At 69.7% G+C, this 55,571-nt stretch carries 53 protein-coding genes (2 of these 53 running past the window's edge); 26 read left to right on the plus strand and 27 right to left on the minus strand.

The genetic code is table 11. From position 1 onward, the window contains the following. Positions 1-470 carry the end of a tetratricopeptide repeat protein gene (locus tag CKY28_RS14390; RefSeq protein WP_095999043.1) on the plus strand. The gene continues 1,480 nt to the left of window position 1, outside the view, so only the last 470 of its 1,950 coding nucleotides appear in the window; its start codon lies beyond the left edge, outside the window; its stop codon occupies positions 468-470. On the opposite strand, the gene CKY28_RS14395 is transcribed toward CKY28_RS14390, so the two are convergent. Next, positions 467-2,254 (minus strand): ABC-F family ATP-binding cassette domain-containing protein, encoded by a 1,788-nt coding sequence (locus tag CKY28_RS14395; protein WP_095999044.1) that lies wholly within the window; start codon positions 2,252-2,254, stop codon positions 467-469. The two genes, CKY28_RS14390 and CKY28_RS14395, sit on opposite strands and share 4 nt — an antisense overlap. A 100-nt stretch (positions 2,255-2,354) precedes the next feature. Between CKY28_RS14395 and CKY28_RS14400 the strand changes: the two genes are divergently transcribed. From CKY28_RS14400 to CKY28_RS14410, 3 genes are all read left to right on the plus strand, one after another. Further along, positions 2,355-2,645 (plus strand): PepSY domain-containing protein, encoded by a 291-nt coding sequence (locus CKY28_RS14400; protein ID WP_176473110.1) that lies wholly within the window; start codon positions 2,355-2,357, stop codon positions 2,643-2,645. A gap of 16 nt (positions 2,646-2,661) precedes the next feature. Further along, positions 2,662-3,324, plus strand: a complete 663-nt coding sequence (locus tag CKY28_RS14405; protein WP_095999046.1) for a response regulator transcription factor — start codon at positions 2,662-2,664, stop codon at positions 3,322-3,324. Positions 3,325-3,527: 203 nt separating this feature from the next. Then, a complete protein-coding gene (locus CKY28_RS14410) occupies positions 3,528-4,853 on the plus strand; it encodes a sensor histidine kinase (protein ID WP_095999047.1) in 1,326 nt (441 codons plus the stop codon). Positions 4,854-5,016: 163 nt separating this feature from the next. Here the strand turns inward: CKY28_RS14410 and CKY28_RS14415 are convergent, their stop codons facing one another. After that, entirely contained in the window at positions 5,017-6,009 is a 993-nt protein-coding gene (locus CKY28_RS14415) for an LLM class flavin-dependent oxidoreductase (protein WP_095999048.1), read from the minus strand. A 60-nt stretch (positions 6,010-6,069) separates the two neighbouring features. Here CKY28_RS14415 and CKY28_RS14420 point away from each other — a divergent pair, with 60 nt between their 5' ends. Together CKY28_RS14420 and dapD are read left to right on the plus strand one after the other, a co-directional pair. After that, complete coding sequence (locus CKY28_RS14420; RefSeq protein WP_095999049.1) at positions 6,070-6,738, plus strand: pyrimidine 5'-nucleotidase; 669 nt, start codon at positions 6,070-6,072, stop codon at positions 6,736-6,738. Next, the gene (gene dapD / locus CKY28_RS14425; protein WP_095999050.1) at positions 6,735-7,550 is read left to right on the plus strand and encodes a 2,3,4,5-tetrahydropyridine-2,6-dicarboxylate N-succinyltransferase; all 816 of its coding nucleotides are present in this window, start codon (positions 6,735-6,737) and stop codon (positions 7,548-7,550) included. The genes CKY28_RS14420 and dapD overlap by 4 nt, the downstream gene beginning before the upstream one ends. 52 nt (positions 7,551-7,602) lie before the next feature. On the opposite strand, the gene CKY28_RS19120 is transcribed toward dapD, so the two are convergent. Beyond that, positions 7,603-9,180 carry a choice-of-anchor L domain-containing protein gene (locus CKY28_RS19120; protein ID WP_095999051.1) on the minus strand — a complete coding sequence of 526 codons (1,578 nt, stop codon included), beginning with the start codon at positions 9,178-9,180 and terminating at the stop codon, positions 7,603-7,605. Between the two features lie 275 nt (positions 9,181-9,455). After that, complete coding sequence (locus CKY28_RS14435) at positions 9,456-9,932, minus strand: P-loop nucleotide/nucleoside kinase family protein (protein ID WP_217989591.1); 477 nt, start codon at positions 9,930-9,932, stop codon at positions 9,456-9,458. A gap of 163 nt (positions 9,933-10,095) precedes the next feature. Here CKY28_RS14435 and glpX point away from each other — a divergent pair, with 163 nt between their 5' ends. The 3 genes from glpX to CKY28_RS14450 all read left to right on the plus strand — a co-directional run bounded on the left by glpX (position 10,096) and on the right by CKY28_RS14450 (position 13,696). Continuing rightward, positions 10,096-11,067: a class II fructose-bisphosphatase gene (gene glpX, locus CKY28_RS14440; RefSeq protein WP_095999053.1), complete on the plus strand. Its 972-nt coding sequence runs from the start codon at positions 10,096-10,098 to the stop codon at positions 11,065-11,067. Then, positions 11,067-11,771, plus strand: a complete 705-nt coding sequence (locus CKY28_RS14445) for a CPBP family intramembrane glutamic endopeptidase (protein ID WP_095999054.1) — start codon at positions 11,067-11,069, stop codon at positions 11,769-11,771. Before glpX ends, CKY28_RS14445 begins: the two co-directional genes overlap by 1 nt. A 113-nt stretch (positions 11,772-11,884) precedes the next feature. Continuing rightward, positions 11,885-13,696, plus strand: a complete 1,812-nt coding sequence (locus tag CKY28_RS14450) for a CocE/NonD family hydrolase (protein ID WP_095999055.1) — start codon at positions 11,885-11,887, stop codon at positions 13,694-13,696. A 122-nt stretch (positions 13,697-13,818) separates the two neighbouring features. Here the strand turns inward: CKY28_RS14450 and CKY28_RS14455 are convergent, their stop codons facing one another. The 5 genes from CKY28_RS14455 to CKY28_RS14475 form a co-directional block, all read right to left on the minus strand. Further along, positions 13,819-14,580 (minus strand): ABC transporter permease, encoded by a 762-nt coding sequence (locus CKY28_RS14455; RefSeq protein ID WP_095999056.1) that lies wholly within the window; start codon positions 14,578-14,580, stop codon positions 13,819-13,821. After that, entirely contained in the window at positions 14,577-15,506 is a 930-nt protein-coding gene (locus CKY28_RS14460) for an ABC transporter ATP-binding protein (RefSeq protein ID WP_095999057.1), read from the minus strand. The genes CKY28_RS14455 and CKY28_RS14460 overlap by 4 nt, the downstream gene beginning before the upstream one ends. Then, a complete protein-coding gene (locus CKY28_RS14465) occupies positions 15,503-16,207 on the minus strand; it encodes a DsbA family protein (protein WP_245841853.1) in 705 nt (234 codons plus the stop codon). Before CKY28_RS14465 ends, CKY28_RS14460 begins: the two co-directional genes overlap by 4 nt. Continuing rightward, positions 16,204-17,547 (minus strand): M48 family metalloprotease, encoded by a 1,344-nt coding sequence (locus CKY28_RS14470; RefSeq protein ID WP_095999058.1) that lies wholly within the window; start codon positions 17,545-17,547, stop codon positions 16,204-16,206. Before CKY28_RS14470 ends, CKY28_RS14465 begins: the two co-directional genes overlap by 4 nt. Before the next feature lie 351 nt (positions 17,548-17,898). Continuing rightward, a complete protein-coding gene (locus CKY28_RS14475; protein ID WP_095999254.1) occupies positions 17,899-20,709 on the minus strand; it encodes an Rne/Rng family ribonuclease in 2,811 nt (936 codons plus the stop codon). Positions 20,710-21,226: 517 nt separating this feature from the next. Between CKY28_RS14475 and CKY28_RS14480 the strand changes: the two genes are divergently transcribed. Next, entirely contained in the window at positions 21,227-22,399 is a 1,173-nt protein-coding gene (locus CKY28_RS14480; protein WP_095999059.1) for an N-acetylmuramoyl-L-alanine amidase, read from the plus strand. On the opposite strand, the gene argB is transcribed toward CKY28_RS14480, so the two are convergent. From argB to CKY28_RS14500, 4 genes are all read right to left on the minus strand, one after another. Further along, positions 22,396-23,310, minus strand: coding sequence for an acetylglutamate kinase (gene argB / locus CKY28_RS14485; RefSeq protein WP_095999060.1), 915 nt, complete (start codon positions 23,308-23,310; stop codon positions 22,396-22,398). The genes CKY28_RS14480 and argB overlap by 4 nt on opposite strands. 64 nt (positions 23,311-23,374) lie before the next feature. Further along, positions 23,375-24,109 carry a class I SAM-dependent methyltransferase gene (locus CKY28_RS14490; RefSeq protein ID WP_095999061.1) on the minus strand — a complete coding sequence of 245 codons (735 nt, stop codon included), beginning with the start codon at positions 24,107-24,109 and terminating at the stop codon, positions 23,375-23,377. Between the two features lie 148 nt (positions 24,110-24,257). Then, positions 24,258-25,385, minus strand: coding sequence for a peptide chain release factor 2 (gene prfB / locus CKY28_RS14495; RefSeq protein ID WP_095999062.1), 1,128 nt, complete (start codon positions 25,383-25,385; stop codon positions 24,258-24,260). 119 nt (positions 25,386-25,504) lie between these two features. Beyond that, positions 25,505-28,024, minus strand: coding sequence for a penicillin-binding protein 1A (locus CKY28_RS14500; protein ID WP_095999063.1), 2,520 nt, complete (start codon positions 28,022-28,024; stop codon positions 25,505-25,507). A gap of 165 nt (positions 28,025-28,189) precedes the next feature. On the opposite strand from CKY28_RS14500, the gene CKY28_RS14505 reads away from it, so the two are divergent. Genes CKY28_RS14505 through CKY28_RS14520 form a run of 4 tightly spaced genes read left to right on the plus strand, consistent with a single transcriptional unit; the run spans position 28,190 to position 30,627 of the window. After that, the gene (locus CKY28_RS14505; RefSeq protein WP_245841854.1) at positions 28,190-28,519 is read left to right on the plus strand and encodes a YggT family protein; all 330 of its coding nucleotides are present in this window, start codon (positions 28,190-28,192) and stop codon (positions 28,517-28,519) included. A gap of 4 nt (positions 28,520-28,523) precedes the next feature. Beyond that, complete coding sequence (folD, locus tag CKY28_RS14510; protein WP_095999065.1) at positions 28,524-29,390, plus strand: bifunctional methylenetetrahydrofolate dehydrogenase/methenyltetrahydrofolate cyclohydrolase FolD; 867 nt, start codon at positions 28,524-28,526, stop codon at positions 29,388-29,390. Next, complete coding sequence (locus tag CKY28_RS14515; RefSeq protein ID WP_095999066.1) at positions 29,390-30,010, plus strand: Cif family virulence factor; 621 nt, start codon at positions 29,390-29,392, stop codon at positions 30,008-30,010. The genes folD and CKY28_RS14515 overlap by 1 nt, the downstream gene beginning before the upstream one ends. Then, on the plus strand, positions 30,007-30,627 hold the full coding sequence (locus CKY28_RS14520) for a MarC family protein (RefSeq protein WP_095999067.1): 621 nt from the start codon (positions 30,007-30,009) through the stop codon (positions 30,625-30,627). The genes CKY28_RS14515 and CKY28_RS14520 overlap by 4 nt, the downstream gene beginning before the upstream one ends. Before the next feature lie 105 nt (positions 30,628-30,732). On the opposite strand, the gene CKY28_RS14525 is transcribed toward CKY28_RS14520, so the two are convergent. Then, positions 30,733-32,505, minus strand: coding sequence for a hypothetical protein (locus CKY28_RS14525; protein ID WP_095999068.1), 1,773 nt, complete (start codon positions 32,503-32,505; stop codon positions 30,733-30,735). Between the two features lie 81 nt (positions 32,506-32,586). Between CKY28_RS14525 and CKY28_RS14530 the strand changes: the two genes are divergently transcribed. Together CKY28_RS14530 and CKY28_RS14535 are read left to right on the plus strand one after the other, a co-directional pair. After that, positions 32,587-33,000, plus strand: coding sequence for a GtrA family protein (locus CKY28_RS14530; protein ID WP_095999255.1), 414 nt, complete (start codon positions 32,587-32,589; stop codon positions 32,998-33,000). Positions 33,001-33,013: 13 nt separating this feature from the next. Next, a complete protein-coding gene (locus CKY28_RS14535) occupies positions 33,014-33,784 on the plus strand; it encodes a class I SAM-dependent methyltransferase (RefSeq protein ID WP_095999069.1) in 771 nt (256 codons plus the stop codon). Here CKY28_RS14535 and CKY28_RS14540 read toward each other — a convergent pair. Continuing rightward, complete coding sequence (locus CKY28_RS14540) at positions 33,676-34,740, minus strand: glycosyltransferase family 2 protein (protein WP_095999256.1); 1,065 nt, start codon at positions 34,738-34,740, stop codon at positions 33,676-33,678. The two genes, CKY28_RS14535 and CKY28_RS14540, sit on opposite strands and share 109 nt — an antisense overlap. Positions 34,741-34,833: 93 nt before the next feature. Between CKY28_RS14540 and CKY28_RS14545 the strand changes: the two genes are divergently transcribed. Both CKY28_RS14545 and CKY28_RS14550 read left to right on the plus strand, forming a co-directional pair. After that, positions 34,834-35,085 carry a type II toxin-antitoxin system Phd/YefM family antitoxin gene (locus CKY28_RS14545; protein ID WP_217989592.1) on the plus strand — a complete coding sequence of 84 codons (252 nt, stop codon included), beginning with the start codon at positions 34,834-34,836 and terminating at the stop codon, positions 35,083-35,085. Continuing rightward, positions 35,082-35,468 carry a type II toxin-antitoxin system VapC family toxin gene (locus CKY28_RS14550; protein ID WP_095999070.1) on the plus strand — a complete coding sequence of 129 codons (387 nt, stop codon included), beginning with the start codon at positions 35,082-35,084 and terminating at the stop codon, positions 35,466-35,468. Before CKY28_RS14545 ends, CKY28_RS14550 begins: the two co-directional genes overlap by 4 nt. A 79-nt stretch (positions 35,469-35,547) precedes the next feature. Here the strand turns inward: CKY28_RS14550 and CKY28_RS14555 are convergent, their stop codons facing one another. The 4 genes from CKY28_RS14555 to CKY28_RS14570 all read right to left on the minus strand — a co-directional run bounded on the left by CKY28_RS14555 (position 35,548) and on the right by CKY28_RS14570 (position 40,039). Then, entirely contained in the window at positions 35,548-37,650 is a 2,103-nt protein-coding gene (locus CKY28_RS14555) for a RelA/SpoT family protein (RefSeq protein WP_095999071.1), read from the minus strand. A gap of 50 nt (positions 37,651-37,700) precedes the next feature. Continuing rightward, positions 37,701-38,183 carry a hypothetical protein gene (locus CKY28_RS14560; RefSeq protein ID WP_141243952.1) on the minus strand — a complete coding sequence of 161 codons (483 nt, stop codon included), beginning with the start codon at positions 38,181-38,183 and terminating at the stop codon, positions 37,701-37,703. 11 nt (positions 38,184-38,194) lie between these two features. Then, a complete protein-coding gene (locus tag CKY28_RS14565) occupies positions 38,195-39,583 on the minus strand; it encodes a hypothetical protein (protein WP_095999073.1) in 1,389 nt (462 codons plus the stop codon). Positions 39,584-39,682: 99 nt separating this feature from the next. Beyond that, the gene (locus CKY28_RS14570; protein ID WP_095999074.1) at positions 39,683-40,039 is read right to left on the minus strand and encodes a CC_3452 family protein; all 357 of its coding nucleotides are present in this window, start codon (positions 40,037-40,039) and stop codon (positions 39,683-39,685) included. A gap of 132 nt (positions 40,040-40,171) precedes the next feature. Here CKY28_RS14570 and CKY28_RS14575 point away from each other — a divergent pair, with 132 nt between their 5' ends. Continuing rightward, complete coding sequence (locus tag CKY28_RS14575) at positions 40,172-40,642, plus strand: winged helix-turn-helix transcriptional regulator (protein WP_095999075.1); 471 nt, start codon at positions 40,172-40,174, stop codon at positions 40,640-40,642. A 217-nt stretch (positions 40,643-40,859) separates the two neighbouring features. Here CKY28_RS14575 and CKY28_RS14580 read toward each other — a convergent pair whose 3' ends face one another. Further along, positions 40,860-41,315, minus strand: coding sequence for an acyl-CoA thioesterase (locus CKY28_RS14580; RefSeq protein ID WP_425442528.1), 456 nt, complete (start codon positions 41,313-41,315; stop codon positions 40,860-40,862). Between the two features lie 231 nt (positions 41,316-41,546). Next, positions 41,547-42,755: an LL-diaminopimelate aminotransferase gene (locus CKY28_RS14585; protein WP_095999076.1), complete on the minus strand. Its 1,209-nt coding sequence runs from the start codon at positions 42,753-42,755 to the stop codon at positions 41,547-41,549. Positions 42,756-43,077: 322 nt separating this feature from the next. On the opposite strand from CKY28_RS14585, the gene CKY28_RS14590 reads away from it, so the two are divergent. From CKY28_RS14590 to clpS, 5 genes are all read left to right on the plus strand, one after another. Next, positions 43,078-44,190, plus strand: coding sequence for a retroviral-like aspartic protease family protein (locus CKY28_RS14590; RefSeq protein ID WP_095999077.1), 1,113 nt, complete (start codon positions 43,078-43,080; stop codon positions 44,188-44,190). Between the two features lie 263 nt (positions 44,191-44,453). Further along, positions 44,454-45,137: a terminase small subunit-like protein gene (locus CKY28_RS14595; protein WP_095999078.1), complete on the plus strand. Its 684-nt coding sequence runs from the start codon at positions 44,454-44,456 to the stop codon at positions 45,135-45,137. A gap of 35 nt (positions 45,138-45,172) precedes the next feature. Continuing rightward, on the plus strand, positions 45,173-46,912 hold the full coding sequence (locus tag CKY28_RS14600; RefSeq protein ID WP_095999079.1) for a PHA/PHB synthase family protein: 1,740 nt from the start codon (positions 45,173-45,175) through the stop codon (positions 46,910-46,912). Positions 46,913-47,189: 277 nt separating this feature from the next. Continuing rightward, entirely contained in the window at positions 47,190-47,639 is a 450-nt protein-coding gene (locus tag CKY28_RS14605; RefSeq protein ID WP_095999259.1) for a phasin family protein, read from the plus strand. Positions 47,640-47,827: 188 nt separating this feature from the next. Next, a complete protein-coding gene (gene clpS, locus CKY28_RS14610; RefSeq protein WP_095999080.1) occupies positions 47,828-48,157 on the plus strand; it encodes an ATP-dependent Clp protease adapter ClpS in 330 nt (109 codons plus the stop codon). Between the two features lie 94 nt (positions 48,158-48,251). On the opposite strand, the gene CKY28_RS14615 is transcribed toward clpS, so the two are convergent. Further along, positions 48,252-48,986, minus strand: coding sequence for a Crp/Fnr family transcriptional regulator (locus tag CKY28_RS14615; RefSeq protein ID WP_176473111.1), 735 nt, complete (start codon positions 48,984-48,986; stop codon positions 48,252-48,254). 134 nt (positions 48,987-49,120) lie between these two features. Here CKY28_RS14615 and murA point away from each other — a divergent pair, with 134 nt between their 5' ends. Both murA and CKY28_RS14625 read left to right on the plus strand, forming a co-directional pair. Next, positions 49,121-50,404 (plus strand): UDP-N-acetylglucosamine 1-carboxyvinyltransferase, encoded by a 1,284-nt coding sequence (gene murA, locus CKY28_RS14620; protein WP_095999081.1) that lies wholly within the window; start codon positions 49,121-49,123, stop codon positions 50,402-50,404. Positions 50,405-50,493: 89 nt separating this feature from the next. Continuing rightward, complete coding sequence (locus CKY28_RS14625) at positions 50,494-50,688, plus strand: hypothetical protein (protein ID WP_095999082.1); 195 nt, start codon at positions 50,494-50,496, stop codon at positions 50,686-50,688. On the opposite strand, the gene CKY28_RS14630 is transcribed toward CKY28_RS14625, so the two are convergent. From CKY28_RS14630 to CKY28_RS14650, 5 genes are all read right to left on the minus strand, one after another. Next, on the minus strand, positions 50,685-51,863 hold the full coding sequence (locus CKY28_RS14630; protein ID WP_095999083.1) for a BaiN/RdsA family NAD(P)/FAD-dependent oxidoreductase: 1,179 nt from the start codon (positions 51,861-51,863) through the stop codon (positions 50,685-50,687). The two genes, CKY28_RS14625 and CKY28_RS14630, sit on opposite strands and share 4 nt — an antisense overlap. Then, positions 51,860-53,194: a cystathionine gamma-synthase family protein gene (locus CKY28_RS14635; protein WP_095999084.1), complete on the minus strand. Its 1,335-nt coding sequence runs from the start codon at positions 53,192-53,194 to the stop codon at positions 51,860-51,862. Before CKY28_RS14635 ends, CKY28_RS14630 begins: the two co-directional genes overlap by 4 nt. 229 nt (positions 53,195-53,423) lie before the next feature. Continuing rightward, complete coding sequence (pgeF, locus tag CKY28_RS14640) at positions 53,424-54,176, minus strand: peptidoglycan editing factor PgeF (protein WP_095999085.1); 753 nt, start codon at positions 54,174-54,176, stop codon at positions 53,424-53,426. Further along, the gene (locus CKY28_RS14645; protein WP_095999086.1) at positions 54,173-54,685 is read right to left on the minus strand and encodes a GNAT family N-acetyltransferase; all 513 of its coding nucleotides are present in this window, start codon (positions 54,683-54,685) and stop codon (positions 54,173-54,175) included. Before CKY28_RS14645 ends, pgeF begins: the two co-directional genes overlap by 4 nt. Positions 54,686-54,854: 169 nt before the next feature. Next, positions 54,855-55,571, minus strand: partial view of a class I SAM-dependent methyltransferase gene (locus tag CKY28_RS14650; RefSeq protein ID WP_245841856.1) — the 3' portion only. 330 nt of this gene lie beyond the right edge of the window; the window shows 717 of its 1,047 coding nt (coding positions 331-1,047); its start codon lies off the right edge, out of view; it ends in the stop codon at positions 54,855-54,857.

The raw sequence follows: 55,571 nt of genomic DNA on the forward strand, positions 1-55,571 counted from the left end.
ACGCGGCGCTCGGGCGCTGGGGTCAGGCCGCCGACGCGTACCGCCGCGCCGCCGACCTCCGCTTCGACGAGCCGACTCTGCTCCGCCTCGTCGACGCGCTCGGCCGCGCCAAGCGGATCGACGAGGCCGCGGCCGCGCTGTCGCTCTTCCTATCGCAGAACCCGCATAGCCTGCTAGGCCAGCGCCTGCTCGGCCAATGGCAGCTCGGCACGGGCGACGTGGAGGCCGCGATCGAGACGCTGGAGGGCGTGCGCGCCCGGATCGGCGCGACCGACGCCGGCCTGCTCGCCGAGCTCTCCCGTGCCTACGCCGCCGACGGCGATGGCACGGTGGCGCGACGCTACGGCGCGGCGGCGTACCGGCTCACGCCGATGAACCCGGCCGTCGTCGCCTCCTACGCCGCCGCGCTGGAGGCTGACGGGAACCCGAAGGGCGCGGCGCAGCTCCGGGCGAAGCTGGCGCGGCTCTAGGCCAGCGCCTCCACCTGCTCCGCCAGCTCCAGCCAGCGGAGCTCGGCGGCGTCCTTCTCCTCGCGGGCGCGTTCGATCGCCTTCATGAGCTTGTCGAAGCCGGCGGGGTCGCGGGCGTAGAGGTCGGGGTCGGCGAGCTTGGCCTCGTCGCGCGCGATGGCGGCGTCGATCTCCTCGATGCGCTTGGGCAGCAGGTCGTAGTCGCGCTGGTCCTTGTAGGACAGCTTGGCGCGGGCGGGCCGCGTCGGCGGCTCGGCCGCGGGCGACGGCTTCGACGCGGCGGGCCTGCGCGCCTCGACCCGCGGGCGGCGCTTGGCGACCCAGTCCTCGTAGCCGCCCGCGACCACGTCGACGAAGCCGCTGCCGTCGAGCCCCAGCGTCACCGTCACCGTGCGGTCGAGGAAGTCGCGGTCGTGGCTGACGATCATCACCGTGCCGTCGTAGTCTGCGATCACCTCCTGGAGCAGGTCGAGCGTCTCCAGGTCGAGGTCGTTGGTCGGCTCGTCGAGCACGAGGAGGTTGGACGCGCGGGCGAACTCGCGCGCGAGCAGCAGCCGCGACCGCTCGCCGCCCGACAGCGTGCCCACGCGCGCGTCGGCGAGACTGGGGTCGAACAGGAACTCCTTGAGATAGCCGTGGACGTGCTTCTTGATGCCCCGGACCTCGATCCAGTCGCCGCCCTCCGCCAGCACGTCGCGCACGCGCTTCTCGGGGGCCATCAGCGTGCGTTGCTGGTCGATGACCACGCCGTCCAGCGTCTTGGCGAGCGTGACGCCGCCCTCGTCAGGCTCGACCTCGCCGGTGAGCAGCTTGAGCAGCGTCGTCTTGCCCGCTCCGTTCGCCCCGACAATGCCGATGCGGTCGCCGCGCGTGACCTTGAAGGTGAAGTCGCGGATGATGGTGCGGTCGCCGTAGCGCTTGGTGACCTTGTCCGCGGTGATGACGGAGCGGGTGCGGACGTCGTCCGACTCGATGGCGAGCTTGGCCGCGCCCTGCGGCCCGATCATCGCGGCGCGTTGCGCGCGCATCTGATTGAGCTTCTCGAGCCGCCCCTGATTACGGCGGCGCCTGGCGGTGACGCCGCGCTGGAGCCAGTGGAGCTCGAGCTTGAGCTTGGCGTCGAGCTTTTCCGCGGCGCGCGCCTCCTCGGCGTACACCGCCTCCGTCCAGGCTTCGAAGCCGCCGAAGCCGACCTCGTTGCGGCGCAAGGAGCCGCGGTCGAGCCACAGCGTCTGGCGCGTGAGGCGGGTGAGGAAGGTGCGGTCGTGGCTGATGACGACGAACGCGCCCGTGAAGCGCTTCAGCCAGTCCTCCAGCCACTCGATCGCGGCGAGGTCGAGATGGTTGGTCGGCTCGTCGAGCAGCAGCACCTGCGGCTCCTGCGCCAGCGCGCGCACGATCGCCGCGCGGCGGCGCTCGCCGCCGCTCGCCGAGGCGGCGTCGCGCGACAGGTCGATGCCGAGCTGGTCGGCGATCGCGGCCGCCTCGTGCGCGGGCGGGGCGTCCGAGCCGCTGAGGACATAATCCTCCAGCGTGGCGTGGGCGCGGAGGTCGGGCTCCTGCTCCAGGAGTACGACGCGCGTGCCGGGCACGATCGTGCGGCGGCCCTCGTCGGCCTCGATGCGGTCGGCGATGAGCTTCAGGAGCGTCGTCTTGCCCGCGCCGTTGCGCCCGATCAGCGCCAGGCGGTCGCGCGCGCCGATATGAAGGTCGAGGTGGCGGAACAGCCAGCCGGAACCTTGGATGAGCCCGAGATCTTCGTACGACAGAACAGGTGCGGCCATGCGCGTGCAGCTAAGGGGGAGGGACCCGGACGGCAAGTTGCGGGTTCCTGTCGGCCCCATTCACAGCATGTTCAAAGCCTTGCGCGTAACGATCGGAATTATGACCAAGTTGGCTTACCTCCTGCTGATCGGGCTCGCCGTGCCGACGGCCGCGCCCGCGCAGCACCACCGCGACCAGCGCCAGGCGTTCGAGGCGCGGCGCGAGGGGCGCATCCTGCCCGTGCGCGAGATCGAGCGCCGCGTCGTGCCATCCATGGGCGGCGCGCAATATATCGGCTTCGACTTCGATTCCGGCGCGGCGGTTTACACGCTCAAGTTCCTGCGCGATGGACGGGTGATCTGGGTCGACGTCGACGGCCGCACCGGCAACGTCCTCGGCCGCACCCGCTGATAAAGGGGATCGGATTTTGCGCGTATTGATCGTCGAGGACGAGCCCAACCTAGGCCAGCAGCTCAAGAACACGCTGGAGGGCGCGGGCTACGCCGTCGACCTCGCGACCGACGGCGAGGAGGGGCACTTCCTCGGATCGACCGAGAGCTACGACGCGATCGTGCTCGACTTGGGGTTGCCGGAGATCGACGGGCTGACGGTGCTCGACCGCTGGCGCAAGGAGGGCCGCACCGCGCCCGTCCTCGTGCTGACCGCGCGCGACAGCTGGTCGGACAAGGTGGCGGGCCTCGACGCGGGTGCCGACGACTACGTCGCCAAGCCGTTCCAGACCGAGGAGCTGATCGCGCGGCTCCGCGCGCTGATCCGCCGCGCGTCCGGCAACGCGTCGTCTGAGCTCACCGCCGGCGACATCCGGCTCGACACGCGATCGGGCAAGGTCACCCGCGCGGGCGAGCCGGTGAAGCTGACGGCGCAGGAATACAAGCTCTTGAGCTACCTGCTCCACCACAAGGGCAAGGTGGTCAGCCGCACTGAGCTGATCGAGCATATTTACGACCAGGATTTCGACCGCGACTCGAACACGATCGAGGTGTTCGTGACGCGCATCCGCAAGAAGCTGGGGCAGGACGTGATCACCACGATCCGCGGGCTGGGGTACAGTCTGGACGAGCCGGCTTGAGGGGCGGCACCTTCCTACCTCGTCACCCCAGCGACGGGCCCCAGCAAAGTAGTACTTTGCTGGGAACCCAAAGCTGGGGTCGTCATGGGAGAGCGTACCCGGCCCGAACCGCGCGATCCCAGCTTTCGCTGGGATGACGTTTGGTGGCGTTGTCGGTCGAGACCTCTAGAGCCGCAAGTACGACGGGCTCCCTCTCCCGCCGCATGATCCTGACCGCGGCGGCGTGGATCTCGCTGCTGCTGTTCGGCGGAGGGTTCGCGCTCGACCGAGTGCTGACCCAGGCGGTCACCGCGAACTTCGACGGGCAGCTCGAATATGTTCTCCAGTCGCTGCTCCTCACCTCGGAGGTGGGGCCGGACGGCGAGATCGTGTTCAACCGCGAGCCCGCCGACCAGCGTTTCCTGGAGCCCGGATCAGGCGCCTATTGGCAGGTGTCGGCCAAGGGACGCGACGCGTTCCCGTCGCGCTCGTTGTGGGACCGGCAGCTGGCGTACGGGCGCGAGCACAACGACCGCGAGATCCATGTCTACGACAGCGCGCAGTTTCCCGAAGAGAAGCTGCGCATCGCCGAACGCGACGTGACCCTGCCCGGCTCGCCCGTGGTCTGGCGTTTCCAGGTGGCGCAGAACCGGGACGCGCTGGACGCGCAGATCGAGACGCTCCGGCGCACGCTGGTGCGCTCCTTCGCGCTGCTGGCGCTGGGGCTCATCATCCTGGCGGCGCTGCAGACGCTCTACGGACTGTGGCCGCTGCGGCGCGTGCGCGAGGAGATCGCTCGCTTACGCGCGGGCGCGTCGAACCGGATCAGCGCGCCCATGCCCAACGAGGTCGCGCCGCTCGTCGAGGAGCTGAACGCGCTCGTCGAGCACAACGAGCGTCAGGCGGAGGAGGCCAGGCGGCACGCGGGCAATCTCGCCCACGCGTTGAAGACGCCGCTCACCGTCATCATGAACGCCGCCACCGCCAACGCGGACGACCTGGCCGAGACGGTGGTGCGCGAGGCGACGACGATGCGCCGCCAGGTCGACCACCACCTCGCCCGCGCCCGCGCGGTGGGCCGCCGCGGCTCCGCGCACAGCCGCGCGGACGTGTGGCCGAGCCTGGAGTCGGTCGAGCGCGCGGTGGCCCGCCTCTACCGCCACGTCCGCATCGACATGGACGGGCCCAAGGACAAGGAAGGCGAGCGCAAGCTGCAGGTCCATGTCGAGCGGCAGGACCTGGACGAGATGCTGGGCAACCTGATCGAGAACGCCGCGAAATACGGCGGCGGCAGCGTGTTCGTGACGGTGCGCGAGCAGGCGGGCTTCGTCGAGTTCCTCGTCGAGGATGACGGGCCGGGTATCCCCGAGGAGGAACGCTCGCGCATCTTCGACCGCGGCGTGCGCCTGGATACGGGCAAGCCGGGGACGGGCCTGGGGCTGGCGATCGTGCGCGATGTAGCGGAGATCTACGGCGGCACGGTGGCGCTGGAGGAGAGCGAGGACCTGGGCGGGTTGCTGGTGCGGTTACGGATGCCGGCGGCGAACTGAAGCTACATCATTCCTTCCCCGCAACGCAGTTACGGGGGAGGGGGACCGCTCGCGTAGCGAGTGGTGGAGGGGGGTACAGCGCGATGCCGCATCCCGTTATTCCCCCTCCACCAGCCTTCGGCTGGTCCCCCTCCCCCGCTGTGAGCGGGAGAGGAACATAGAATTAGGCCGCTAGCTTCAGCTCCTCAAACACCCCCGCCGTGATCGCCAGCGACCGCTTGCGCGCCTCGTGGTCGTAGATGGCGCTCGCCACCATCACCTCGTCCACGCCCGTGCGCTCCACGAACGCGGCGAGGCCGCGGGCCACCGTCGCGGGGGAGCCGACGGCCGAGCATTGCAGCACATGGTCGAGGATCGCGCGGCCCTGATCGCCCAGGCTGTCGCGATAGCCCTCGACCGGCGGCGGGAGCTGGCGGGGGTTGCCGGTCCTGAGCGCCACGAACGCCTGCTGCTGCGAGCTGGCGAGGAGCTCCGCCTCGGCGTCCGTCTCCGCGGCGAAGACGTTGAAGCCGGCCATGGCGTGGGGCTGAGCGAGCGTCGCCGACGGCCGGAAGTCGCGACGATAGAGGTGGAGCGCCATGTCGAGCGCGTCCGGCGCGAAGTGGGACGCGAAGGCGAAGGGCAGGCCCAGCGCGGCCGCGAGCTGCGCGCCGAACAGGCTGGAGCCCAGAATCCACATCTCGGGGCTGGCCCCCGCGCCCGGGGTGGCGCGGATCGGGCCCTCGCCGGCGAAGTAGGCCTGCAATTCCAAGACGTCGCGCGGGAAGTCGTTGGGATCGCTGTCGAGGGTACGCCGCAGTGCGCGCGCCACTCGCTGGTCCGACCCCGGCGCGCGGCCTAGCCCTAAGTCGATGCGGCCGGGAAACAGCGCGTCGAGCGTGCCGAACTGCTCGGCGATGACGAGCGGGGCGTGGTTGGGCAGCATGATCCCGCCCGCACCGATGCGGATGGCCCGCGTCGCCTGGCCGACATGCGCGATCACCACCGCCGTCGCGGCGGACGCGATGCCGCTCATGCCGTGATGCTCGGCGACCCAGTAGCGGTGGAAGCCGAGCGCCTCGGCGTGGGCGGCGAGGTCGGCGGCGTTCGCCAGCGCGCGGCCGACGCTGCCGCCCTCGACGACGGGAACGAGGTCCAGGAAGGAAAGGCGGGTCATGCGCCTAAAGGTAGGAAGGCGATTGCCCCGGCGGGAGGGTCCGCTTAGAGCGCGCCTCCCATGATCGAAGCGCTCGCCCATATCCGCACCTGGATCTTCGATCTCGACAACACGCTCTACCCGGCGCGCTGCAACCTGTTCGAGCATATCGACCGGCGCATGACCGCCTATGTCGCGCGCCTGCTCGACGTGGACGAGGTGGAGGCGCGGCGCGTGCAGAAGATGTACTTCCACGGCCACGGCACGACGCTGGCCGGGCTGATGGCCGACCACGGCGTCGACCCGCACGCGTTCCTGGCCGACGTGCACGACATCGAGATGGACGTGCTGGAGGAGGACGCGCCGCTCGCCGCCGCGATCGCCAGGCTGCCCGGCCGCAAGCTGGTCTTCACCAACGGCGACAAGCCCTATGCGCTGAAGGTGCTCGACCGGCTGGGGCTGGGCGGCAGCTTCGAGGGCGTGCACGACATCCACGCGATGGACCTCGTCCCCAAGCCCGAAGCGCGCGCCTACCGGTCGCTCTGCGACGCGTTCGACGTCGATCCGACGGCCGCGCTGTTCGTCGAGGACATGGCGCGCAACCTCAAGCCCGCCAAAGCGATCGGCATGACCACCGTCTGGGTCGATAACGGCTCGGAGCAGGCGCCCGGCGACGCGGACGTGAGCTTCATCGATTATACCATCACCGAGCTCGCCCCTTGGCTGGACGAGATACAGGAGCCCGCATGACCGACCTCGAGCGCTTGATCGACGCCGCCTGGGAGAACCGCGCCGAGCTGGGGCCGCAGACCATGGGCGAGACGCGGCTCGCCGTCGAGCGCGCGCTGGCGATGCTCGATGCGGGAGAGGCGCGCGTGGCGGAGTCGGACGGGCAGGGCGGCTGGCGCGTCAACCAGTGGCTCAAGAAGGCGGTGCTGCTGAGCTTTCGGCTCAACGACAACGTGCTGATCGACAACGGCCCGGGTGCTGGCCACTGGTTCGACAAAGTGCCGTCTAAGTTCAGCGGCTGGTCGGAGGCCGAGTTCAAGGCCGCCGGCTTCCGCGCGGTGCCGGGCTCGATCGTTCGGCGCGGCGCATTCGTGGGCCGCGGCGCGGTCTTGATGCCGAGCTTCGTCAACATCGGCGCCTATGTGGGCGAGGGGACGATGGTCGACACCTGGGCGACGGTGGGCTCCTGCGCGCAGATCGGCGCGAACGTCCACATCTCCGGTGGGGCGGGCATCGGCGGCGTGCTGGAGCCGCTCCAGGCCGACCCCGTCATCATCGGCGACGGCGCGTTCATCGGCGCGCGGTCGGAGGTCGCGGAGGGCGTGCGCGTCGGCGAGGGCGCGGTGCTCTCCATGGGCGTTTACCTCGGTGCGTCGACCAAGATCGTCGACCGCGAGACGGGCGAGGTCCATCGGGGCCAAGTGCCGCCCTATTCGGTGGTCGTGCCAGGCTCGACCGGCGCGAACCCCGGCCTCTACTGCGCGGTGATCGTGAAGAAGGTGGACGCGCAGACCCGGTCCAAGACGAGCATCAACGAGTTGCTGCGCGACTGAGAGGCATCTGTAGCGATGGGGAGGGCCGGTCGATCCGGCCCTCCCCGTGCCGTCAGACCGGCATCGTATCGTCGCCGGGTATGACCGAGCCCAACCCCGCCGAGGAGCCCAGGCGGCTGTAGACGTAGTAGGTGACGCCGTCCGCCACGTACGACCCATCATATTCGAGCGCGCGGACCGCCTTGTTGCCCTGGTCGGTGATCCCGATCGTGCCGCCGCCCGCGAGGTCGAGCAGCTTGTTCGCGCCGAAGGTGATCACGCCGTCCTTGTTGCTGTCGAAGATGCGGACGTTGGTGACCAGCACGTCGTTCATGTCGAAGTCGGTGATCCGGTCCTTGCCCGTCGACCCCGCGGTCGCGTCGAAGAAGAACACGTCCGCGTCCGCGCCGCCGGACAGCTGATCGTCGCCCGCGCCGCCGTCCAGGTAATCGCGGCCCGCGCCGCCGCGCAGCGCGTCGCCGCCCGCGCCGCCGGACAGCGCGTCCGACCCGCCGAGCCCGGTGAGCGTGTCCGCGCCGAGGCCGCCCGTGATGTAGTCCAGGCCCTCGGTGCCCGTGATCGCGTCCGCGCCGTCGGTGGCCGGCGCCAGCAGCTCCAGCGTGACCGACGTGCCGGCGGAGGTCGACGCGATCTTGACCGTGGAGTTGGGCGCCGGGTCGGCCAGCGTGATCTCCGTGTCGAAGTCGCCGTCGCCGTCCGTGTCTAGCTGGAGGCGGAGCGAGCCGAGCTCGAGATTGACGTCGAGCTCGGAGAAGAAGCTGTCCTCGACGAAGATCTGATCGAGTTCGTCGAAGAACTGGATGACGGCGTTGTTCAGGTCGGACGCCGTACCCTCGAAGATGAAGTTGCTCTCGCTGGCGTCGTAGGTGCCGCCCGACGTGACCTCGACCTCCTGGAAGGTGCCGCCCACGTCCGACCCCGACGGCCGGATGTTCGAGATGAACAGGCCGGAGTCGAGGCTGCGGTCGCCCGTGTCGGCGACGCCGATCTTGATGACGTTGACGCCGAGCGTCACCGGCACGAGGATCGTCTGGCTGGCGACGACGCCGTCATATTGGATGGCTAGGGCGCCGTCCGCGTTGTTGATGAAGTTGCCGAGTTCTTCGTTCTTGTCGATCACCGACAGGGGCGTCGTCACGTCGCCGTTGATCAGCGCGTAGTTCCTGGCGTCGCCGCCCGTCCCCGTCCAGACCGCGCCGATGTCGACGAAGTCGCTGCTGGAGAACTCCGGATACTCCTCGGACCCGAAGGTGATGTCGAACGACAAGGACTTCACCGACGGATCGGTGACTGTGAAGGTCAGCGTCAGCACGGTCGCGTCCAGCGTCACGCCCGAACCGCTGAACGCCGCTTGGGCGAACGCCGTGAGGTCGCCGTCGCCGCCCAGCCCGTTGTTCGTGGTGCGACCGCTCGCCGTGTTCGACCGTTCCGGATTTCCGGAACCGGACGAGATCAGCACACCGCGCGTCAGCGTCAGCTCGGACGACAGCGCGAGCGAGTCGAACAAACCCACCGCGCCCAACGTGCCCGTCAACTCCAGCGAGGTCAGCTGAAAACCGCTGCCTGCAGGTGTCAAATAATCCTTGATCTCGTTAACGTTCGTCGGCGCGGTGATCACATCTTCCGCCATGCCCAGCCTCCCTGTTTTGCGGTGGTTTGCTGCGGCCCGATCTTATTTTTGCGCTCCTCTGACATGGGTGGGACCCGGCTGTCACCATTGATGATCGTTGTTGTAAATAATTCCAGAACAACTGTCCCATTCCGTTCCAGAGCCGCCGAATGTTTTCATCGTTGACGGATCATCTTCCCCTTACCGGCAGCCGCAGGGGCGGATTCGGCGCCTTCAACGTCGGCCATTCTCAGCGCTGCCCGTGACGAAGTACGTCGCGGCGCATTTCCGGGCGCTCAACGGCGGATGATCGCGCCCTCGGCCTCCGTCGGCGGCTCGAAATAGCGGGTGATCTCGTCGAACTGCGCGCGGGTCATGCGGTAGGGGTGCAGGCCCTCCCGGTTGCGGGCGCGCAGGCGCTCCCAGCAAGCCTCGTCGGACAGGTCGAGCCAGTAGAGCCGGTGCTCCGCGCCCGCCTCCTCCGCGATCCCGCGCATCCAGAGGCGCGTCTCGGCGGTGTTGGCGGGCCAGTCGAGCACGACCGAGAGGCCGGCGCGGAGCAGCTGGACGAGGTGCGGCCCCATCGCGGCGCGCAGGCGGGACACGTGGCGGATGTAATCGTCCACCGTCCGCATCTCCGGGTAGAGCGCCGCCATCCACGGGTCCTGCGCGACGAGGATCGTGCCCGGCGCCCGCGCCAGCTCGGCCGAGAGCGTGGACTTGCCGGCGGCCGCCTTGCCGCAGAGCGTGTGGAGGATGGGGCGGTCGCTCATTTGATTTCCGTTCATGCTAAGCTTGTCGAAGCTCTGTCCTTCTTACCGCCCGCACGAAGAAGAACAGCCCTTCGACAAGCTCAGGGCGAACGGAAGCGGGGAAGCCCGGTCTTGCCCCTGACACCCCCGGCCCCTATCGCCGCGCTCGAACAGGGGAGATCGCATGACCGTGGAAACCGAAAACGTCCTCGACCGCGTGCTCGTGCTCGAGATGGTGCGCGTGACCGAGGCCGCGGCGATCGCCGCCGCGACGCTCGTCGGGCGCGGCGACGAGAAGGCCGCCGACGCCGCCGCCGTGGAGGCGATGCGCGAGGCGCTGAACGAGCTGCCGATCGACGGCACGGTGGTGATCGGCGAAGGCGAGCGCGACGAGGCGCCCATGCTCTATATCGGCGAGAAGGTCGGCTCCGCGCAGGGCGACGGTCCCGCGATCGACATCGCGTTGGACCCGCTGGAGGGCACCACCATCACCGCCAAGGCGGGGCCGAACGCGCTCGCCGTGCTCGCCATCGCCGAGGCCGGCGGGCTCCTGAACGCGCCCGACGTGTACATGGACAAGCTGGCGGTGGGGCCGGGGCTGCCCGACGGCGTCATCGACCTCGACCGCTCGCCTTCGGAGAACATCCGCGCCATCGCGGAGGCGAAGGGCGTGCGGCCGCAGGACATCACGGCGTGCGTGCTCGACCGACCGCGCCACGAGAAGCTGATCGCGGAGTTGCGGAGCCTCGGCTGCGGCATCATGCTGATCCCCGACGGCGACGTGGCGGGCGTGATCGCGACGACCAACCCGGACACGACGATCGACGTCTATATGGGATCGGGCGGCGCGCCGGAGGGCGTGCTGGCCTGCGCGGCGCTGCGCTGCGTCGGTGGGCAGTTCAAGGGCCGGCTGCTGTTCCGCAACGAAGACGAGCGCGCCCGCGCGCATCGTTGGGGCATCGAGGACCTCGACCGGCAGTACGACCTGAACGACCTGGCGAAGGGCGACGTGATCTTCGCGGCCACGGGCGTGACCGACGGCTCGCTGCTCGACGGCGTCAAGCGGCGCGGCGGCGTGATGACGACCGAGTCGGTCGTGATGCGCGCCTCGTCGGGCACGGTGCGCTGGGTCCGCGGAGAGCATCGCGTCGGCTGATGCTCGCGGCCGCGCTGCTCGCGGCGGCGCTGATCCAGCTGGGACTGCGCGTCGCCGGGCGGTCGAGCCTCGCCGCGCAGCTGCTGCCGATGCGCGGGCGCGCGCCGTTCGCGGTCTGGGCGGGGCGGCTCTGGCTCTCCTTCGCGATCCCCGCGCTCGCCGCGCTGCTGCTGATCGGGCGGGACGAGGCGTTGTCGAGCCTGCCCGCCGAACTCGCGCCCGCGGCGGCGCTGGCGCGGAGCTACGGGCGGTTCGAGGCGTGGCCGATCCTGCTCGGCTTGGCGCTCGGGTCGGTGCTGGCGGCGGGCTTGAGCTGGTGGCGGCAGCGGCGCGGCAGGCGGGCCTTCTACCTGGGCCGACCGCCGCGCCTGCCATCGTCCGCGCGCGAGCTGCCTGCGGCCGCCCTATTGGCGGTATCGGCGGGGGTGACGGAGGAGCTGTACTTTCGGCTGATGCTGCCGCTGTTGATCGCGCTGGTGACCGGCTCGGCGCTGCTGGGCGTGGGCATATCGGCGCTGCTGTTCGGCGCGGCGCACCGTTACCAGGGCTGGGTGGGCGTGGTCGCGACGGGCCTGGTCGGTCTGTTCCTGTCGGTCGTGCACCTGGCGAGCGGCGACCTGTGGCTCGCGATGGCGTGCCACGCCACGATCGACCTGAACGCGCTGGTGGTGCGGCCGGCGCTGGGCTTCCAACGTCAGAGGTGATCGATCCACATCTTCCGTTCGTCTCGAGCCCGGTCGAGAGACGGATGCGGACGGTGTCGCGTGGATCGTTTCTCGACTAGGCTCGAAACGAACGGAGAGGGAGGGGAGTTCGAATGCGCAAGTTTACGATCGCGCTGCTGGCCGCGGCCGGCTTCGTACCGGCCTATGCCCAGACGCCCGCGCCAGCCCCGGCGCAGGCCGCGGCGGAGTCGCCCTTCACCGTCACCGAGGTGATGATCCCGATGCGCGACGGGGCGAAGCTGCACACCGTCATCACCGCGCCGCGGAACGCCACCGGACCGCTGCCCGTCCTGTTCAGCCGCACGCCCTACGGCGTCCGGACCGATGCGCCGCCTACTGTCCCGCGGAGCTGGGCGGCGCTGGCGAAGGACGGCTACATCTTCGTCAACCAGTCGATGCGCGGGCGGTTCAAATCAGACGGCGTGTTCACGCTGTCGACCGCCGTCGGCCAGGGCGCGACCGACGAGGCGACCGACGCCTACGACTCGATCGACTGGCTCGTGAAGAACGTGCCCGGCAATTCGGGCAAGGTCGGCATGTGGGGCATCAGCTATCCCGGCTTCACCGCCGCGGTCGCGCTCGCCCGGCCGCATCCGGCGCTGAAGGCGGTGAGCCCGCAGGCGGCGTGGACCGACTATTGGCTCAACGACGACCTGCACCGCTACGGCGCGCTGCGCCTGAGCTACGCGACCGATTGGCTCTACCTGCTGCAGAAGAACAAGGAGAACGCGGAGTTCTCCTATGACGAGAAGGACGCGTACGACTGGTTTCTGAAGCAAGGCCCCGTCGAGAACATCGACAAGCAGCACTTCCGCGGTGCGGTGCCGATGTTCACCAGCCTGCTAGAGCACCCGAATCACGATGCGTTCTACAAGCGCCAGGACTGGTCCAAGTCGCTCGGGCGTACGACGGTGCCGACGCTCAACGTCACGGGATACTGGGATCAGGAGGACCCCTGGGGCAGCTGGCGCATCCACGAGACGCAGCAGCGGAACGACCCCGACAACCTGGCGGTGATGGTCGCCGGCCCGTGGAGCCACGGTTATTGGAGCCGGTTCCAGGGCACGAACCTCGGCCGCATCGACTATGGCGTGAACTCGACGGGGCAGTTCCTGGAGGAGGTGCAGGCGCCGTTCTTCGCCTACTGGCTGCACGGCCGCGGGGCCAAGCCCGACTACGAACTCAAGAGCTTCCAGAGCGGGTCGTGGACCTGGAAGAGCTACCCGCGCTGGCCGATCGCGGCCGCGCAGCGCGACCTGTACCTGCGCGCTGACGGGACGCTCGGCTTCGAGCGGGGCGGGGAGGGGTGCCGCTCCTACGTCTCCGACCCCGCCGATCCGGTGCCCTACCGCCCGCGGCCGATTTCGACCGGCTTCGGGCCCGAGTGGCAGTGGTGGGAGGCTGAGGACCAGCGCTACCTGTCCGGCCGCAAGGACGTGCTGAGCTGGGTCGGCGCGCCGCTGACGGAGGACCTGACGGTCACGGGCCAGGTGCTGGGGCGGCTGCTCGCGTCGACCAGCGGCACCGACAGCGATTTCGTCGTCAAGCTGATCGATGTCTTCCCCGACGGCTACAAGGGAGCGGACGGCGCGGACCTCGGCGGCTACCAGCTGCCGGTCGCGATGGAGATCCGGCGGGGTAAGTTTCTGACCAGCGGCGAGCGGCCGCAGGCGCTCCGCCCCAACCGCGTCGTCACCTGGGACGTGCCGCTGCGCGAGCGCGACCACGTCTTCAAGCGCGGCCACCGGCTGATGGTGCAGGTGCAGTCGAGCTGGTTCCCGGTGATCGACAGGAACCCGCAGACCTTCGTCCCCAACATCGCCCGCGCGCGGCCCGAGCAGTTCGTGAAAGCCACGCAGCGCGTATGCGCGGGGTCGAAGGTGGTGCTGCCGCTAGTTAAGTAGCGCGAGGGCCGACCCACCCTCTTCCGTTCGTTTCGAGCCTAGTCGAGAAACGCTCCAGGCGACCCCGTCGGAACCGCTTCTCGACTAGGCTCGAAGCGAACGAGGGAAGGGGTGCACGCGGGTCAGTTCTTCAGCCGCCAGCCCGTCCGGAAGATCCACGCCACCACGCCCATGCACGCGACGAGGAACACCGCCGTCACCGCGAGGCTCACACCCACAGCCACGTCGCCCCGGTCGAAGAAGCTCCAGCGGAAGCCGGAGACGAGGTAGACGACCGGGTTGAACAGGCTCACCGTCCGCCACGGCTCCGGCAGCATGTCGATCGAATAGAACGCACCGCCGAGGAAGGTGAGCGGCGTGATGAGCAGCGCGGGCACGAACTGGAGCTGCTCGAAGCCTTTTGCCCAGATGCCGATGATGAAGCCGAACAGGCTGAACGCCACCGACGTGAGCAGCAGGAAGCCGATCATCGCGCCCGGATGCGCGATCGGCAGCGGCACGAACAGCGCGGCGGTGGCGAGGATCACGAGGCCGAGCACCACCGACTTGGTCGCCGCCGCGCCGACATAGCCCAGCACCATCTCGAACGCGGAGACGGGCGCGGACAAGAGTTCGTAAATCGTGCCGGTGAACTTGGGAAAGTAGATGCCGATCGACGCGTTGCCGATCGACTGCGTCAGCAGCGACAGCATGATCAGCCCCGGCACGATGAAGCTGCCGTATCCGACGCCGTCCACCGCCTGCATGCGGCTGCCGATCGCGCCGCCGAAGACGATGAAGTAGAGCGACGTCGTCAGAACGGGCGTGACGAGGCTCTGCCACAGCGTCCGCAGCGCGCGCGCCATCTCGAAGCGGTAGATCGCCCAGACGCCGTGCCAATTCATGCCCGCGCCTCGACCAGGTCGACGAAGATGTCCTCGAGGCTCGACTTGGACGTCTCCAGGTCCTTGAACGCGATCCCTAGCTCGTTCAGCCGACGCAGCAGCGACGGGATGCCGGTACGCTCGGCGGTGGCGTCGAAGGTGTAGCGGAGTCGCCGGCCCTCATCGTCGAGCGTGAGGTGCCAGTCGGCAAATTCGGGGGGTACCTCGCTCATCGGCTCGACCAACGCCAAGTCGAGCTCGCGCTTGCCGAGCTTGTTCATCAGCGCGGCCTTGTCCTCGACCAGCAGCAGCTCGCCCTTGTTGATGACGCCGACGCGGTCGGCCATCTCCTCCGCCTCCTCGATATAATGGGTGGTGAGGATGATGGTGGTCCCGCCCTCGCGCAGGCGGTGGACGAGCCGCCACATGTCGCGGCGCAAGGCGACGTCGACGCCCGCCGTGGGCTCGTCGAGGAACAGGATGTCGGGCTCGTGGCTCAAAGCTTTGGCGATGAGCACGCGGCGCTTCATGCCGCCCGACAGCTCCATGATGCGGCTGTTCCGCTTGTCCCAGAGCGACAAGTCACGCAGCAGCTGCTCGATGTAGCCGCTATGCCCCGACCGCCCGAACAGCCGGCGCGAGAAGGTGACGGTCGCGAGCACTGTCTCGAACGCGTCCGTCGACAGCTCCTGCGGCACGAGCCCGATGCGCCGGCGCGCATGCTTATAGTCGCGGACGATGTCGTGGCCCTCCACGGTCACCGTGCCCGCCGACGGCGTCACGATGCCGCAGATGACGGAGATCAGCGTCGTCTTGCCCGCGCCGTTCGGCCCCAAGAGCGCGAAGATCTCGCCGCGGCGGATGTCGAGGTCGACGGGTTTGAGCGCGACCGTGCCGCCCTTGTACGTCTTGGTGACCCCGCGGACGGACAGGATCGCGTCGCTCACGCCTCCCGCCGCGCTTCCGCGATGGCGCGCTGGAGGCGCTCGACGCTCTGGCCGCCGATCAGGACCTGGTCGCCCACGACCCAGCTCGGCACGCCGGTGACGCCCAGCTCGCCCGCGATCTGGAGGTTGCGCGCGATCTCCGCGTCGGCCGACTTGTCCTGCGCGGGCACCGTGACGCCCGCGCTGCGCGCCGCCGCCGCGATCGACTCAGGGCTGACGCGCCCGCCTCCGAACAGCGCGTTGTGGAACGGCGCGAAGCGGTTCGCGCGGGCGGCCGCCAGGCTGGCGCGCGCGGCGTCGCGGCTCGACTCCGCCAGCACGGGCAGCTCTCGAAACACGACCTTGAGGTTCGGATCGCGGCGGATCAGCTCCTGCACGACGGGCAGGTTCGCGCGGCAGATACCGCAATTATAGTCGTAGAACTCGACCAGCGTGACGTCGCCGTTCGGGTTGCCCATGAACGCGCCCGCATAGGCCTTGGTGACGCCGTCGCCCGCGGTCGCGACCGCCTTGGCCTGCTCGCGCTGCTGGAGCCGTTCCATGGCTTGCGGAAGGATCTCGGGATTGGCGAGGAGGTACTCGCGCACCACGCCCTCGATGCGCGCGCGTTCGGCCGGCGCGGCGCCGCCCGCGGCCCACATCGCGCCCGCGCCGCCCAGCGCGCCGACAATGCCGACCAGAGCCAGCGTCAGCGCCTTCACCGGCGCTTCCGCTCGTCGCTGATGGCGTTGCCCGCGGTCATGGCGATGTCCTGCGCGCGGATCCAGTCGCTGCTGTTCGCGGGGATGTTCGCCATGGCGAAGCGCGCGCGGGCGACGGCGGTGCGGCTGTCGCCCATCATGCTCGCGCGCTCGGCGGTGGCGAGCGCCGCGCGCGCGCTGTCGCCCGTCAGCTCGTACACGGTGCCGAGCTGGTACCAGGCGAACGGGTTCTGGTCGTCGCGCGCGACCGCGGTGCGCAGCACGCGCACGGCTTCCGGATAGTTGGCGCGGTTCTCCGTCGCGATCAGCGCGTGGCCGAAGGTCGTCGCGATGAGCGGGTTGTTGCGCGAGCCCTCCGTCGCGGCGCGCAACGGTGCCAGCGCCTCGGCGGGGCGGCCGGACTCGAGCAGGATCTGACCCTTCACCTCCAGGAAATAGGGGTCGTTCGGCTGCTTCGCCACCAGCGCGTCCGCTTCGGCGTTCGCTTTCGCGGGATGGCCCGCCTTGTGCCAGGCATAGGCGCGGGCGTAGCGGGCGTAGACCGAGTTGTCGCTCTCCGGATATTCGCGCAGCGTCCGCTCGGGCGTGTTGACGTAACCGGCGAGCTTCGCGCGGACGCGGCGGAAGCGCTCCTCTATCGCGGCGTCGGACGGCTTGTTCCACGCGGGCGAGGCCTGGAGCGTCTCGGTCAAGGTCGCGATGCGCTCGCCGGACGTCGGGTGGCTCAGCATGAAGCTGTCCTTGCGCGTGATGCCGTAGCGGTATTCCTGCTTCTGCAGCTTGCCGAAGAAGGTGAGGTAGCCCTTGCCGGTGATGCCGGCCGTCTGGAGGTAGCGCGCGCCCGCGGCGTCGGTGGACGCTTCCTGCTGGCGCGAAAAGGCGAGGAGGTTGCCCATCGCCGCCTGCTGGCCGGCCGCCAGGATGCCCGCGCCCGCCTCGCCGCCGCCCGCCGCGATCGCGGCCAAGCCCAGCACCATCGTCAGCAGCGAGATGCCCGTCGCGCCGGAGAACATGCGGTCGGACAGGGGCACGTGCCCGCCGGTGATGTGGCCCAGCTCGTGGGCGATCACGCCCTGCACCTCGTTCGCGCTGTCGGCGGCCTGGATCGTGCCCGAGTTGACGTACACGATCTGACCGCCGGCGACGAAGGCGTTCACCGCCTCGTCGTTGATCAGCACGATCTTGACGTCGCGCGGGCTCAGGCCCGCGGCCGTGATCAGCGGGGCCGACATGTCGTGGAGGAGCGCTTCCGTCTCCGCGTCGCGTAGGATGGACTGCGCCCAGGCGGGCTGGGCCGAGAGGAGCACGGCGGCGGCGAACAGGCCAAGGAAACGCTTCATCGGGTCACCCGGTGATGGTGGCAGGCGGGGCGGAGGATGGCACAGCCGGGTTTACGAAATCTGCGCGCGTTGTGCGAGCCCCGAAGGCCGACGCTCTGGGTGGTCCACGGTGAACCGCGGGTGAAGCCCTTCTATTCCTCCCCCGTAACGCAGTTGCGGGGGAGGGGGACCGCTCGCGTAGCGAGTGGTGGAGGGGGGCGTAGGCCGATCAGCGACAAGCCGGGGGCTTGTCGCCGGCCGGAGCCGGCCTGCGGGACGCAGGCCGTGGGCGATGCCGCATCCCGTAGCTTCCCCTCCACCAGCCTGCGGCTGGTCCCCCTCCCCCGCTGAAGCGAGGGAGGATTTTAGGAGTTAAGCCCCGAACGTCCGCTGCCACCAGCCGCGACGCGGCGGGGGGGCTTCGGCCTGCGGCGTGTCGGGCGCGGTCTCCGGCTCGACCACGCCGTCTTGCGCGGCCTGGAGCGTCGCGGCTTCCGCCCCGTCATCGCCGCCGCCGTTGCGGTCGTTCGCCGCGTCGGGGGTCGGCGTCGGCTCGGGCGCGGCAGGAGCGGCTTCGGCGTCCGCATCGGCCTTCTTGCGGCGAGTGCGCTTGGGCTTGGCCGCTTCGGCCTCCGGCTCGGGCGTCGTTTCGGCCGGAGCTTCGACCTCGGCGTCCGCCTTCTTGCGGCGCGAGCGCTTCGGCTTGGCCGGCGCTTCCGCCTCCTCGGGCGCGGGCATCTCGACCGTCTCGGCCGGCGCGGCGGCTTCGGCGGCGACGGGCTCGACCTCCGTCGTCACGTCCACCGCGCGCTTGCGGGCGCGGGGGCGGCGCTTGGGCTTGTCCGCGCCGGTGTCGGCTTCCGCGTCGGCGAGGCGCAGCGGGTCGACGACGCGTCCCGCGTCCGCGGCCTCGACGGGCTCTGCGGCGGGACCCTCGGCGGCGACCGCCTCCAGCTCCGCATCCTCCGCGCCCGTGTCGGCGGGCGCGCCGGCCTCCGGCAGCTCGTCCGGCGTCTCGGCGTCGGCGGCGGCCGTCAGCTGATCGCCGCGACCTCCGCGCCGGCGGCGACCGCCGCGGCGACCGCGCCGGCGGCGGCCCTCGCCGTCGTCGGATTGCAGAACCTCGACCGCCTCGGGCCGGGCTTCCTCGTCGGCGGCTTCGTCGGACGGGACGTCGGTCGCTTCCGCATCCGACCCGTCACCGGCGGGCGCTTCCTCCCGATCCCGGCCGCGCCGTCCGCGGCGACGGCGGCGACGCTTGCCGCGACCGCCTTCGTCCGCGCCCTCGGCGCGCTCCTCGCGCCGCTCGGGCCGGGCCGCCTGTTCGGCCTCCTCGACCTCCAGCTCGTCCTCGTCCTCCTCGATCTCCTCGGGGATGTCGTCGAAATCGTCCTGGATCGGCGCCTCGAACTTGGGCGCGTGCGCGGGCGGCGGGCCGGACGCCTCGACCGACATGCGCGCGCCCTCCTGCTCGCCGTCGGAGAAGATCTCGACGGACACGCCGTAGCGGTCCTCGATCTCCGCGATGTCGCCGCGCTTCTTGTTGAGGACGTAGAACGCCGCCTCCTGGCTCGCGCGCAGCGTCAGGCACGAGCCGCGACCGCGCGCGGCCTCGTCCTCGAGCAGCCTGAGCGCCGACAGGCCGGCGGACGAGGCGGTGCGCACCAGCCCCGTGCCCTCGCAATGCGGGCACTGGCGCGTGGACGCCTCCAGCACGCCCGTGCGCAGGCGCTGGCGGCTCATCTCCATGAGGCCGAACGAGCTGATGCGGCCGACCTGGATGCGGGCGCGGTCGTTCTTCAGCGCCTCCTTCATCGCCTTTTCGACCTTTCGGACGTTGGATCCGTTGTCCATGTCGATGAAGTCGATGACGACGAGGCCCGCCATGTCGCGCAGGCGCAGCTGCCGCGCGATCTCCTGTGCGGCCTCCAGGTTCGTCGCGGTCGCCGTCTGCTCGATATTGTGCTCGCGCGTCGAGCGGCCGGAGTTGATGTCGATCGAGACCAGGGCCTCGGTCGGGTTGATGACGAGGTAGCCGCCCGACTTCAGCTGCACCACCGGGTGGTACATGGCCGCCAACTGGTCCTCGACATGCGCCCGCTGATAGAGCGGGATCGGGTCCGAGTAGTGCTTGATGCGGCGCACATGGCTCGGCATCAGCATCTTCATGAACTCGCGGGCCTGGCGGTAGCCGTCCTCGCCCTCGACGATGATCTCGTCGATGTCGCGGTTGTAGATGTCGCGGATCGCGCGCTTGATGAGGTCGCTGTCGCCGTAGATCAGCGCGGGCGCCGCGGACTGGAGCGTCTTCTCGCGGATGCCGTCCCACAGGCGCGCCAGATAGTCGAAGTCGCGCTTGATCTCGGTCTTGGTGCGCTGGAGCCCCGCGGTGCGCACGATGCAGCCCATGCTCGGCGGCAGCTGCAGATCGGCCATGATCGCCTTCAGGCGCTTGCGGTCGGCGGCGTTGGAGATCTTGCGGCTGATGCCCCCGCCATGGCTGGTGTTGGGCATGAGCACGCAGTAGCGCCCCGCCAGCGACAGGTAGGTCGTCAGCGCTGCGCCCTTGTTGCCGCGCTCCTCCTTCACGACCTGGACGAGCAGCACCTGGCGGCGGCGGATCACGTCCTGGATCTTGTAACGGCGGCGCAGATTCATGCGACGCTGGCGCAGCGCCTCCACCTGGTCGTCGCCGTTCGAGCGGCGCTTGGGACGGGCGTCACCCTCGGCGGCCTCCTCGTCGCGCCCGTCTTCCGGCTCGTCGTCGTGATCGTCGCCCGAGGTGCCCCCCTCGTCACCGTCGGCGTCCTCGTCGCGCTCGACTTCCTCGACCTCGCCCCCATGCTCGTCGGCGTCCGCGTCGTCTTCCGCGTCGAGGTCGGCGCGGAGGGCGGCCTCCTCGGCGGCGTGCTCGGCCTCCTCGCGGAGCAGCGCCTCGCGATCCTCCTTGGGGATCTGGTAATAGTCGGGGTGGATCTCGGAGAAGGCCAGGAAGCCGTGGCGGTTGCCGCCGTAGTCGACGAACGCCGCCTGCAGCGACGGTTCGACCCGCGTGACCTTGGCTAGGTAGATGTTCCCCTTGAGCTGCTTGCGCTCGGCGCTCTCGAAATCGAACTCTTCGATCCGGTTACCCTTGACGACCGCGACCCGGGTCTCTTCCCGGTGGCGCGCGTCGATCAGCATGCGTGTCGTCATGAATGGAACTCCACGCGCGCAGCCGCTCGGAGGGGGGCCGCGCGCGACGTGGGGCGGCGGGCGGAAGCCCGGCCGCGGAAGTGGAAGGAAACGCCTCTGCCCGCGACGCACGGCGGGGCGTCCGGCCCCGCTGCTCCCCGCCCACGCTCCCGCCGGCGGGAGCCGGACTGGCAAGCGGAAGGGGATAATGCGTCATGCGAGCGTCAACCTGTCTGGCCGGGACTTGCAAGGTCCGGGCCGATTGGGCCCAGCGGGTCGCGGCACGAGGACCGCGCGCGACACATTGGTGCACGTGGCGACGTAGCATCGCGGCGGCGTCATCGCAACCGGCAGGACCTTGCCGCGTCGTCGGCGAGAACTTGCCTAAGCCCGCGTTAACCTTGCCCCGAAACCCTGTTTTGGCCCTCCGGACCTAGGGTGATCCCGGCGATCACCTTGATCGATGGGGGTTTTCTTGAGGGCTTTTCGCTGGACCGGCGCGTATCCGTCGCGGCATGGTGCGCGCATGTTTCCGCTCGGTCTCCTCGCGGTGATCACGCCCGCGCCCGCGCTCGCGTCGACCGTGGAGCGCGTGGTGGTCGAGAAGGGGCGGATCGTGCTGCGCTTCGACGAGGCGGTGGAACGCGCGGCGGCGTTCGTGCTCGACGGCCCGCGCCGGATCGCGGTGGACGTGGCGGGCGTCGAGCCGGGCCGCGTGGCGGAGGCGGGCGGGCCGGTGTCGGCGATCCGCCAGGGGCTGCGGGCGAAAGGCACGCGCGTCGTGTTCGACCTCGCCGCGCCGGCCACCGTCACCGCCGGCTCGTTCGGGGAGAACGGCCGCGAGCTGACGCTGACGCTCAAGGAGGTCGACGCCAAGCGCTTCGCCCGCGCCAGCGCGCAGGGGCCGCTCAGCTTCCTCGGCCTCGGCGCATCCAAGCCCAAATACAAGGTCACCCAACCCGTCCCGAAGCCCAAGCGCCTGAAGCTGCCGGAGGTGAAGGGCGACGAGAGCCGCCCGCTCGTGGTGATCGACGCAGGCCACGGCGGCGTCGACCCGGGCGCGCTCGGGCCCGACGGCGCCCGCGAGAAGGACGTGACGCTGCGCATCGCCAAGGCGATCCGCGACGAGCTGCTCCAGAGCGGGCGGGTGCGCGTGGCGCTGACGCGGAGCGACGACCGCTTCCTGGTCCTGCGCGAACGCTACGGTATCGCGCGGCGGCTCAAGGCCGACCTGTTCATCTCCGTGCACTGCGACGCCGCCGGCCACCCGGACGCGACGGGGGCGAGCGCTTATACTTTGTCCGAGGTGGCGTCCGACAAGGAGGCCGCCCGCCTCGCCGCGCGTGAGAACAAGGCGGACGTGATCGCGGGCGTGAACTTGGGCGAGGCGCCGCGCGAGGTGCACGATATCCTGATTGACCTGGCGCAGCGCGAGACGATGAACATCTCCGCCGGCTTCGCCCGCCTGCTGGGACGCGAGGCCAAGCCGCTGATCCCGACCAAGGACGTGTTCCACCGCATGGCGTCCCTAATGGTGCTGAAAGCCCCCGACATGCCCAGCGTGTTGTTCGAGACGGGGTACATCTCGAACCCCAAGGACGCCGAGTTCCTCGGCAGCGAAGAGGGCCGCGAGAAGGTCGCGGAGAGCGTGCGGCGCGCGGTGGAGGTCCACTTCGCCCGCCGATTGGCGGCGCGCTAAGCCTTCGGCGAGCTCCTGCGCACCAGCGTGCCCGCGCCGCGGCGGGTGAAGATCTCGAGCAGCATGGCGTGCGGCACGCGGCCGTCGAGGATGACGGCGGCGTCCACCCCCGCCTCGACTGCGGCGACGCAGGTCTCGAGCTTGGGGATCATGCCGCCGGAGATGGTGCCATCCTCGCGCAATCGCCCGATGTCGGCGGGGGTGAGGTCGGTCATGAGCTCTCCCGCCTTGTCGAGCACGCCCGCCACGTCCGTCAGCAGGAAGAAGCGCGCCGCACCGAGCGCGCCGGCGATCGCGCCCGCCATGGTGTCGGCGTTGATGTTGTAGGTGTGGCCGTCCCGGCCGAGGCCGATCGGCGCGATTACGGGGATGATGCCGTCGCCGATCAGCGAGTCGACGATGCGGCGGTCGACCGCCACCGGCTCGCCGACGAAGCCCAGGTCCACGCGGCGCTCGATGCCGCGGTTCGGGTCGGCGTCGCGGCCGCCGACCTTCTCGGCGGTGACCAGCCCTGCGTCCTTGCCCGATATGCCCACCGCGCGCCCGCCCGCCTGGCCGATCCAGCCGACGATCTCCTTATTGATCGAGCCCGCCAGCACCATCTCGGCGATCTGCGCCGTCTCCGCGTCCGTCACGCGCAGGCCGTCGACGAAGCGGCTCTCGACGCCGAGGCGCTTCAGCATCGAGCCGATCTGCGGCCCGCCGCCGTGCACCACCACCGGGTTGATGCCGACCGCCTTCAGGAGGACCATATCCTCCGCGAAGTCGCGCTGGCGCTCCGGGTCGCCCATCGCGTGGCCGCCATACTTCACGACGAAAGTCTCACCCGCATAGCGCTGCAAATACGGCAGCGCCTCGGTCAGCGTCTCCGCCTTGGCGAGCAGGTGGGGATCGGGGCTGTGGTCGGTCATGCCGGCCCGTTAGCCGTCCGTCCCCCGTCCGTCACCCTTCACTCTCGCCTTCCTAGAAAGGAGGCTAGATGCGGCACGCCTTGATCGCGCCGGGCTCCGGCCGCTCGCCGGACGGCTGGAACATCGCCAGGTAACCGCCCGCATTGGGCGTCTCGATGAACGCGGTCTGGCGGTAGCCGACCGCCGCGAACTCGCACCGCAGCAGCGCCGGCGGCGTGCCGTGGTTCTGCGTGGGGCGGTTCGCGTCGACGACGACCACCTGGCCGTCGGCCTTCAGCGAGGGACGCAAGCGCCACAGGAACTCGTAAGGAGCTCCGATCTCGTGGTACATGTGCACCATCATCACGCGGTCGAAGCTGTTGGCGGGCAGCTTGGGATCGGCGGGCTCGCCCAAGCGCACCGACACGTTGTTCAGCCGCTCGCGGATCACGCGCTGGGCTAGCTGGTCGCGGACCTCCGGCATGATGTCCTGCGCCACCACGCGCCCGTTCGCGCCTACCGCGCGCGCGAGGCGGATGGTGTAGTAGCCTTCGCCCGCGCCGATATCGGCGACCGTCATGCCGGGGCGGATCTCGGCGAGCTGCATGACGCGCTCCGACTCGTTCACCCGGTCGCGCGCCTCCTCGGTCGACCAGCGCGACGAGACGATGGTGGCGACCGGCCGGTCGGCGGCGGGGAACGGGCCGGTGTCGACCTTGCGCGTCTCGCGCGCGATCAGCGGCTCCGAGCCGTCGCAGCCGGCGAGGGAGAGGAGGAGGGCGCTTAAGAGCCCGATCTCTTTCTTCGTCACCCCGGACATGGGACCCCAGCGAAGTGATACTTCGCTGGGAGCCCCGTTCCGGGGTCCATCGTGGTGCGAACGATCCCGCCGGAGTGCGCGTCGAACCATGGACCCCGGAACAAGTCCGGGGTGACGGGTGGGGGTAAGGCGCGCGACCCGTACCACTCTACTCCACGTCCTCCACCTGGACCTTCTCGCCCGTCACGCGCTGCGACAGCGCCGCGGCCATGAAGGGGTCGAGGTCGCCGTCTAGCACGTCGCCGGGCGAAGTCGAAGTGACCCCCGTGCGCAGGTCCTTCACCAGCTGGTACGGCTGGAGGACGTAGGAGCGGATCTGGTGGCCCCAGCCGATATCGGTCTTGGTGGCGTTCACCGCGTCCGCCGCCTCCTCGCGCTTGCGGAGCTCGTGCTCGTAGAGGCGCGCGCGAAGCTGGTTGTACGCCTCCGCGCGGTTCTTGTGCTGCGAGCGCTGGTTCTGGCACGCCACCACGATGCCGGTCGGCAGGTGCGTGATGCGCACCGCGGAGTCGGTGGTGTTGATATGCTGCCCGCCAGCGCCCGAGGAGCGGTAGGTGTCGATGCGCAGATCGGACTCGTTGATCTCGACCTCGATATTGTCGTCGATCACCGGATAGACCCAGACCGACGAGAAGCTGGTGTGCCGCCGCGCCGACGAGTCGTAGGGGCTGATGCGCACCAGCCGGTGTACGCCCGATTCCGTCTTGGCGTAGCCGTATGCGTTCTCGCCCTTGAGCAGCAGCGTCGCCGACTTGATGCCCGCCTGCTCGCCCGCGTGATAGTCGATCAGCTCGACCTTGTAGCCGTGGCGCTCGGCCCAGCGCGTGTACATGCGCTGGAGCATCTCGGCCCAATCCTGGGACTCGGTGCCGCCCGCGCCGGCGTTGATTTCGATATAGCTGTCGTTGGCGTCCGCCTCGCCCGCGAGCAGCGCCTTGACCTTGTCCTGCGCGGCGCGCTCGGACAGCTGAGCGAGGGAAGCCACCGCCTCGTCGACCATGGCGTCGTCGCCCTCGGCCTCCGCCATCCCAATCAGCTCGACCGTGTCGGACAGCTCGCTCTCGATGGCGCGCGTGGCGGTGATCGCCTCGTCCAGGCGGCGGCGCTCGCGCATCACCTCCTGCGCGGCCTTGGGGTCGTTCCAGAGCGCTTGGTCCTCGACGCGCGCATTGAGCTCGTCCAAGCGGCGCAGCGCGCGGTCCCAGTCGAGGAAACGGCGGAGAAGCGCGAGCGCGTCGTTGATCTGGTCTACATAAGCCTGCGCTTCGGCGCGCATGTGGTGTTCACCTTCTCAATTCGTCACCCCAGCGAAAGCTGGGGTCGCTGGCCGGGAGGGCACGCCCGCTTGTCGGGGCGATCCCAGCTTTCGCTGGGATGACGATATGGGAGATGCGGCTAGTAGATTCCGCCCTCTCTTTGCAAGAAATCGCTTTCGCTCTGCCGCTCGACGCGCTTGGGCGCGGCCGCCTTGGTCGCGGCGCCGGGCGTGGCTTGCGCCGCGGGGCCAGCGCGCCGGGGGGCGCGGCGCGCCTCGGTCTGCGGCTTGAACGCTTCCCAGATGACGGCGGGCTTGGGCTCGGTCAGGCTTGGCCAGACGCCCGTCACCGGACGGCCCGAGCCGCGGTCGACGCGCACCCAGCGGATGCCGGGCGGCGCGCGGAAGGGCATAGGCTCCATGCCCTCGTAAGCCTTGGCGGCGAACTGCTTGAAGATCGGCGCGGCGAAGGTGCCGCCCTGGACGCCGCCCAGGTTGGTGGGCTGGTCGTAGCCGATATAGAGGCCTGCCACGATCTGCGGCGTGCCGCCGATAAACCACACGTCGGTCGGGCCGGTGGTCGTGCCCGTCTTGCCGAAAATCGGGCGGTTGAGTTCGCGCAGCGTCGTCGCGGTGCCGCGCTGGATCACGCCTTCGGTGATGTGCACCATTTGGAACGCGGTCATCGGGTCGATGACCTGCTTCTGCCCCGAGGGCGGGCGCGGCATCGCCTTGCCGTTCCAGTCGCGGGCGACGCAGCCCTCGCAAGGGCGCCACTGCTTGGGGAAGATCACCTTGCCGCGGCGGTCCTGGACGAAGTCGACCACCGTGGGCTCGTCGCCGCGGCCCTGGTTGGCCAGGATCGCGAAGGCGTTGACCATGCGCGCGACCGTGGTCTCGCCCGCGCCCAGCGACATGGCGAGATAGGGGTCGTAGGTGCCGACGCCCATGCGCTTCATCACGTCCACGACGTGCCGCATGCCGATCTGGGCCGCGGTGCGCACCGTCATGAGGTTACGCGACTGCTCCAGGCCCCAGCGCATCGTCTTCGGCCCGGAGCCGCCGCCGTCGAAGTTGCGGAAGCATTTGTTGCCGAGCCGCGCGCCCTGGTAGACGCAGAACGGCCCGTCGACGATGATGGAGGCGGGCGTCATGCCCCGCATCAGCGCCGCGGAATAGACGATCGGCTTGATGGTGGAGCCGGGCTGGCGGAGCGCCTGGGTAGCGCGGTTGAAAGACTGGATGCGGCTGTCGAACCCGCCCTGCATTGCCAGGATGCGGCCCGTCGCGGGCTCCTCGGCGACGAAGCCTCCGGACACGCGCGGCACGTTGCGAAGCGTGAAGACGTCGCCGCCGGCGGGGGCGACCGCGATGACGTCGCCCGGCTTGATCGCGGCGAAAGCGGTGCCGCCCTGTCCGACCGGCGGCATCTGCGCGTTGGCGGCGGGAAGAGTCCCCTCCTCGCCGTTCGCGAAGCCGATGCGCCAGGCATTGCCGGCACGCTCGATCGCGACAGCCGCGCGCCAGTCCTCATGGTCGAGCGCGATGTTGGTGCCGATCAGCGGCTGGAGCCACTCGTCGGACGTCACCTCGATCTGCTTGATCGGCCCCGACCAGCCGCGCCCCCGCGCGTAGCGGAGCAGGCCGTCGCGCAGCGCCGCCTGCGCGTGTTCCTGGATCCGCGTGTCGAGCGAGGTGCGCACCCACAGGCCGCCGGCGTAGACGCTGAACGGCCCGTCCTCCGAATTCTCGCCGAACTCGCCGATGAGCTGGCGGCGGACCTCCTCGACGAAATAGCCGCCGACCGGGTCCGACTGCGCCTGCTGCACCGCCGTCAGCCCGAGCGGCTGCGCGCGCGCCTCCGACGCTTGCGCGGGCGTCACGAAGCCGTTGCGCTCCATCTCGGACAGCACCCAGTTGCGCCGGGCGATCGCGCGCTCGCGGTTGCGCGCGCGGCCATAGGTCTCGGGCGCCTTGGGCAGGATCGACAGGAACGCCGCCTCGTGCAGGGCGAGTTCGTCCACGTCCTTGTTGAAATAAGCGCGCGCCGCCGCCTGCACGCCGAAGGAGCGCCGACCGAGCGGGATGCCGTTTAGGTACAGCTCGAGGATCTGCTCCTTGGAGAGCGCGTCCTCGATGCGATAGGCCAGGATCGCCTCCTTGGCCTTGCGAATGTAGCTGACCTCGTTGGTCAGGAGCAGGTTCTTGGCGACCTGCTGCGTGATGGTGCTCGCGCCGATGGGGCGGCCGTCGTTGCGCAGGTTGCTGATGAACGCCGCGACGATACCGGGATAGTCGACGCCGCCATGTTCGAAGAAGGTCCGGTCCTCCGCCGCGAGGAACGCGTTGACGAGGGTGCGCGGATATTCGGCGTAGGACAGCTCGACGCGCCGCTCGCGGGCGTAGGTGTGGACGGGCCGCCCGTCGTTCCCGCGCACGTTGGTCGGCAGCGGCGCCTCGTAGGTGCGCAGCGTGTCCACCGACGGCAGGCCGCGCGAGACGAACAGCACCAGCGCGACGAGCGCGAGCAGCCCGGCCAGCGCCAGATAGCTGAGCCGGCGGAACCAGCGACGGCTCCAGGCGGCGCGGAGGAAGGCGGCCGCGCCGTCGAGGAGACGGCGGACGGGCGAGCGGTCGATGGGAGGAGCTTGGGACGCCATGATACAGGGGCCGCTATTTAGCAGGTTTGGAAGGCGGGGGAACTCCCTCGGTTCCGCTTCGGGCCGGATGGAAGGAAGGCGCCGCCCGAAGACGCGCGCCCGGACCGCTCCGGAAGGGGAGGGGCTGTTATGAGAAGCGTATCACCCCTATAGGACGGTCCACCCTTGTCGGAGACGCCCCCTTTGCTCGCGCTCACCATCATCCAGATCCTGCAAGTGCTGCTCGGCGTGGTCAGGTGGATCATCATCGCCCAGGCGATCCTGTCCATCCTGATCGCGTTCAACGTGATCAACACGCACAACAACTTCGTGCGCTCGCTCCACTACGGCCTCGATCGCGTCACCGAGCCGCTCTACCGCCCGTTCCGGCGCTTCATCCCAGCGGCCGGCGGGATCGACTGGACGCCGTTCGTGGTGCTGATCATCATCTACATCCTCGACGCGATCATCCTGCCCAACATCGCGATGTCGCTGCTCTCCAACCGCTCGGTCTGAGTTCGTGGCGGCGCGGCTGATCGACGGCAAGGCGCGTGCGGCCGCCCTGCGCGCGGCGGTGGCGGAGCGTGTCGCCGCGTTCCCCGGCCGGAAGCCGGGGCTGGCGGTGGTGCTGGTGGGCGAGGACCCGGCGTCCTCCGTCTATGTCCGCTCCAAGAACCGCGCGTGCGCCGAAGCGGGCATGCGCGGCTTCGAGCACCGTCTGCCCGACACGGTCGCCCAGGCCGATCTGCTGGCGCTCGTCGATCGCCTCAACGCCGACCCGGAGGTCGACGGCATCCTCGTCCAGCTGCCGCTGCCGAAGCACATCGACGCGAACAAGGTTATCACGCGCATCGACCCCGACAAGGACGTGGATGGCTTCCACCCTGTCAACGCCGGCCGGCTCGCGACGGGGCTGCCCGGCTTCGTCCCCTGTACGCCGTTCGGCTGCCTCATGCTCATCCGCGACGTGCGCGAGCGGTTGGCCGGGTTGGAGGCGGTGGTGGTCGGCCGCTCGAACATCGTCGGCAAGCCCATGGCGCAGCTGCTGATCGCGGAGAGCTGCACCGTCACCGTCGCGCACAGCCGCACGCGCGACTTGGGCCTGCACCTGGCCCGCGCCGACGTCGTCGTCGCCGCGGTCGGCGTGCCGAAGCTGATCCGGGGCGACCAGCTCAAAGCCGGCGCGACCGTCATCGACGTCGGCATCAACCGCACGGACGTGGGCCTGGTCGGCGACGTCGACTTCGACTCGGCGCTGCCGGTGGCGGGCGCGATCACGCCGGTCCCGGGCGGGGTGGGGCCGATGACGATCGCCTGCCTGCTCAGGAATACGCTCGTGTCGGCGGGGCGGCGCGAGGGGGTGGAGATCGACGAAGGGGGGTTCTGATGTTGTTGACGTTGCTGGCCGGGCAGGCGAGCGCGGTCGACGCCGAGCGCGCCTTCGCGGCGGACGCGCAGAAGGTCGGGCAGTGGACCGCATTCCGCGCCTACGCCACCGATGACGCAGTGATGTTCGACCCACAGCCGGTGAACGCGCAGCGGTTCCTGAAGTCTCGGAAAGACCCGCCTAAATCGGTCGAATGGCGACCCGCCCGCAGCTTCGTTTCGTGCGACGGCACGATGGCCGCGAACACCGGCCCCTGGCGCAACGCGAACGGCGGGATCGGCTATTTCTCGACGATCTGGGTAAGGCAGCCCGACGGCGGCTGGAAATGGACGATTGACGGCGGCGATGCGGTGAAGACGCCCAAGTTCGCCTGGGAAGCCGAGCCCGAAGTGAGGCGGGCATCTTGTGACAACTTGCCCGGCATGGGGATGCGCGAGGGTTTCCCGGATCGGAACGGAGGGATCGACTCCGCTGACGACGGGACCTTGCGCTGGTTCTACGACGTCGCGCCTGACGGGAGCAGGAAGTTCGAAGCTCGACTATGGAACGGCAGGGCGTTCGACGTGGTCATCGCCGACCGCATCGCCGCCCCGCCGCCTCGGCCAGCACCCAAGCCGTGATCGAGCTCTACGTCTCCGCGCTGATCACCTTCTTCGTGGTGATCGACCCGCCCGGCTGCGCGCCCATCTACGCGGGGCTGACGGCGGGCGCGTCGCCCCGGCACCGGCGCGCCATGGCAGTGCGCGCCGTGCTCTACGCGAGCGCGATCCTGCTCGTCTTCGCGCTGTTCGGCGAGGACCTGCTCCGCGGGCTCGGCATCGAGCTCGCTTCGTTCCGAATCGCCGGGGGCATCATGCTGTTCCTGATCGCCCTGGAGATGGTGTTCGAGAAGCGCACCCAGCGCCGCGAGGACCGCGCCGCCGAGGTCGCCGCCCGCGGCGAGACGGAGGACGTCTCCGTCTTTCCCATGGCCATGCCCATGATCGCCGGCCCCGGCTCGATCGCCAGCATCATGCTGCTCATGGCGCAGAACGAGGGCCTGCAGCGCTCGCTCGTCGTGCTGGCGGCGCTCGGCACCATCCTGCTGCTGACGCTGGTGGCGCTTCTCGCCGCCGGCCCGATCATGCGCTTCCTGGGCGCCAGGATCGAAGCGGTGATCACGCGTCTGTTGGGCGTGCTCCTCGCGGCGTTGGCGGTACAGTTCGTGGTTGACGGCCTGCAGGTAGGGCTGCGCTAGGACCTAAACTTCCCGTTCGCCCTGAGCTTGTCGAAGGGCTGTCCTTCTCCTGACGGCCGCAAAGAAGAACGGTGCTTCGACAAGCTCAGCACGAACGGAGTGATTTCAGCTGATCCGGTACAACCGGAACGGCGACTCCTTAGGCAGCGGCATCGGCTCGAGCCAGGGGAACCGCTCACCCTTCGCCAGCCGGTCGTAGAACCCGCCTGGCGACCGCGCGCGGTACACGGTCGACTCCGCGAAATCGGGGCACACCAGCATCAACGTCGCGCCGCGCCGCTTCATGATCGCGCGCGCCCGCTCCGGCGGGCCGCGGAACGCGCGATGCACGTCCAGGATCGCTTCGCCGTTGCGGTGGTACGGCCCCGAGATCGCGCTGTGGTGCGTCGTCGCGATCAGGCGCGGGCCCAAATCGTTGTGCGTGAACACGATCTGCCGGGGGTAGCCGTTGAGCTTGGCGAGGTTCGGCAGCGCGTTGCACCGCGCCCCCGCCCGGTTCACGCGCAGAGTCGACGCGCTCGCTTTCTGCACTGCGCCGTAGCTCACCAGCACCCGCGCGAAGCTGCCCGACGCGACCAGCGCCACCGCAGCACCGCCCGCGATCCACACGGGTGCGGGTTTCCCGAACAGCCGGAGCAGCGCCGGCCAGGCGAGCGCCACCGCGCCTGGCACCGCCAGCAGCTGCGCCGCCGGCCCCGCGCGCGCCTGCCACAGCAGCATCGCGCAGGCGAAGGCGGTGAACAGCGCCACCGCCGCCCAGCCCACCGCCCACTCGCTCCGCCGCGCCCGCCAGGCCGCGAGCAGCGCGCCGACGAGCCCGATGATCGGCAGCGACACGATCTGCAGCCACACGCGCGACGGGTGCTCGTAGATCGGCTTGGCCTCGCGCACATGGTTGAGCCACGTCCGCGCGAGCTCGTCCGACACCTGCTCCGGCCGCGTCAGGCATTGCGGATAGAGGAGCGCGAAGCCGACCGCCACGACCGCGCCCGCCGCCAGCGCCAGCCCGAACCGCACGCCCCTCGACCGAGAATCCACCCGCGCGACGAGCAGCAGCAGCGCCGCCGCGACCACCACCGCGCTCAACCACACGGGCGTCAGCGCGTCGCAGCGCAGCACGCGGTTGGCGTAGCTCGCGAACAGCACATACCCCAGCGCCGCGCCGCCGCCGAGCGACAGCGCATAGACCTGCAGCCGCACCGCCTCCGCCCGGTCCCACACCCACCGAAGCGCGATGATCGCGCCCGCCATCGCGCAGTAAGGCAGCATCTCCAGCCCGATCGACAGCGACACCGCGCTGGCCAGCCCCACCGTCAGCCCGCCGCGCGCCTGCCTGGGATCGCACAACCCCGCCACCGTCAGCGCGAGGCAGGCGAGCTGCCAGCCGTGATGGTCGACGCGCATCGGCATGTACATGCTCATCAGCGTCTGCGCCCCCGCCAGGAACGGCAGCGCCAGCATCCAGGCGTTCGGCCCGACCAGCCGCCGCGCCGTCGCCCCGATCGCCAGCGCCACAAGCCCAAGCGGCAGCAGCGGCGCGATCCCCGCCGCCAGCCGCTCGGCCCATTGGTCGGTCGTGAACAGTCGGAAGAACAGGATCAGCCCGGCGAGCGGCAGGTCGACGATCCGGCTCCAATGGATGTCGAAGCCTTGCGGAGGGCTCAGCCGGTACTGGCGCAGGTCGTACCAGCCCTGCCCGTCGAGCAGCGCGCGGACCTGCATCATGCGCATGTTGTCGTCGGTGTCGCCCAGGCTAAGGAAGCGCACGTGGATCGACCGGTCGTACAGACACCAGACCGCGTACAGGAACCAGGCGAACAGCGTCAGGCGCACACGGTTGCGGTCGATAAGCGCGAGCCACTCGCGCACGCCGTTCATCGAAGCTGCTTCCCTCACGCGCCCACCCGGATTAGATGCGCCGCCTTATCGCGGGGGACGGGTGAGACAAGAGTGGCGACGATGCTTCATCGCGTGGACGAGTTGCGCAAGTCGCCTTTGTTCGGCCAGCTCGTCCGCTTCGTGATCGCGGGCGGCCTGGCGACGGTGGTCTACGCCGTCGTCTACTCGCCCTTGGCCGCGTTCGGGATCACGTCGGAGCAGGTCGCGAACTTCCTCGGCTACCTGTTCGCGATGGGCTCGGGTTACCTGCTCCACAGCCGCTGGAGCTTCCGCGGCCACGGGCAAGGGGCGGCGCAGACGACCACGCGCTTCTTCGCGGTGTCGCTGGTCAGCTACGCGCTCAACACGTTCTGGGTGTTCCTGCTCACCGACGACGCGATGTTGGCGGGGCCGTGGTGGTGGCCGCTCATCCCCGTGCTGTTCGTGACCCCGCTGGTCACGTTCGCGCTCAACCGCTTCTGGGTGTTTGCTTAGATGGCCAAAAACGATGGATAGGGTCGTCTACGACCGCATGGCCGCGCACGACTCCACGCATTGGTGGTACCGGGCGCGCCGCGACATCCTGCACGACTACGTCAGCCGCTACGCCGGGCTGCCCCGCGACGCGCGCATCCTGGAGATCGGTTGCGGCACGGGCCACAACCTGCCCATGCTCGCCAAGTTCGGCCGGGTGGACGCGATCGAGATCGACCCCGCGGCCCGCGCCATCGCCTCCGAGCGCCTGGGCAAGCCCGTCGGCGACGCGCCGCTGCCCGAGCTGCCCGGCGTCGAGCGGGCTGCGTACGACATGGTGGCGGTGCTCGACGTGGTGGAGCACATCGCCGACGACGTCGCCGCGCTGCGCGCGATGGCCGAGTGCCTGAAGCCCGGCGGCAAGATCCTGATCGCCGTCCCCGCCCACCGGTGGATGTGGTCGGCGCACGACGTGGTGAATCACCATCACCGCCGCTATTCGAAGCGCACGCTACGCAACGCGATCGAGCGCGCCGGCCTGCGCGCGGAGCGGATGCGTTGGTTCAACTCGCTCCTCTTCCCGCTCGCCGCCGCCGCGCGCATCGCCGGGCGGATCACGGGCAGGGACGACAGCGACGACTCGCCGCCGCCCGGGCCCGTCAACAAGCTGTTCGAGCGGATCTTCCGCCTAGAGCGTCACCTCGTCGGCAGGGTGCCGATGACGCCCGGCGTCTCCATCGTCACGCTGGCGGTGCCGGCTTCGCCGGTTGGTGCCGCGCCCGCCTCCGGCTCCTCCGCACGATAGCCCAGCGTCGCCCGGCCCTGCACCGGGCCGGCGACGTCGGCGACGAGGTAGAGCGGCCGCCGCTTCGACTCGACGTAGAGGCGGCCGAGATATTCGCCGATCATGCCGAGCACGAACATCTGCACCGCCGACAGCACCGTCACGACGAGCATCGTCGACGTCCAGCCCTGCACGGGGTCGCCCTGGAAATAGCCCCAGCCGATATAGAAGAGCAGCAGCATAGACGCCGCCGCCAGGATCACCGACGCGTGGCTGGCGAAGCGCAGCGGCGCCGTCGAGAAGCCCGTCACCGCGTCGAACGCCAGCCGGACCATCTTGCCCAGCGGGTAGTTGGTCTCGCCGGCAAACCGCTCCGCGCGGTCGTACGGGAAAGGCACCTGCCGGAAGCCGATCCACGCCACCATGCCGCGGATGAAGCGCGCCTGCTCGGGCAACGACAGGAACGCGTCGAGCGCGCGCCGGCTCATCAGCCGGAAATCTCCCGTGTCGAGCGGGATGGGCGTGTCCGTCACCCGATCGAGCAGCCGGTAGAAAAGCGCGGCGGTGGCGCGCTTGAACACCGTCTCGCCCTCGCGGCGGCGGCGAACGGCATAGACGACGTCCGCCTCCTCCTCGCGCATGACGCGGCGCATGTCGACGAGCAGCTCGGGCGGGTCCTGCAGGTCGGCGTCGATGATCAGGATCTGCTGGCCCGAGCACAGGTCGAGCCCCGCCGTCAGCGCCAGCTGGTGCCCGTGGTTGCGCGACAGGTTGATCGCGACCAGCCGCGGATCGCGCGCCGCGAGCCGCCGCATCACCGCCCAGCTGTCGTCGCGCGACCCGTCGTTGATGAGGACGAGCTCGTAATCCTCCCCCACCGCCGCCCGCGCCGCCGCCGACACGCGGGCGTGCAGCGGTTCGAGGTTGAGCGCTTCGTTATAGCAGGGGACGACGACGGAGAGCGCGGGACGGTGCATGGTGGGCGCGCTCATACGCGGGTCCGGCGAGCGCGTCATGGGGCAAGTTGTTTCAGGATGAGCGAGGGACTATCCTGGAGTGACGGAGGACCTATGATGGCGACTGTCATCAACATCAAGGACGCCGACGAGGCATTGGCCGGCTTGTACGATCGGCTCGCGGCGGGCGAGGAGATCGTGCTCGCGCGCGCGACCGGTCCTAGACTTAAGGTGGTTGCTCAACCCGCCCCGCCTGAGCGTTCGGGCAAGCGCGTGCCCGGCTCGATGCGCGGGCAGTTCACCGTCCCTGATAGCTTCTTCGACCCGCTTCCGGAAGAGGAGTTGCGCGCCTGGGAAGGCGGGTGAAGCTGCTCCTCGACACTCATGCGCTTCTCTGGTGGCTGCTGGACGACCCTCGCCTGACGCGACGCGCGCGTGCAGAAATCGCTGCGCCGATGAACGACGTGTTCGTCAGCAGCATCTCCGCGATGGAGCTGGCGACCAAATTTCGAATAGGCAAACTGCCGGAAGCAGCGATGATTTCGGGCCGGTTCGTCGAGCGCATAGCACTGGAGCGCTTTCAGCCTTTGCCGATCGCGCTGGCGCATGCCGACGCGGCGGGCCTGCTTGCCATCCCACACCGCGATCCGTTTGATCGTTTCCTGATCGCCCAAGCGATCGTGGACGATATGGAGCTGGTGTCCAACGAGGAACGGTTCGACGCATGGGGCGTCCGGCGGCTCTGGTAGTGCTTCACGCGGCCGGCGGCGGGCGAAGCCAGCCGTCCGACGTCGGCGGCTCGGCCGCCGACGCGGGCCGCGCGGAGCGCTAAACCCGCGCCGCCGCGTGTACCGCGTCCGCCGCGCGGAGCGCCGCCAGCAGGCGCATCAGCTGGTGCAGGTCGTGCACCTCCACGTCGATGGTATTGGTGTGGTAGAGCGTGTCGCGGCTGTCCATGCGCATGCCGGTGATGTTGGCGCCGTGCTGGCCGATGATGGTGGCGATCACGCCAAGCGCGCCCGGCTGGTTCTTCACCTCGATCTGGATGCGCGCGATCGCGCCGTCGGCCTTGTCGCCCCAGCTGACGTCGACCCAATCGGTCTCGCCTTCCGCGCGCTCGGCCAACTCGCCCAGCACAGCGCAGTCGATGCGATGCACCTCGATGCCCGCGTCGGGGCGGCGCAGGCCGACGATGCGGTCGCCCGGCACCGGGCGGCAGCAATCCCCCAAGTCGAACGCGACGCCCGGCGTCAGCCCCTTGATCGAGATCGCCGACAGCTGCGGTACCGCCTGCGCCACATCGGCGCCCGCGGAACCGGGCATCAGCGCCTCCATGACCTGCGCGTCGGTCAGCTGCCGCCGCGCGATGGCATGCATCAGCGCCGCCTCGTCCGCCAGCTTCAACCTTTTCAGCGCGTGCGGCAGCGCGTCGGCGCTGAGCGGTGCCGGCAGGCGGCCGACGATGTCGTCGTAGATCTTGCGCCCGAGCTTGACGCCCTCGTCGCGCTCCTTGTGCCGCAGGTGGCGGCGGATCGCGGCGAGCGCCTTGCCGGTCGTGGCGATGTTGAGCCAGCCTGCTTGCGGCTCCTGCGCCTTGGAGCGCAGGATTTGCACCTGGTCGCCGTTCTCGATCACCGTCTTCAGCGACACGACGCGCCCGTTGATCTTGGCGCCCACCGCCTGATCGCCCAAATCGGTGTGGACGGCGTAAGCAAAGTCGATCGGCGTCGCGCCCTTGGGTAGCTGAATGAGCTCGCCGCGCGGCGTGAAGGCGAAGATGCGGTCGGCGTACATCGCCATGCGCGTGTGCTCGAGCAGCTCCTCCGGGCTCCCCGCCGCGTCCAGGATCTCAACCAGGTCGCGCACCCAGCTGTGATTGCTGTCCGCACGCACCTTGCCTTCCTTATACGCCCAGTGCGCCGCCAGGCCGTGCTCCGCTTGGGCGTGCATCTCCGGGGTGCGCAGCTGCACCTCGATGCGCGCGTTCTCCGCGTGGATCACGGTGGTGTGCAGCGATCGGTAGCCGTTGCGCTTGGGCGTCGAGATGTAGTCCTTGAACCGCCCCGGCACGAACGGCCAGCGGCGGTGGATCACGCCCAGCGCGCGGTAGCAGTCGTCGACCGAGGGCACGATCGCGCGGAACGCCATGACGTCCGACAGCTGCTCGAACGAGATGTGCCGCTCGGCCATCTTCTTCCAGATGGAATAGGGGTGCTTCTCGCGGCCCGAGACCTCCGCCTCGACGCCCGCCTTGCCCAGCAGCGCCTTCAGCCCCCCTGCGATCTTCTCGATCTTAGCGCCGCCGCCTTCCTTCAGCTGCGCGAGCCGCCGCGTGATCGACTCGTACGCGCCCGGCTCGAGCTGCTCGAAGGCGAGCTCCTGCATCTCCTTCATGAACTCGTACATGCCGATCCGCTCGGCCAAGGGCGCGTAGATCTCCAGCGTCTCGCGCGCGATGCGCTTGCGCTTGTCCGGATTGCCAATGTGGTGGAGCGTGCGCATGTTGTGCAGCCGGTCGGCGAGCTTGACCAGGAGCACGCGGATGTCGTCCGACATCGCCAGCAGGAACTTGCGCAGGTTCTCGGCGGCGCGCTCGTTCTCCGTCTGCGCTTCGATCTTCGAAAGCTTGGTGACGCCGTCCACCAGCCGCGCGACGTTGGGGCCGAAGAGCTTGGCGATCTCCTCGGGCGTCGCGACCGTGTCCTCGATCGTGTCGTGGAGGATGGCGGTCGCGATCGTCTCGTCGTCGAGGCGCAGGTCGGTCAGGATGCCCGCCACCTCGATCGGGTGGCTGAAATAAGGGTCGCCGCTCGCCCGCTTCTGCGACCCGTGCGCCTTCATCGAGAAGACATAGGCGCGGTTGAGCAGCGCCTCGTCGGCCTGCGGGTCATAGTCGAGGACCCGGTCCACCAGTTCATACTGCCTCAGCACGCGGCCTAGATGAGGGCGCGCCCTGCTGCTTTGCAACAATTACTTGGCGCTCAGTCGGCCCGGTAGGCGATGAGGTAGCGGTGCGGCTCCGCGGGACGGAGCTCGGGCGGCTGCCGCGTCGCGAAATGCGGATGCGCGCCGTTGATCATGAGCAGGACCGTCTCATCGCCGCCGTTCGGCCGGAAGCGCATCGTCGCGATCTGTCCGTCGCGGAAATCGTGCGCGTGCTCGATTTCGCCGCGTCCGGTGAGCGCACCGCGCAACGCTTCCAAATCCATGTCGGCGGGCAGCCGCCACGCGCCGAGCACGCGCTCCCTGTCCACCGCCGCGGAGCCCGGACCCGCGTGGGCAGGCGGGCGCGGATCAAGGTCGGGCGGCAGCGCGGTTTCCGCGAACGCCAGCACGCCCGACCCATCCCGGATGGTCTCATAGGAGATGGGCGTGGCGCCAGGCACCGTCAGCTGCATGGCGGACTGCTGACAGGCGGCGAGCCCGGTGGCAAGCGCCAGCATCGCCCAGTGCGCGCGCGCCATGCCGCCGTGCGTCACCGGTCCATCGCGTGGCCGTTCATCACCTCGCTGACCGCGGCGATGAACTGCGCGCGCGCTTCGCCGGTGGGCAGCTCGCCCCGCGCGTTGCGCGGCATGCCGGCCTCGTGCATCGCGCTGAAGAAGTCTTGGCGGTCGCCGCTCGCCTTGTCCCCGACCGCCTCCGCGACCTGCTGCGTCACGATGCCGCCGATCCCGACCGCGATCTGACCGCCGACCGGGAACGCGGCCGCCGCGGTGGACGCGCCGCCCGTCAGCAGCGACACCGAGAGCGCGCGCTGTTTCTCCGCATCGGCGTCGACGTTGGACGCGGCCGCCATCGCCGCCCCCGTGAAGTATCCGGACCGGACGGCGTTGCGGAAATCCTCGTTGTTCCCGTCGCGATCATAATCGTGGGCGAAACGCGCCGAATCCGTCTGGGTGTCGCCGGGGATCGGCTCGCCGCGGCGCACCTGCGCGCCCAACTGGCCGATCAGCCGCGTGTCTCCCCGGATCACGGCGACCTCGAGATAGTCGGTGAGGTGGCCCATGCCGACGTCGCGCAACGCCATCTGGTCGATCATGCCGCGCGGATCGGTGCGGATCAGCCCCGTCATCGCGTCGTAGAAGGGCGTGAGCGCCGGGAAGTCCTGGCCCGAAAACGGCATCTTCACCGCGTCGCGCAGCTCCTGCGAGCTCTGCGCGGCGTAGCCGAAGAACTCGGTCCTGGTGGCGACGCTGCGCGACCGCGCCACCGCGGCGTAGAGTTGGCCGTACGCCTCCGAGCTCTCCGCGCCGCTGCGGTAGGAGTTGGTCGCCAGCGACTCGCGTTGCGCCGGCGTCAGCGCGCCCAGCGCCGCATCGATCTCGGCGGGCCGGTCCAGGTTGCCGATAACGCGCGCCACCACGTCCTCGGTGGTCGTGAAGTTGCCCACCCGCGTCCGGCCGTTCAGCGACTCGCCCATGCGGTCGACGAACTCCACCGCCGTGCGCCCGCCCGCGCGGCCGATCGCCGCGCCCAGCGCTTCGCCGTCGCCGACGAAGCGCGTGTTGTTCATCACCCGCACGAGCTGTGTCGCGTCCAGGTTCTCGGCCAGGTGGTTGTGGAAATCGCGCTTCTCGTTCGCCGACAAGCCGCCCCGCACGCCGTTGACCTCGCCGAGCCAATGGCCGAGCGTCTCGTCCGACAGGCGCGAGAAGACCGCCGACTGCTGCTCGGGCGTCAGCCCGTTCAGCGCCGCGCGCGCGTCCATCAGGTCGCCATGGCCGACGTCCCAATCGGTGAAGCCCTCGTCCAGCGCCGCCTCGATCCGCTCCACCGCGCGCCCGACCGGGTCGCTCCGCGCGGGCGGGGGCGGCGCGTAGCCGACGGGGTTGGTGGACTGAACTCCGACTAGATCCGCCATGGCGACCGGCTCCGCGTTCTCGACGGCCCATCACGCCGTCCGACGGACGCGATGTGCCACAGGCCGCGGAGCCGGAATATAGTCGTTTCGCCTAGTCGCTCAGCGCGCGGCGACGCCGGTCGGGGCCGTGCCGGCCACCTGCCGGGCGCGCGCGTTGCACTTGGCGAGGTCCTCGGCCCCGAGCGGCTCCCCGCCCGCCGAGAAGCTCCGCATCGGCCCCACGTCGCGCGCGAGCAGCTGGCAGAGCACCACCGGACGCTCGGGCGCGCGGGCCGCGAGATAGGCGCCGCCGGAACCCAGGCTCCACGGCGTCGACCGGGTGATCACGCGGGTCTTGGCGGCGGGGGCGGCGGGCACCGCGACATAGTGCGCGGGCCCCTGCGCGTCCGCCGCACCGGCGGCGGAGAGCAGAACGGCGGAGGCGGCGAGCGCGCCGGCGACGGAGAGGATGCGCATGGGAAGCTCCTGTATTGGTCGGTTGCGAATCGCTACCTACTCTCCTAAGTTTCACGTTGCAACTAGAAACTTATATGACGTTGGCGTGACGGGAGAACTGCGATACAAGTTCTTCGGACGAGAGGATTTCCGATGGGCGAACTGCGCGAGCGACTGTCCGAATGCAGCTTGCCGGCCGCGCTGGAGGCGATGGGCGAGCGCTGGTCGTTCCTGATCCTGCGCGCGTCCTTTAACGGCCTTCACCATTTCGAGGAGTTCCAGCAGGAGCTCGGCATCGCGCGCAACATCCTCGCGAACCGGCTTCAACGTCTCGTCGAGCACGGCATCCTGACGCGCCAGCCCTGCCCGGAGGACCGCCGCAAGATCGAGTACCGCCTGACCGACAAGGGCTTCGCGCTGCTCCCCACCATGGTCGCGCTCCGCCAATGGGGCGAGCGCTGGGGCACGGGCGAGCCGGCCTTTCCCGTCCTCGTCGACGCGCGCGACCGGAAGCCCATCCGCGAGGTGGCGGTGCTGAGCCATGACGGCCGCGTGCTCGGCAAGCACGACCTCATTTGGGCTCTACCCAGTGAAGTCGGGCAGGCGGAGCGCGCAGCGGCTTAGCGAGCTAAGCCGCGCTACCGGCGCTCCGCCCGGCCGGCGGCGCCACGGCGCCGACCGACGAAGCGTGGGCTTTGCCCACGCTGGTCTGGGCATGGGCGGCTATGCAAAAACACGGAGGAGCGGCTCAGCGCGGGCGAAGCCCGCGCGTCGTCGGTCGCGGCTTGCGGCCGCGCCGGCCGGGCGCGTCGCTTAGGCTCGGCCCAGCTCCGCTAGGCCGTCACGCAACGCGCTCCGGCTGCCCCGCGATCAGCGCTTCCAAAAACACCCGCACCTCGTCCGCGATCGGCGCGGGCCGGCCCGTCGGCAGGTGCACGTTGACCACCACCAGCTCGATCCGCGCGTGCAGCTCGCCCGTCTCCCCGTGGAGCAGCTCGAACCGCTGCACGAGGCTCGACCCGCCCACCCGCTCCAACCGCACCCAGGCCTCGACGACGTCGCCCCAGGCGAACGGCTTCAGATAGTCCACCTCCGCGCGCCGCACGTGGAACTCGGTCTCGCGCCACGCCTCGCCCAGCGCCACGTCGATCCCCGTCCACTCCCACCATTCGGAAACGGCCGCGTCCGCATATTCCAGGTAGCGCGAGTTAAAGACGACCTTTTGGCCGTCGATCTCGGCGTAGCGGACGCGGAAGCGGGTGGAGAAGGCGAAGCCGGGGCGCATGGGACGGCCCATGCCGGACCGCGCCCCTCGCGGCAACAGGGCCGAAAGGGAACTTCCCGGCGGTTCGCGCGATGTTACCGCAAGGTCGCAGGGAGAGTGATCACAAAGGGCATGGGAGCAACGCCATGTCGCGTCACGTCGCCGATTCGAAGCCTTTGCCGATGACCGGGTTCGTCTACGCCGTGCCGTTCGGCGTCGCGCTCTGGGCGCTGATCATCCTGCCGTTCGTATGAGGCGCGCGCGTCAGCCCGCGCCCCGCGCCGGCGTGTTCACACCCATGCTCTGGAGATAGCGCTTCACGTTGCGCGCCGCCTGGCGCAACCGCTGCTCGTTCTCGACCATGGCGATGCGCACGTAACCTTCGCCGTTCTCGCCGTACCCGACGCCCGGCGCCACCGCGACCTTGGCGTGGGTGAGGAGCTGCTTGGAGAATTCGAGCGACCCCAGATGCGCGAGCGCCGGGGGCAGGGGCGCCCAGGCGAACATCGACGCGCGGGGGCTGGGGATGTCCCACCCGCTCCGGCCGAAGCTCTCCACCAGCACGTCGCGGCGCTTGTGGTAGAGCCGGCGGTTCCGCTCCACGATGTCCTGCGGCCCGTTCAGCGCCGCGCAGGCCGCCGCCTGGATGGGCGTGAACGCGCCGTAATCCAAGTACGACTTCACCCGCGTCATCGCCGCGATGAGCTTGCGGTTGCCGACCGCGAAGCCGATCCGCCACCCCGCCATCGAGTAGGTCTTGGACAGGCTGGTAAACTCGATCGCCACATCCTTGGCGCCGGGCACTTGCAGGATGGAGGGCGTCGGCCGCCCGTCGAAGTACAGCTCCGAATAGGCGAGGTCGGAGATCACCCACACCCCGTTCTCGCGCGCCCAGGCGACCAGCCGCTCGTAGAAGGAGAGGTCCACGGCCTCCGCAGTCGGGTTGGACGGGTAGTTCACCACCAGCACGCTGGGCCGAGGCACCGTGAAGCTCATCGCGCGCTCCAGGCTCTCGAAATAGCGCTCGTCGGGCGTGGTCGGCACCGCGCGGATCGTCGCGCCCGCGATGATGAAGCCGAAGGTGTGGATGGGGTAGGAGGGGTTGGGCGCGAGGATTACGTCGCCGGGCGCGGTGATCGCGGTGGCGAGGCTCGCCAGCCCCTCCTTGGACCCCATGGTGACGACGACCTCCGCCTCCGGATCGACGTCGACGCCGAAGCGGCGGCCGTAATAGTTCGCCTGCGCCCGCCTGAGGCCGGGAATGCCCTTCGACGCCGAATAGCCGTGCGCGTCCGGCTTGGCTGCCACCTCCGTCAGCTTGTCGATGACGTGCGGCGGCGGCGGCAGGTCGGGATTGCCCATGCCGAGGTCGATGATGTCCTCACCCCCCGCCCGCGCCTGCGCGCGCATCGCGTTCACCTCCGCGATGACATAGGGGGGCAAGCGGCGGATGCGGTAGAAGTCGTCGGACATGGGCGGCCTTTCGGGTCGGGGCGACCCTATCAACCAACCGCCATCCCGTCACCCCGGACTTGTTCCGGGGTCCATCGTCGCGCACGCATCCCCGTACAAGGGCGCGCACCGCCCGCGGTCCACCACCCGCAGACGGTTCGCCCGGACAGCGATGGACCCCGGAACGGGGCTCCCAGCAAAGTACTACTTTGCTGGGGTCCCATGTCCGGGGTGACGCAAGAGGGTCGTCAGGGCCGCGGTGATGGGGAGGGGAGCCGAACCGACCGCTCCCCTTCGCGCATACGCCGGTTTAGGTTAGGATCGTCGCCCGGAGAGGAAGGACGTGGCGAAGCGACGCATCCAGCGCATCATGTCAAGCACGACGCGCTCGGGCGCGGTCCGGCGCGTCGCCCCGCTGGCGGCCGCCCTCGCGCTGCTCACGGCGGGCGTCGAGCGCCCGGCGCCGCCCGGCGACCAGCCCCGGCCCACCCCCACCCCCACCTCCCGGATGCCGCCGCTCCCGCCCGCGGTGATCGACGACCAGCTCGCCATTGGCGGCGACGACATCGAGGCGCGTAAGCTCCGCACGCGCATGACGGTGCCGGTCACGGTCAACGGCCGCGGCCCGTTCCGCTTCGTGGTCGACAGCGGCGCCGACACCTCGGTGATCGGCCGCACCGTCGCCCAGGCGCTGGCGCTGCCGGCGGGCACGCCCGTGACGCTGCACGGCATGACGGCCAGCGGTTCCGTCGACCGGGTGCTGGTGGACAGGCTGGGGCTGGGCGGGAGCGGCTTCAGCGACCTGCACCTCCCCGTCCTGCAGGACCGGGACCTGGGCGCGGAGGGCATGCTCGGCATCGACACGCTCGTCGAGCAGCGCCTGATGCTCGACTTCGAGAAGCGCACCATCAGCGTCGAGGACGCGCGCCGGCCGGTGCGGCGCATGGACGGCGACATCGTCGTGGTCGCGCGCCGCCGCCGCGGCCAGCTGATCCTGACGGAGGCGAGCGTCAACGGCAGGCGCGTCGACGCGGTGATCGACACCGGTTCGGAGATCACGATCGGCAACCTGGCGCTGCGCGACCGCCTCCGGCGGCGCTACGCGGACAAGATGGTCAAGGTCGCCGTCACGGGCGTGACGGGCGTCACCGCGGACCTGGAGCTCGTCCGCGTGGCGGAGCTGCGGCTGGGCCCGATCCACCTGCGCGACGTGCTCGTCGCCTTCGCCGACGTGCCGCCGTTCGGCGTGTTCGACCTGCGCGACGAGCCGGCGCTGCTGCTCGGCACCGACCTGATGGAGCAGTTCCGCCGCGTGTCGCTCGACTTCCGCGCGCGCCGGGTGCGTTTCCAGCTGCGGCGATGCGGGACGACCGGCATCGTGCTCAGCACCTCCACCTCCATGTCCGCCGTATCGCGCCTGTCCTCGACGCCCGACGGGAGGGCGTGCCGGCGGTAACGGAAATGCGCTTCGGCGCCCTCCCGTCGCCGTCCTCCTCTCCCCGCCACCGCCATTCCTCTCCCCACTGCCGTCATCCTGAACTCGTTTCAGGATCCAGCGCCGTCCACGCGACTCAGCCTGAGTCTTCCGTACCACCCTGGATGCTGAACCAAGTTCAGCATGACGGCACGAGGGGATAGGCGGATGTCCCTCACCGAATTTTCCCCTGTCCTACAAGGAACCGATCTGGTTTCCTCGCTCTAGATCAGGAGGAGGGGACCATGAACGACCAGACTATCGCCTCGGAGCGCCCGGAGGCTGACGGGACACGCAAGACCCGCCACGACGCGTTCGACGGCAAGCGCAAGCGCGCCTTTCTCGACGCGCTCGGCAAGGGCGGCTGCCTGCGCGACGCCGCCAGGCGGGCGGGCGTGTCGCACCAGACCGTCTACAACCACCAGCGCGCCGACAAGGCGTTCGCCCGGCAATGCGCGCTCGCGCTGGAGATGGCGGCGACCGACATCGAGCTCGAGGCCTGGGAGCGCGCGGTCAAGGGCGAGGAGGTGCCGATCGTCTATCGCGGCGAGGTCGTCGGCACGCGGCTGAGGCGGTCGGACAGGATGCTGCAGTTCCTGCTGCGCGCGGCCAAGCCGAAGAAGTACGGCGTCAACGCCGGCTTCACCCGCAAGCGCCTCACCAAGCTGGAGCGCAACACCATCGAGCGCGAGGTGCGCGCAGATTGGGCGGCGAAGAACCGCGCGACGGCGGAGGAGACGGATCGCGCGATCCTGAAAAAGCTCGCGGCGATGGATCGCCACAAGACGCCCCAGCGGCTCGCCCAGGGTTGGACCAAGCTCGACGACGGACAGTGGGTCCCACCGGGTTGGGTGCGTGCGGACACCGCGGTCGGCGCTGCGCTGCGCTGGTCCGACGACGGGGCTGAGCAGAAAGGCGTTTCCGTGTAAAAGACGTCAAAGTCGCGACCCACCCGAGAGGACACATGGCCGAAGCCGATCCGACGCAGCCCGCCCTGCCCACGCTGGAGGACCTGCAGCACTGGACCTGGATCATGGGTCGCGCGCAGCAGATGATGATGGAGGCGGGGCTCCAGGCCGCCGGCACGTCGGGGCTGCCCGTCATACCCGGCGTCAACGATCCCGCGACGCTGGAGCGGGCGGGGGAGTTCTGGCGCGACAGCCTGGCGCTGTGGCAGCGGGCGCTCGACCCGAGCGCCGCCGCGCCCGAGCCGGCCCTCACCGCCACTGAACTCACTGGGCGCGACAAACGCTTCAAGGCCCCGCAATGGCAGGAGCCGATGTGGGACTGGGTGCGCCGCTCCTACGAGCTGATGGCGGGAGCCCTGCTCGCGCAGGTCGACGCGATGGCGGACCTCGATCCCAAGCGCCGCGAGCAGCTGCGCTTCGCCGCGCGCGGCTTCGTCGACGCGATGAGCCCGGCGAACTTCGCGTTCACCAATCCCCAGGTCATCCAGCGCGCGGTCGAGACCAAGGGCGAGAGCCTGCTCAAAGGCCTGCGGAACATGCTCGCCGACATGAGCCGCGGGCAGCTGACGCACACGGACGCGGGTGCGTTCGAGGTCGGCCGCAACCTCGCCACTACGCCCGGCAAGGTAGTCAAGCGCACGCCGCTCTACGAGCTGATCCAGTACTCGCCCACGACCGAGAAGGTGCTGGAGACCCCGCTCGTCATCTTCCCGCCCTGGATCAACCGCTTCTACATCCTCGACCTGACGCCGGAGAAGAGCTTCATCCGCTGGGCGGTCGGGCAGGGGCTCACCGTGTTCATGGTGTCGTGGAAATCCGCCGACGCCACCATGCGCGACGTGAAGTGGGACGATTACGTGCTCGCCCAGGCCGACGCGGTCGACACGGTGCGCGAGCTGCTCGGCGTCCTGTCCGTCCACGCCATCGGCTACTGCGTCGCGGGCACCACGCTCGCCGCGACGCTCGCCTACCTGACCGCACGCGGGGAGGCGGAGAAGGTCGCCAGCGCCACCTTCTTCACCGCGCAGGTGGATTTCAGCCGCGCGGGCGAGCTCACCCATTTCATCGACGACGACCAGCTCCAGATGATCGGCGCGCTGTCGCCCGAAGGCTATCTCGACGGCCGCTACATGGCGGCGACGTTCAACCTGCTCCGCGGCCGCGACCTCATCTGGAACTACGTCACCAACAACTATCTGCTGGGCGAGGACTACCCGCCCTTCGACCTGCTCCATTGGAACGGCGACACGACCAACCTGCCCGCGAACTGGCATCTGAGCTACCTGCGCGACCTCTACCGCGACAACCTGCTCGTCGAGCCCGGCCGGCTGTCGGTTGCGGGCGTCCCGCTCGACCTCACCACCGTCGCGACGCCTACCTACGTCCAGGCGGGCCGCGAGGACCATATCGCGCCCGCCGAGAGCGTGTGGAAGCTGACCCACCTGTTTCAGGGCCCGCTCCGCTTCGTGCTGGCCGGCTCCGGCCACATCGCCGGCGTCGTCAACCCGCCCGCCGCGGGCAAATACCAGTACTGGACCAACGACGCGCGCGTCCGGACGCTCGACGAGTTCGTCGCGGGCGCGACGGAGACCAAGGGCAGCTGGTGGCCCGACTGGATCACCTGGATCCGCGACCGTGGCGCGGACGAGGTTGACGCGACCGGCGCGCGTGTACCGGGGGAGGGCTCCGCTCCCGCGCTGACCGACGCACCCGGGGAGTATGTCCGCCAGCGCTGATTGTGCACTGCACAAAAACGCTTGACGCGAACGTAAACCGCTCTATGTTGCAGCGCAGCAAAGGAGCGACACGTTGGCGACGGACAACTTCGAGGAAGTCAGGGCTGCGATCAGATCCAAGCGCGCCCGCGCGCCCAAACCCGTCGCGCCCGTGCCCGTTCCCATCGAGGCAGACATAGCCGCCGTTACTTTGATCGAGGCGTCGGCTCCCGAGCCCGTCGTCATCCCCGAACCGACCGCCGCGGCACCGGCGGAACCCATCCAAGAGGAACCCGTAATGGCCACCACCGCCGAGACCGTCACCGAGACCAACACCGCCACCGGCGCGAAGATCTTCGCCGACATGAACGATCGCGCCAAGGGCGCCATGGAGCGCGGCACCAAGCTGTTCGACGAGGCCAACGGCTTCACCAAGGGCAACATTGAGGCGCTGGTCGAGTCCGGCCGCATCGCCGCCAAGGGCTTCGAGGCGATGGGCCAGGAAGCCGTCGACTACGCCCGCCGCTCGTTCGAGACGATGACCTCCAACATGCGCGCCCTGGCCTCGGCCAAGTCGCCGACCGAGTTCGCGCGCCTCCAGGCCGACTTCGCCCGCGCCGCCTTCGACCAGGCCGTCGCCGAGACCTCGCGCTCGACCGAGGCGATGCTCAAGCTCGCCGGCGAGATCGTGCAGCCGATCTCCAACCGCGTCGCCGTCGTGGCCGACCGCGTGAAGACGGCCGCGTAAGGCCTCGCCCGGCCGGCGTCGGCCCAAGCCGACGTTCGACGACGCGGGACTGGCTCCCGCGTCGGGCCCTACACGAGAGAAAGGGCGGTAACCTGTGCGGTCGCCGCCCTTTTTTCGTTACCCGCACCCCTTGCCCGGCACGGGGGCGCTGTCTTATTTCCGCAACCATGCGAGAGCTTGCCACCACCATGGCCGAACGGCGCGATACGGGCGACGACGAGGGCACCGGTCTCGGCATCGCCACCAAGACGCGGTCCAAGACCAAGAAGCCCACGCCCTACCGCGTGCTCATGCTCAACGACGACTACACGCCCATGGAGTTCGTCGTCCTCTGCCTCCAGCGCTTCTTCCGCATGAACATGGAGGAGGCGACCCGCGTTATGCTCCACGTGCATCAGAAGGGCGTGGGCGTGTGCGGCGTCTTCTCCTACGAGGTCGCCGAGACCAAGGTCGGCCAGGTGATCGACTTCGCCCGGGCGAACCAGCACCCGCTGCAATGTACGCTGGAGAAGGCCTGAGCTAGCGGAGCTAGCTGAGGACTCTTCTCCAACGCGGCCGGCGGGACCTAGCCCCGTCCGACGACGCGGCTTTGCCGCGGTGCTTAGTCTAACCCTACCGCGCCGCCGGCAGCCAGCTCAGATCGATCCCGCTGAACCGGTCGGTATAGTTCGCCATCCGCGCGAGCGCCCCTTCGTTCAGGAACGTCACCCGCCCCGCCTCGCGCGATAGAAGACCGTCGTCCTCCAGCTGCCGCAACATGCGGTTGACGTGCACCGCGGTCAGCCCCGTCGCGTCGCCGATCTCCTCCTGCGTCAGCCCCAGCGTGAACGTGCCGTCTATGCCCTTGTCGAGCACGCGCATCCGGTTGCGGATCTCCAGCAGCAGCGCCGCCACGCGCCCCTTGGCGGATGTGCGGCCCAGCGCCGCCAGCCGGTCGGTGAGCGCCACGCGCTCCATCTGATTGACCGCCATGATGATCGCGGCGAGCCGCGGATGCTCGGTGACGATGCCCGTCATCTCCGCCCGGTCGAACGGGCAGACCACGGTGTCGGTCAGCGCCACCACCGTCTCCGGCGAGCGGCGATAGACCAGTCCCGACACGGCGAGCATGTCGCCGGGGAAGTGGAAGCGCAGGATCTGCCGGCTGCCGTCGTCCAAGAGGACGTAGCTCATCAGCATGCCGCGCTTCAGCACGTAGAGCTCGCCCGCGCCCTCGTTCTCCCGCACCAGCACCGCGCCGCGGCGGAGCTGGCGCTGGCGCACCTCGAGGCGCTCGAGCGAGCGATGCTCCGCTTCGGTCAAAGGTGTGAGGTCGCCGAGGCGCTCGGCGAAGCAACTACCGCCCACTTGTAAGATCCAATCCCCCCGTTCCGGACCCTCCCCTACGCAAGGGATTGAGCGCGCCGCATTAAAATCGATCAAGGGTCGTTACGCGTCCGCCGGTGTTTGCAAGCCGCGGCGCGCGCGATAGGGGGCATGCGATGGATCGCATCATCATCCGCGGCGGCAAGCGGCTCGAGGGCCGGCTGCCCATCTCCGGCGCCAAGAACGCGGCGCTCACCCTCATGCCCTGCGCGCTCCTGACCGACGAGCCGCTGGTGCTGCGCAACCTGCCGCGCTTGGCGGACGTGGACGGGTTCGGCCACCTCCTCAACCAGCTCGGCGCGTCGACCAAGCTGGAGGGAACCAGGCCCGGCGATTTCGGCCGCGTCATGACAATCCGCGCAGGGAGCCTCACCTCGACCGAGGCGCCCTACGACATCGTGCGCAAGATGCGCGCGTCGATCCTGGTGCTGGGCCCCACGCTCGCGCGGGCGGGGCAAGCGCGCGTGTCGCTGCCGGGCGGCTGCGCGATCGGCAACCGGCCCATCGACCTGCACCTGAAGGCGCTGGAGGCGATCGGCGCGGAGCTGGAGACGGCGGCGGGCTACGTCACCGCGCGTGCGCCCGGCGGCAGACTGTCGGGCGGGCGCTACCGCTTCCCCGTCGTGTCGGTGGGCGCCACGGAGAACGTCGTCATGGCCGCCGTCACCGCCACGGGCACGAGCGTCATCGAGAACGCCGCGCGCGAGCCGGAGATCGTCGACCTGTGTCGCTGCCTCCAGGCGATGGGCGCGCGCATCGAGGGCGTCGGCACCGAGCGGCTGGAGATCGAGGGCGTCGACCGGCTGCACGGCGCGACCTACGCCGTCATGCCCGACCGGATCGAGGCGGGCTCCTACGCCTGCGCGGCCGCGGTCACGGGCGGCGACGTCCTGCTCGTCGGTGCGAAAGCGGACGAGATGCGCGCGACCCTGTCCGCGCTGCGTGAGGCGGGTGTGGTCGTTGAAGAGGAGCGCGACGGCGTCCGCGTCCGCGCCGACGGCCGACTCCGACCGGTCAACCTCACCACCGCGCCCTATCCGGGCTTCGCGACCGACATGCAGGCGCAGTTCATGGCGATGCTCTGCATGGCCGACGGCGCGAGCGTGCTCGAGGAGACGATCTTCGAGAACCGCTACATGCACGTCCCCGAGCTCGGCCGCATGGGCGCCGACATCCGTGTACGCGGCCGCACCGCCGTGGTGCACGGCGTGGGCAAGCTGACGGGCACGCAGGTCATGGCGACCGACCTCCGCGCGTCCATGAGCCTCATCATCGCCGGCCTCGTCGCGGACGGCGAAACGCAGGTGAACCGCGTCTACCACCTCGACCGCGGCTACGAGCGGCTGGAGGAGAAGCTCCAAGCCGTCGGCGCCGACATCGAGCGCGCCGGGGACGGCTGACCCGCTCGGTGGCGATCGGAGCTCCGATATGCTATGCGAGTCCGGCTTTCCGACGGACTGAACCGTCGCGAGCGATAGGAAGCTGGCCCATGGTCAAGCCGCAGGACAGGCCCGCCAAGGTGGAGCGGGTCGACGACGAAGTGCTCATCGACGGCCCGGACGGCATGACCGCTTCGCTGACCCCCGAAGCCGCGCTGGAGACGGCGCAGCGCCTGGAGGACAAGGCGAAAGAGGCGATGGGCGCGCGTTCGGGCGGCGAGCCCGAGAGGTCCGCGGCCGACTAGGTCCCGGCGATCGCCCGGCCCGCGGCCCAGCCGCTCGCCCACGCCCATTGAAAGTTGTAGCCGCCGAGCCATCCGGTGACGTCCACCGCCTCGCCGACCGCGTAGAGGCCGGGCATGCGACGCGCCTCCATCGTCTTGGACGAGAGGTCGGCGGTGCTGATCCCGCCGACGGTCACCTCGGCCTTGGCGAAGCCTTCGGTGCCGTTGGGGCGGAAGCGCCAGTCGGCCAGTCGCCGCTCCGCCTGCGTGAGCGCGGCGTCGCGCTGCCGGCCGAGCTCGCCGTCTAGCGCCAGCCGCTCGGCAATTGCCGCGGCGAGGCGGTCGGGAAGGGGCAAGGCGGACTTGAGCGTCGCGCGCGGACGGGCGCGCTTGGCCTCGAGCAGCCACCCCGCGGGCTGGTCGGGCAGGAAGTCGACGCCGATCTCCTCCCCGTGCCGCCAATAGCTCGACACTTGGAGGATGGCCGGTCCGGACAGGCCGCGATGCGTGAACAGCGCGGCCTCGGCAAACGTGGCTCGGCCTGCACGAGCGACGACGGGCGTGGCGACGCCCGACAGCTCGCGGAATAGCGCCTCGTCCTGCGGCAGCGTCAGTGGGACGAGCGCGGGGCGTGGCTCCACCACCTTGAGGCCGAAGCGGCGGGCGAGGTCGTAGGCGAAGCCGGTCGCGCCGAGCTTGGGGATGGACGGTCCGCCGGTGGCGATCACCAGCGCGGGCGCACTCGCGGCGCGGTCGCCGTGCGCGACGGTGAACCGGCCGTCGGTGTGGGTGACGTCGCGGACGGGGCTGTCGAGCCGGATCGCGACCTCGCCCGCCTCGCACTCGGCGAGCAGCATCGCGACGATCTGGCGCGCCGAGCCGTCGCAGAACAGCTGGCCCAGCGTCTTCTCGTGCCAGGCGATGCGGTGCTTATCGACCAGCGCGATGAAGTCGGACGCGCCGTAGCGGCCTAGCGCCGACTTGGCGAAGTGCGGGTTGGCCGAAAGGTACCGATCGGCGGCGGTATGGAGGTTGGTGAAGTTGCACCGCCCGCCGCCGGAGATCAGGATCTTCTTGCCGGGCGCGTCCGCGTGGTCGACGATGAGCACGCGTTTCCCGAGCTGACCTGCGGTGAAGGCGCACATGAGCCCCGCACCGCCGGCACCCAGGACAATGGCGTCGAACGGCTCGGTCAGACGGCCGCCAGCGCCTGCTCGAAGTCGGCGATGAGGTCGTCGGCGTCCTCCACGCCGATCGAGATGCGCACGAGATTGTCGGTGATGCCGAGCGCCTGCTTGCGCGCGTCGGGGACGGACAGGTGCGTCATGCCGGCCGGGTGCGAGGCCAGCGTCTCCGTGCCGCCGAGCGACACGGCGAGCTTGGCGATCTTGAGGCTGTCGAGGAAGCGGAACGCCTCTGCCTCGCCGCCCTTCAGGTAGAGCGAAAAGGTCGAGCCGGCACCGGTGCAGTGGCGATGGTAGATGTCCGCTTGGCGCGCGTCCGTCCCGCGCTCCAGGAAGCCGAGATAGCCGACACGGTCGACCTTATCGTGCGCCGCCAAGAACTCGCACACCTTGGCCGCGTTCTCGCCCGCGCGCGACATGCGCAGCTCCAACGTCTCCAGGCTGCGCAGCAGCATCCAGGCGGTGTTGGGATCGGTGATGGTGCCGATCGTATTCCGCATCGAGCGGATGGTGTTGATGTGCTCCTTCGAGCCGAGCACGCCGCCCGCGACCAGGTCCGAATGACCGCCCGCGTACTTGGTGAGCGAGTAGACCACGAGATCCGCGCCGTGCTTCAGCGGCTGATGCCAGAGCGGGCCCAGGAACGTGTTGTCGATCGCGATCGGCGGCTTGGTGCCGTTCTTGAAGATCGCGTCGCGGCTGGCGGCGACCGCCTCCACGTCGACCAGCGCGTTGGTCGGGTTGGCGGGGCTCTCGAGATAGATCAGCGCGACGTTACCACTCGCCGCCTTGGACAGCACGGCGTCGATCTCCTCGCGCGTGGCGCCCGCGGGGAAGTCGAGCCAATGGACGCCGAAGCGGCCCAGGATGCGCGCGATCAGCGTTTCGGTCGCGGCGTAGAGCGGACCGGAGTGGACGATCGTGTCGCCGGGCTTGACCATCGACAGGAACAGCGTCGCGATGGCGGACATGCCCGACGAGAAGGCGAGCGCGTCCTCCGCCTCCTCCCACACGGCCAGGCGATCCTCCAGAATTTCTTGGTTGGGGCCGTTGAAGCGGGAATAGACCAGCCCCTCCGCGCCGCCGGGGCGCTTGCCCGTCACGCCCTCGAAGTGCCGCTTGCCCGACGCCGCATCGGGAAAAACGAAGGTGGAGGTGAGGAAAATGGGCGGCTTGAGCGAACCTTCCGACAGCATCGGGTCGTAGCCGTGGCCCATCATCAGCGTGGCCGGCTTGAGCTTGCGGCCGCCTATCTCGCTGACTTCCGGCTTCGGTTTGCCCCGCACCGCGTCGGCGGGAACGCCGGACATGTCGGCTTCGGTTTCATTCGGCGTATCGGTCATCCGGGCTCTCCTTGGGTCGCGCGGTTAGGCCCGTCCCGCCGGGGTGTCCACCCGCGGCGAGTTCCGCCCGGTCGCGCGGAAGTACACTAAAGTACACGCTAACGACGCCGGCCATATCGCGAGTGATTAGCAATAGCGCGCAACCGAGAGCCGGGAAGGAATGGGTGAGTCTACGATGAGAAACAGGGAAGCGGGACGCTATGCAAGCGGGCGGTTGTAGGACAGCCCCTCAGAGCGCGATCAGCGCGATCTGGCGGCCATAGCCCGGCTCGCCGCGATGCGTCGCGCGGCGGAAGCTGAAGAAGCGGGCCTCGTCGGCGTAGGTATCGAGGCCGAGCGCCTCCACATGGCGCACGTCCGCCGCGCCCAGACGATGCGCGACATAGCCCTCCAGGTCGAACTGATGATGGCCGGGGCGGCCGTCGGAGAAGAAGCGCGCGTTCGCCTCGTCGTCGGCGGCGAAGGTCGCGCGGAATGCGTCGTCGACCTCGTAGCTGCGCTTGGCGATGCACGGCCCGATCGCGGCGTGGATGCGCGCGCGGTCGGCGCCGAGCGCCTCCATCGCGTCGAGTGTCGCATCGGTGACGCCGGCGAGCGCGCCTTTCCAGCCCGCGTGCGCGGCCCCGACGACGCCCGCGTCGAGGTCGGCGAAGAGCACGGGGACGCAGTCGGCGGTGAGCACGCCGAGCGCGAGGCCGGGCCGGTCAGTGACGAGCGCGTCGCCCTCCGGCCGCTCGCGTAGCGGCTCGGTGACGGTAACAACGGTCGCGGAGTGGATCTGGTAGCAGGTGTTAAGCGACGCGCCCGGCGCCACCGCTTCGACGGCGCGGCGGCGGTTGGTCGCGACCGCTTCGGGCAGGTCGGGGGAGCCAAGGCCGACGTTGAGCTCGGCGTATGAACCGGTCGACACGCCGCCGCGGCGGCCTAGAAAGCCGTGCGGCACGCCTTCCAACATGCGGGAGCGAACGACTTCGACGATCATAGCTTGAGCCTCATCACGTGGTCCTCGTCGACATGGCCGCCGACCTGGAAATCGTAGCGCCCGACGCGCTCGAAGCCGTAGCGCGCGTAGAAGGCCTGCGCGCGATGGTTGTCGACGAAGACGGACAGATAGAGGTCCGCGGCCCCACCCGCACGGGCGCGGGCGAGGACCCAGTCCATGAGCGCGCGCGCCAGGCCGGTGCCGTGGAAGGGGGCTAGGACATAGAACTGGCGCAACTCGATCGACGGTCCGCGCGGCTCGAAAGGAAGCGAGGGCGGGCCGAGCTTAGCGTAGGCGACGAGTTCCGCGCCCGTGTCGGCGACGCGGACGGCAAAGGCGGGATCGGCGAGTTCAACGGCCCAGCGCTCGGGCGTGTGGTTCTGGAGGAACGCGGCCAGGTCCTCCGGCCGGTAGAGATGACCGAAGGTCTCGGTGAAGGTGCGGCGCGCGAGCGCGGCCAGCGCGGGTACGTCGGCGGGTACGGCGTCGCGGAGGGTGGGGAGGGTCATCGGTTCACCCTACCTCGTCACCCCGGACTTGTTCCGGGGTCCATTGTTGTCCAGGCGAACTGTCCGTGGATGGCGGACGGCGGGCGGTGCGCATCCTTGTACGGGAATCCGCGCACGACGATGGACCCCGGAACAAGTCCAGGGTGACGGTGGGTGATTGGGGCGGACGTCATCTGAACCCCGCCGGCGCGGGCCAGCTGCGGTTCGTGACCGCGAGTACCCGGAACAGCTCGCCCATCGCCTCGACCAGGCGGTTGCGGGCGGTCTCGATCTCCTCCGTCCGAAGCGGCGCGGCGCGTGACAGGGCGGCGGCGCGGGCGTCGATGCCGAGCGCGCGCAGGAACGCGCCCTGGCCGACGGGACCCCAGGCGGCTGCGCCCTCGGCCTGCGCCGCGGCGGCGAGCGTGGCGAAGTCGACATGGGCGGTCAGGTCCTGCTCGCCCGGGCTCTCGAATGGGTTGGCGTAGGCGTGGCCGCGTACCGCCTGTAACGTGTCGCCGACCGCCAGGCCTTCATAACCATAATCGATCGCGAGCAGCGCGCCGCCCTGCGCGGCGATGCGGCTTGCAAGAGCGCGTATGATTGCGACGGAGGCGGGCGATGTTTCGATGATCGCGCCGGGATCGGCGTCGCGCAGCGGCTCGGGCACGATCTCCTCCGGCACGCGCGGGCCGGCGATCGGCAGGAACAGCGTGTCCTGGCACGCCACGAGGCGCTCGTGCCAAACGCCTACGCCGCGCACGAGCTGGCGGACGGGGAGCGCGTCGAAGAACTCGTTGGCGAGGACGAGCAGCGGGCGGTCGACTGGCAGTGTGTCAACGGTCTCGTGCCACATTGCGTGCGGTACGCGCGCCTTCTGCGCCTCGCGCAATGTCGGGCTGGTCTC

Origin of the sequence: Sphingomonas lenta (assembly GCF_002288825.1) — a bacterium.
GTDB lineage: Bacteria > Pseudomonadota > Alphaproteobacteria > Sphingomonadales > Sphingomonadaceae > Sphingomonas > Sphingomonas lenta.

What these genes read in the sequence shown, in the direction of transcription:
- CKY28_RS14395 (WP_095999044.1), bottom strand. Translation starts at nt 2,254, where the DNA reads ATGGCCGCACCTGTTCTGTCGTACGAAGATCTCGGGCTCATCCAAGGT.
- CKY28_RS14400 (WP_176473110.1), top strand. Translation starts at nt 2,355, where the DNA reads ATGACCAAGTTGGCTTACCTCCTGCTGATCGGGCTCGCCGTGCCGACG.
- CKY28_RS14410 (WP_095999047.1), top strand. Translation starts at nt 3,528, where the DNA reads ATGATCCTGACCGCGGCGGCGTGGATCTCGCTGCTGCTGTTCGGCGGA.
- CKY28_RS14415 (WP_095999048.1), bottom strand. Translation starts at nt 6,009, where the DNA reads ATGACCCGCCTTTCCTTCCTGGACCTCGTTCCCGTCGTCGAGGGCGGC.
- CKY28_RS14420 (WP_095999049.1), top strand. Translation starts at nt 6,070, where the DNA reads ATGATCGAAGCGCTCGCCCATATCCGCACCTGGATCTTCGATCTCGAC.
- dapD (WP_095999050.1), top strand. Translation starts at nt 6,735, where the DNA reads ATGACCGACCTCGAGCGCTTGATCGACGCCGCCTGGGAGAACCGCGCC.
- CKY28_RS19120 (WP_095999051.1), bottom strand. Translation starts at nt 9,180, where the DNA reads ATGGCGGAAGATGTGATCACCGCGCCGACGAACGTTAACGAGATCAAG.
- CKY28_RS14435 (WP_217989591.1), bottom strand. Translation starts at nt 9,932, where the DNA reads ATGAGCGACCGCCCCATCCTCCACACGCTCTGCGGCAAGGCGGCCGCC.
- glpX (WP_095999053.1), top strand. Translation starts at nt 10,096, where the DNA reads ATGACCGTGGAAACCGAAAACGTCCTCGACCGCGTGCTCGTGCTCGAG.
- CKY28_RS14445 (WP_095999054.1), top strand. Translation starts at nt 11,067, where the DNA reads ATGCTCGCGGCCGCGCTGCTCGCGGCGGCGCTGATCCAGCTGGGACTG.
- CKY28_RS14450 (WP_095999055.1), top strand. Translation starts at nt 11,885, where the DNA reads ATGCGCAAGTTTACGATCGCGCTGCTGGCCGCGGCCGGCTTCGTACCG.
- CKY28_RS14455 (WP_095999056.1), bottom strand. Translation starts at nt 14,580, where the DNA reads ATGAATTGGCACGGCGTCTGGGCGATCTACCGCTTCGAGATGGCGCGC.
- CKY28_RS14470 (WP_095999058.1), bottom strand. Translation starts at nt 17,547, where the DNA reads ATGAAGCGTTTCCTTGGCCTGTTCGCCGCCGCCGTGCTCCTCTCGGCC.
- CKY28_RS14475 (WP_095999254.1), bottom strand. Translation starts at nt 20,709, where the DNA reads ATGCTGATCGACGCGCGCCACCGGGAAGAGACCCGGGTCGCGGTCGTC.
- CKY28_RS14480 (WP_095999059.1), top strand. Translation starts at nt 21,227, where the DNA reads ATGTTTCCGCTCGGTCTCCTCGCGGTGATCACGCCCGCGCCCGCGCTC.
- argB (WP_095999060.1), bottom strand. Translation starts at nt 23,310, where the DNA reads ATGACCGACCACAGCCCCGATCCCCACCTGCTCGCCAAGGCGGAGACG.
- CKY28_RS14490 (WP_095999061.1), bottom strand. Translation starts at nt 24,109, where the DNA reads ATGTCCGGGGTGACGAAGAAAGAGATCGGGCTCTTAAGCGCCCTCCTC.
- prfB (WP_095999062.1), bottom strand. Translation starts at nt 25,385, where the DNA reads ATGCGCGCCGAAGCGCAGGCTTATGTAGACCAGATCAACGACGCGCTC.
- CKY28_RS14500 (WP_095999063.1), bottom strand. Translation starts at nt 28,024, where the DNA reads ATGGCGTCCCAAGCTCCTCCCATCGACCGCTCGCCCGTCCGCCGTCTC.
- CKY28_RS14515 (WP_095999066.1), top strand. Translation starts at nt 29,390, where the DNA reads ATGTTGTTGACGTTGCTGGCCGGGCAGGCGAGCGCGGTCGACGCCGAG.
- CKY28_RS14525 (WP_095999068.1), bottom strand. Translation starts at nt 32,505, where the DNA reads ATGAACGGCGTGCGCGAGTGGCTCGCGCTTATCGACCGCAACCGTGTG.
- CKY28_RS14530 (WP_095999255.1), top strand. Translation starts at nt 32,587, where the DNA reads ATGCTTCATCGCGTGGACGAGTTGCGCAAGTCGCCTTTGTTCGGCCAG.
- CKY28_RS14535 (WP_095999069.1), top strand. Translation starts at nt 33,014, where the DNA reads ATGGATAGGGTCGTCTACGACCGCATGGCCGCGCACGACTCCACGCAT.
- CKY28_RS14540 (WP_095999256.1), bottom strand. Translation starts at nt 34,740, where the DNA reads ATGCACCGTCCCGCGCTCTCCGTCGTCGTCCCCTGCTATAACGAAGCG.
- CKY28_RS14545 (WP_217989592.1), top strand. Translation starts at nt 34,834, where the DNA reads ATGATGGCGACTGTCATCAACATCAAGGACGCCGACGAGGCATTGGCC.
- CKY28_RS14560 (WP_141243952.1), bottom strand. Translation starts at nt 38,183, where the DNA reads ATGGCGCGCGCGCACTGGGCGATGCTGGCGCTTGCCACCGGGCTCGCC.
- CKY28_RS14565 (WP_095999073.1), bottom strand. Translation starts at nt 39,583, where the DNA reads ATGGCGGATCTAGTCGGAGTTCAGTCCACCAACCCCGTCGGCTACGCG.
- CKY28_RS14570 (WP_095999074.1), bottom strand. Translation starts at nt 40,039, where the DNA reads ATGCGCATCCTCTCCGTCGCCGGCGCGCTCGCCGCCTCCGCCGTTCTG.
- CKY28_RS14575 (WP_095999075.1), top strand. Translation starts at nt 40,172, where the DNA reads ATGGGCGAACTGCGCGAGCGACTGTCCGAATGCAGCTTGCCGGCCGCG.
- CKY28_RS14580 (WP_425442528.1), bottom strand. Translation starts at nt 41,315, where the DNA reads ATGGGCCGTCCCATGCGCCCCGGCTTCGCCTTCTCCACCCGCTTCCGC.
- CKY28_RS14585 (WP_095999076.1), bottom strand. Translation starts at nt 42,755, where the DNA reads ATGTCCGACGACTTCTACCGCATCCGCCGCTTGCCCCCCTATGTCATC.
- CKY28_RS14595 (WP_095999078.1), top strand. Translation starts at nt 44,454, where the DNA reads ATGAACGACCAGACTATCGCCTCGGAGCGCCCGGAGGCTGACGGGACA.
- CKY28_RS14600 (WP_095999079.1), top strand. Translation starts at nt 45,173, where the DNA reads ATGGCCGAAGCCGATCCGACGCAGCCCGCCCTGCCCACGCTGGAGGAC.
- CKY28_RS14605 (WP_095999259.1), top strand. Translation starts at nt 47,190, where the DNA reads ATGGCCACCACCGCCGAGACCGTCACCGAGACCAACACCGCCACCGGC.
- clpS (WP_095999080.1), top strand. Translation starts at nt 47,828, where the DNA reads ATGGCCGAACGGCGCGATACGGGCGACGACGAGGGCACCGGTCTCGGC.
- murA (WP_095999081.1), top strand. Translation starts at nt 49,121, where the DNA reads ATGGATCGCATCATCATCCGCGGCGGCAAGCGGCTCGAGGGCCGGCTG.
- CKY28_RS14625 (WP_095999082.1), top strand. Translation starts at nt 50,494, where the DNA reads ATGGTCAAGCCGCAGGACAGGCCCGCCAAGGTGGAGCGGGTCGACGAC.
- CKY28_RS14635 (WP_095999084.1), bottom strand. Translation starts at nt 53,194, where the DNA reads ATGACCGATACGCCGAATGAAACCGAAGCCGACATGTCCGGCGTTCCC.
- pgeF (WP_095999085.1), bottom strand. Translation starts at nt 54,176, where the DNA reads ATGATCGTCGAAGTCGTTCGCTCCCGCATGTTGGAAGGCGTGCCGCAC.
- CKY28_RS14645 (WP_095999086.1), bottom strand. Translation starts at nt 54,685, where the DNA reads ATGACCCTCCCCACCCTCCGCGACGCCGTACCCGCCGACGTACCCGCG.